General features: G+C 66.6%; 57 protein-coding genes (2 of these 57 cut by a window edge). 25 read left to right on the top strand and 32 right to left on the bottom strand.

Features of this window, described 5'->3' with window-relative positions:
- The 3 genes in view from HTUR_RS03790 to HTUR_RS03800 are tightly spaced (each overlapping or abutting the next) and all read left to right on the top strand, a layout consistent with a single transcriptional unit that may run on beyond the window.
- Positions 1-431 carry the final stretch of a glutamine hydrolyzing CTP synthase gene (locus tag HTUR_RS03790; RefSeq protein ID WP_012941975.1) on the top strand. 1,258 nt of this gene lie to the left of the window's left edge, so 431 of the gene's 1,689 nt are visible here — the last part of the coding sequence; its start codon lies beyond the left edge, outside the window; its stop codon occupies positions 429-431.
- Positions 431-1,348, top strand: coding sequence for a glutamine-hydrolyzing GMP synthase (gene guaA / locus HTUR_RS03795; protein ID WP_008896146.1), 918 nt, complete (start codon positions 431-433; stop codon positions 1,346-1,348). Before HTUR_RS03790 ends, guaA begins: the two co-directional genes overlap by 1 nt.
- Positions 1,345-1,671, top strand: a complete 327-nt coding sequence (locus HTUR_RS03800; RefSeq protein WP_012941976.1) for a DUF7126 family protein — start codon at positions 1,345-1,347, stop codon at positions 1,669-1,671. Before guaA ends, HTUR_RS03800 begins: the two co-directional genes overlap by 4 nt.
- Positions 1,672-2,175: 504 nt before the next feature.
- On the opposite strand, the gene HTUR_RS03805 is transcribed toward HTUR_RS03800, so the two are convergent.
- Positions 2,176-2,964 carry a 5-formyltetrahydrofolate cyclo-ligase gene (locus HTUR_RS03805; protein WP_012941977.1) on the bottom strand — a complete coding sequence of 263 codons (789 nt, stop codon included), beginning with the start codon at positions 2,962-2,964 and terminating at the stop codon, positions 2,176-2,178.
- 1 nt (position 2,965) lies between these two features.
- Complete coding sequence (locus HTUR_RS03810) at positions 2,966-3,706, bottom strand: MogA/MoaB family molybdenum cofactor biosynthesis protein (protein WP_012941978.1); 741 nt, start codon at positions 3,704-3,706, stop codon at positions 2,966-2,968.
- A 159-nt stretch (positions 3,707-3,865) separates the two neighbouring features.
- Here HTUR_RS03810 and HTUR_RS03815 point away from each other — a divergent pair, with 159 nt between their 5' ends.
- The gene (locus HTUR_RS03815) at positions 3,866-4,891 is read left to right on the top strand and encodes a zinc-binding dehydrogenase (RefSeq protein WP_012941979.1); all 1,026 of its coding nucleotides are present in this window, start codon (positions 3,866-3,868) and stop codon (positions 4,889-4,891) included.
- A gap of 203 nt (positions 4,892-5,094) precedes the next feature.
- Complete coding sequence (locus HTUR_RS03820; protein ID WP_012941980.1) at positions 5,095-5,400, top strand: hypothetical protein; 306 nt, start codon at positions 5,095-5,097, stop codon at positions 5,398-5,400.
- 120 nt (positions 5,401-5,520) lie between these two features.
- Here HTUR_RS03820 and HTUR_RS03825 read toward each other — a convergent pair whose 3' ends face one another.
- Both HTUR_RS03825 and HTUR_RS03830 read right to left on the bottom strand, forming a co-directional pair.
- The gene (locus HTUR_RS03825) at positions 5,521-6,780 is read right to left on the bottom strand and encodes a M24 family metallopeptidase (protein ID WP_012941981.1); all 1,260 of its coding nucleotides are present in this window, start codon (positions 6,778-6,780) and stop codon (positions 5,521-5,523) included.
- A 515-nt stretch (positions 6,781-7,295) separates the two neighbouring features.
- Positions 7,296-7,619, bottom strand: coding sequence for a DUF7853 family protein (locus tag HTUR_RS03830; RefSeq protein ID WP_012941982.1), 324 nt, complete (start codon positions 7,617-7,619; stop codon positions 7,296-7,298).
- 200 nt (positions 7,620-7,819) lie between these two features.
- Here HTUR_RS03830 and HTUR_RS03835 point away from each other — a divergent pair, with 200 nt between their 5' ends.
- Together HTUR_RS03835 and HTUR_RS03840 are read left to right on the top strand one after the other, a co-directional pair.
- Positions 7,820-8,890, top strand: coding sequence for a hypothetical protein (locus HTUR_RS03835; RefSeq protein WP_012941983.1), 1,071 nt, complete (start codon positions 7,820-7,822; stop codon positions 8,888-8,890).
- Positions 8,887-9,636: a class I SAM-dependent methyltransferase gene (locus HTUR_RS03840; RefSeq protein ID WP_012941984.1), complete on the top strand. Its 750-nt coding sequence runs from the start codon at positions 8,887-8,889 to the stop codon at positions 9,634-9,636. The genes HTUR_RS03835 and HTUR_RS03840 overlap by 4 nt, the downstream gene beginning before the upstream one ends.
- Before the next feature lie 283 nt (positions 9,637-9,919).
- On the opposite strand, the gene HTUR_RS03845 is transcribed toward HTUR_RS03840, so the two are convergent.
- The 5 genes from HTUR_RS03845 to HTUR_RS03865 form a co-directional block, all read right to left on the bottom strand.
- Positions 9,920-10,975: a hypothetical protein gene (locus HTUR_RS03845; RefSeq protein ID WP_012941985.1), complete on the bottom strand. Its 1,056-nt coding sequence runs from the start codon at positions 10,973-10,975 to the stop codon at positions 9,920-9,922.
- Positions 10,972-11,694 (bottom strand): class I SAM-dependent methyltransferase, encoded by a 723-nt coding sequence (locus HTUR_RS03850; RefSeq protein ID WP_012941986.1) that lies wholly within the window; start codon positions 11,692-11,694, stop codon positions 10,972-10,974. Before HTUR_RS03850 ends, HTUR_RS03845 begins: the two co-directional genes overlap by 4 nt.
- A 2-nt stretch (positions 11,695-11,696) precedes the next feature.
- The gene (locus tag HTUR_RS03855; RefSeq protein ID WP_012941987.1) at positions 11,697-13,070 is read right to left on the bottom strand and encodes a glycosyltransferase family 4 protein; all 1,374 of its coding nucleotides are present in this window, start codon (positions 13,068-13,070) and stop codon (positions 11,697-11,699) included.
- 247 nt (positions 13,071-13,317) lie between these two features.
- Complete coding sequence (locus HTUR_RS03860; protein ID WP_012941988.1) at positions 13,318-13,878, bottom strand: NUDIX hydrolase; 561 nt, start codon at positions 13,876-13,878, stop codon at positions 13,318-13,320.
- A gap of 80 nt (positions 13,879-13,958) precedes the next feature.
- Positions 13,959-14,909: a diacylglycerol/lipid kinase family protein gene (locus HTUR_RS03865; RefSeq protein ID WP_012941989.1), complete on the bottom strand. Its 951-nt coding sequence runs from the start codon at positions 14,907-14,909 to the stop codon at positions 13,959-13,961.
- Between the two features lie 54 nt (positions 14,910-14,963).
- Here HTUR_RS03865 and HTUR_RS03870 point away from each other — a divergent pair, with 54 nt between their 5' ends.
- A complete protein-coding gene (locus HTUR_RS03870; protein WP_012941990.1) occupies positions 14,964-15,683 on the top strand; it encodes a PHP-associated domain-containing protein in 720 nt (239 codons plus the stop codon).
- Between the two features lie 126 nt (positions 15,684-15,809).
- On the opposite strand, the gene HTUR_RS03875 is transcribed toward HTUR_RS03870, so the two are convergent.
- Complete coding sequence (locus HTUR_RS03875; RefSeq protein WP_012941991.1) at positions 15,810-16,088, bottom strand: hypothetical protein; 279 nt, start codon at positions 16,086-16,088, stop codon at positions 15,810-15,812.
- Between the two features lie 129 nt (positions 16,089-16,217).
- Positions 16,218-16,631, bottom strand: coding sequence for an Lrp/AsnC family transcriptional regulator (locus HTUR_RS03880; RefSeq protein WP_008896169.1), 414 nt, complete (start codon positions 16,629-16,631; stop codon positions 16,218-16,220).
- A gap of 102 nt (positions 16,632-16,733) precedes the next feature.
- Here HTUR_RS03880 and carA point away from each other — a divergent pair, with 102 nt between their 5' ends.
- Positions 16,734-17,810: a glutamine-hydrolyzing carbamoyl-phosphate synthase small subunit gene (gene carA / locus HTUR_RS03885; protein WP_012941992.1), complete on the top strand. Its 1,077-nt coding sequence runs from the start codon at positions 16,734-16,736 to the stop codon at positions 17,808-17,810.
- 158 nt (positions 17,811-17,968) lie between these two features.
- Here carA and HTUR_RS03890 read toward each other — a convergent pair whose 3' ends face one another.
- From HTUR_RS03890 to HTUR_RS03900, 3 genes are all read right to left on the bottom strand, one after another.
- The gene (locus tag HTUR_RS03890; protein ID WP_049941827.1) at positions 17,969-18,940 is read right to left on the bottom strand and encodes an ABC transporter substrate-binding protein; all 972 of its coding nucleotides are present in this window, start codon (positions 18,938-18,940) and stop codon (positions 17,969-17,971) included.
- Positions 18,941-19,122: 182 nt separating this feature from the next.
- The gene (locus tag HTUR_RS03895) at positions 19,123-20,124 is read right to left on the bottom strand and encodes an NAD(P)/FAD-dependent oxidoreductase (protein ID WP_012941994.1); all 1,002 of its coding nucleotides are present in this window, start codon (positions 20,122-20,124) and stop codon (positions 19,123-19,125) included.
- A gap of 2 nt (positions 20,125-20,126) precedes the next feature.
- Entirely contained in the window at positions 20,127-21,314 is a 1,188-nt protein-coding gene (locus HTUR_RS03900) for an ABC transporter substrate-binding protein (RefSeq protein WP_012941995.1), read from the bottom strand.
- A gap of 180 nt (positions 21,315-21,494) precedes the next feature.
- On the opposite strand from HTUR_RS03900, the gene cysK reads away from it, so the two are divergent.
- Positions 21,495-22,442, top strand: a complete 948-nt coding sequence (cysK, locus tag HTUR_RS03905; protein WP_012941996.1) for a cysteine synthase A — start codon at positions 21,495-21,497, stop codon at positions 22,440-22,442.
- A gap of 214 nt (positions 22,443-22,656) precedes the next feature.
- Here cysK and HTUR_RS03910 read toward each other — a convergent pair whose 3' ends face one another.
- On the bottom strand, positions 22,657-23,748 hold the full coding sequence (locus HTUR_RS03910; protein ID WP_049941592.1) for a hypothetical protein: 1,092 nt from the start codon (positions 23,746-23,748) through the stop codon (positions 22,657-22,659).
- A 219-nt stretch (positions 23,749-23,967) separates the two neighbouring features.
- Positions 23,968-25,605 (bottom strand): bifunctional phosphoribosylaminoimidazolecarboxamide formyltransferase/IMP cyclohydrolase, encoded by a 1,638-nt coding sequence (purH, locus tag HTUR_RS03915; RefSeq protein ID WP_012941998.1) that lies wholly within the window; start codon positions 25,603-25,605, stop codon positions 23,968-23,970.
- A 177-nt stretch (positions 25,606-25,782) separates the two neighbouring features.
- Between purH and purB the strand changes: the two genes are divergently transcribed.
- Both purB and HTUR_RS03925 read left to right on the top strand, forming a co-directional pair.
- The gene (gene purB, locus HTUR_RS03920) at positions 25,783-27,168 is read left to right on the top strand and encodes an adenylosuccinate lyase (RefSeq protein WP_012941999.1); all 1,386 of its coding nucleotides are present in this window, start codon (positions 25,783-25,785) and stop codon (positions 27,166-27,168) included.
- Positions 27,169-27,237: 69 nt separating this feature from the next.
- Positions 27,238-28,011, top strand: coding sequence for a CPBP family intramembrane glutamic endopeptidase (locus HTUR_RS03925; protein ID WP_012942000.1), 774 nt, complete (start codon positions 27,238-27,240; stop codon positions 28,009-28,011).
- A gap of 137 nt (positions 28,012-28,148) precedes the next feature.
- On the opposite strand, the gene HTUR_RS03930 is transcribed toward HTUR_RS03925, so the two are convergent.
- From HTUR_RS03930 to dapA, 8 genes are all read right to left on the bottom strand, one after another.
- Complete coding sequence (locus HTUR_RS03930) at positions 28,149-29,093, bottom strand: US12 family protein (protein ID WP_012942001.1); 945 nt, start codon at positions 29,091-29,093, stop codon at positions 28,149-28,151.
- A gap of 115 nt (positions 29,094-29,208) precedes the next feature.
- On the bottom strand, positions 29,209-30,354 hold the full coding sequence (locus tag HTUR_RS03935) for a M20 family metallopeptidase (protein WP_012942002.1): 1,146 nt from the start codon (positions 30,352-30,354) through the stop codon (positions 29,209-29,211).
- 23 nt (positions 30,355-30,377) lie between these two features.
- A complete protein-coding gene (gene dapF / locus HTUR_RS03940) occupies positions 30,378-31,208 on the bottom strand; it encodes a diaminopimelate epimerase (protein ID WP_012942003.1) in 831 nt (276 codons plus the stop codon).
- 4 nt (positions 31,209-31,212) lie between these two features.
- Positions 31,213-32,613 carry a diaminopimelate decarboxylase gene (gene lysA / locus HTUR_RS03945; protein ID WP_012942004.1) on the bottom strand — a complete coding sequence of 467 codons (1,401 nt, stop codon included), beginning with the start codon at positions 32,611-32,613 and terminating at the stop codon, positions 31,213-31,215.
- 52 nt (positions 32,614-32,665) lie between these two features.
- Positions 32,666-32,887: a hypothetical protein gene (locus HTUR_RS27855; RefSeq protein WP_081443483.1), complete on the bottom strand. Its 222-nt coding sequence runs from the start codon at positions 32,885-32,887 to the stop codon at positions 32,666-32,668.
- A 98-nt stretch (positions 32,888-32,985) separates the two neighbouring features.
- Positions 32,986-33,822, bottom strand: coding sequence for a 2,3,4,5-tetrahydropyridine-2,6-dicarboxylate N-succinyltransferase (locus tag HTUR_RS03955; RefSeq protein ID WP_012942005.1), 837 nt, complete (start codon positions 33,820-33,822; stop codon positions 32,986-32,988).
- Positions 33,819-34,586, bottom strand: a complete 768-nt coding sequence (dapB, locus tag HTUR_RS03960; RefSeq protein WP_012942006.1) for a 4-hydroxy-tetrahydrodipicolinate reductase — start codon at positions 34,584-34,586, stop codon at positions 33,819-33,821. Before dapB ends, HTUR_RS03955 begins: the two co-directional genes overlap by 4 nt.
- A complete protein-coding gene (gene dapA / locus HTUR_RS03965; protein WP_012942007.1) occupies positions 34,583-35,527 on the bottom strand; it encodes a 4-hydroxy-tetrahydrodipicolinate synthase in 945 nt (314 codons plus the stop codon). The genes dapB and dapA overlap by 4 nt, the downstream gene beginning before the upstream one ends.
- Before the next feature lie 324 nt (positions 35,528-35,851).
- Here dapA and HTUR_RS03970 point away from each other — a divergent pair, with 324 nt between their 5' ends.
- Together HTUR_RS03970 and HTUR_RS03975 are read left to right on the top strand one after the other, a co-directional pair.
- Positions 35,852-36,676 carry a M48 family metallopeptidase gene (locus HTUR_RS03970; protein ID WP_012942008.1) on the top strand — a complete coding sequence of 275 codons (825 nt, stop codon included), beginning with the start codon at positions 35,852-35,854 and terminating at the stop codon, positions 36,674-36,676.
- A 212-nt stretch (positions 36,677-36,888) separates the two neighbouring features.
- Complete coding sequence (locus HTUR_RS03975; RefSeq protein ID WP_012942009.1) at positions 36,889-37,386, top strand: LabA-like NYN domain-containing protein; 498 nt, start codon at positions 36,889-36,891, stop codon at positions 37,384-37,386.
- A gap of 15 nt (positions 37,387-37,401) precedes the next feature.
- Here HTUR_RS03975 and HTUR_RS03980 read toward each other — a convergent pair whose 3' ends face one another.
- Positions 37,402-37,581 carry a hypothetical protein gene (locus HTUR_RS03980; RefSeq protein ID WP_012942010.1) on the bottom strand — a complete coding sequence of 60 codons (180 nt, stop codon included), beginning with the start codon at positions 37,579-37,581 and terminating at the stop codon, positions 37,402-37,404.
- A 185-nt stretch (positions 37,582-37,766) separates the two neighbouring features.
- Between HTUR_RS03980 and HTUR_RS03985 the strand changes: the two genes are divergently transcribed.
- The 4 genes from HTUR_RS03985 to ppsA all read left to right on the top strand — a co-directional run bounded on the left by HTUR_RS03985 (position 37,767) and on the right by ppsA (position 42,321).
- Positions 37,767-38,261: a PUA domain-containing protein gene (locus HTUR_RS03985; RefSeq protein WP_012942011.1), complete on the top strand. Its 495-nt coding sequence runs from the start codon at positions 37,767-37,769 to the stop codon at positions 38,259-38,261.
- A gap of 345 nt (positions 38,262-38,606) precedes the next feature.
- Positions 38,607-38,987 (top strand): nascent polypeptide-associated complex protein, encoded by a 381-nt coding sequence (locus HTUR_RS03990; RefSeq protein WP_008896193.1) that lies wholly within the window; start codon positions 38,607-38,609, stop codon positions 38,985-38,987.
- 7 nt (positions 38,988-38,994) lie between these two features.
- A complete protein-coding gene (locus tag HTUR_RS03995; RefSeq protein ID WP_012942012.1) occupies positions 38,995-39,807 on the top strand; it encodes a methyltransferase domain-containing protein in 813 nt (270 codons plus the stop codon).
- 171 nt (positions 39,808-39,978) lie between these two features.
- Positions 39,979-42,321, top strand: a complete 2,343-nt coding sequence (gene ppsA, locus HTUR_RS04000; RefSeq protein WP_012942013.1) for a phosphoenolpyruvate synthase — start codon at positions 39,979-39,981, stop codon at positions 42,319-42,321.
- A 175-nt stretch (positions 42,322-42,496) separates the two neighbouring features.
- On the opposite strand, the gene HTUR_RS04005 is transcribed toward ppsA, so the two are convergent.
- The 3 genes from HTUR_RS04005 to HTUR_RS04015 form a co-directional block, all read right to left on the bottom strand.
- Positions 42,497-42,688, bottom strand: a complete 192-nt coding sequence (locus HTUR_RS04005) for a hypothetical protein (protein WP_012942014.1) — start codon at positions 42,686-42,688, stop codon at positions 42,497-42,499.
- An 88-nt stretch (positions 42,689-42,776) separates the two neighbouring features.
- Positions 42,777-43,439, bottom strand: coding sequence for a helix-turn-helix domain-containing protein (locus HTUR_RS04010; RefSeq protein ID WP_012942015.1), 663 nt, complete (start codon positions 43,437-43,439; stop codon positions 42,777-42,779).
- Between the two features lie 95 nt (positions 43,440-43,534).
- Positions 43,535-44,827 carry a glycosyltransferase gene (locus tag HTUR_RS04015; RefSeq protein WP_012942016.1) on the bottom strand — a complete coding sequence of 431 codons (1,293 nt, stop codon included), beginning with the start codon at positions 44,825-44,827 and terminating at the stop codon, positions 43,535-43,537.
- A gap of 145 nt (positions 44,828-44,972) precedes the next feature.
- Between HTUR_RS04015 and mfnA the strand changes: the two genes are divergently transcribed.
- The 4 genes from mfnA to metG all read left to right on the top strand — a co-directional run bounded on the left by mfnA (position 44,973) and on the right by metG (position 49,294).
- Positions 44,973-46,067 (top strand): tyrosine decarboxylase MfnA, encoded by a 1,095-nt coding sequence (gene mfnA, locus HTUR_RS04020; RefSeq protein WP_264183096.1) that lies wholly within the window; start codon positions 44,973-44,975, stop codon positions 46,065-46,067.
- Positions 46,068-46,239: 172 nt separating this feature from the next.
- Positions 46,240-46,461 (top strand): hypothetical protein, encoded by a 222-nt coding sequence (locus HTUR_RS28630; protein ID WP_012942018.1) that lies wholly within the window; start codon positions 46,240-46,242, stop codon positions 46,459-46,461.
- Positions 46,462-46,751: 290 nt separating this feature from the next.
- Entirely contained in the window at positions 46,752-47,120 is a 369-nt protein-coding gene (locus HTUR_RS04025) for a hypothetical protein (protein WP_012942019.1), read from the top strand.
- Positions 47,121-47,182: 62 nt separating this feature from the next.
- Entirely contained in the window at positions 47,183-49,294 is a 2,112-nt protein-coding gene (metG, locus tag HTUR_RS04030; protein ID WP_049941828.1) for a methionine--tRNA ligase, read from the top strand.
- A 546-nt stretch (positions 49,295-49,840) separates the two neighbouring features.
- On the opposite strand, the gene HTUR_RS04035 is transcribed toward metG, so the two are convergent.
- A complete protein-coding gene (locus tag HTUR_RS04035) occupies positions 49,841-50,530 on the bottom strand; it encodes an HAD family hydrolase (RefSeq protein WP_012942021.1) in 690 nt (229 codons plus the stop codon).
- A gap of 143 nt (positions 50,531-50,673) precedes the next feature.
- On the opposite strand from HTUR_RS04035, the gene HTUR_RS04040 reads away from it, so the two are divergent.
- Positions 50,674-51,516: an HFX_2341 family transcriptional regulator domain-containing protein gene (locus tag HTUR_RS04040; RefSeq protein ID WP_012942022.1), complete on the top strand. Its 843-nt coding sequence runs from the start codon at positions 50,674-50,676 to the stop codon at positions 51,514-51,516.
- Positions 51,517-51,702: 186 nt separating this feature from the next.
- On the opposite strand, the gene HTUR_RS04045 is transcribed toward HTUR_RS04040, so the two are convergent.
- Complete coding sequence (locus HTUR_RS04045; RefSeq protein ID WP_049941599.1) at positions 51,703-52,320, bottom strand: hypothetical protein; 618 nt, start codon at positions 52,318-52,320, stop codon at positions 51,703-51,705.
- Between the two features lie 365 nt (positions 52,321-52,685).
- Here HTUR_RS04045 and HTUR_RS04050 point away from each other — a divergent pair, with 365 nt between their 5' ends.
- Positions 52,686-53,897, top strand: a complete 1,212-nt coding sequence (locus tag HTUR_RS04050) for a 3-dehydroquinate synthase II (protein ID WP_012942025.1) — start codon at positions 52,686-52,688, stop codon at positions 53,895-53,897.
- A gap of 224 nt (positions 53,898-54,121) precedes the next feature.
- Entirely contained in the window at positions 54,122-55,240 is a 1,119-nt protein-coding gene (locus HTUR_RS04055; RefSeq protein ID WP_012942026.1) for an NADH dehydrogenase, read from the top strand.
- Between the two features lie 21 nt (positions 55,241-55,261).
- Here the strand turns inward: HTUR_RS04055 and HTUR_RS27220 are convergent, their stop codons facing one another.
- Both HTUR_RS27220 and HTUR_RS04060 read right to left on the bottom strand, forming a co-directional pair.
- Positions 55,262-55,420, bottom strand: a complete 159-nt coding sequence (locus HTUR_RS27220) for a DUF7331 family protein (RefSeq protein ID WP_012942027.1) — start codon at positions 55,418-55,420, stop codon at positions 55,262-55,264.
- A 148-nt stretch (positions 55,421-55,568) separates the two neighbouring features.
- Positions 55,569-55,581, bottom strand: partial view of a zinc ribbon domain-containing protein gene (locus tag HTUR_RS04060; RefSeq protein WP_012942028.1) — the end only. The gene runs 401 nt beyond the window's last position; only the last 13 of its 414 coding nucleotides appear in the window; its start codon lies off the right edge, out of view; its stop codon occupies positions 55,569-55,571.

The raw sequence follows: 55,581 nt of genomic DNA on the forward strand, positions 1-55,581 counted from the left end.
CGCCCCATCCCGTCATCGACATCCTGCCGGAACAGTACGAGGTCGAGGACATGGGCGGCACGATGCGACTCGGCGAGCACACGACCGTCATCGAACCCGAGACGCTCGCCTACGACCTCTACGGCGACACCTCGTGTTCGGAGCGACATCGCCACCGCTACGAGGTCAACCCCGAGTACTTCGACGCCTTCGAGGGCGAACCGCTCGTCTTCTCCGGCACCGCGGGCAACCGGATGGAGATCCTCGAACTCGAGACCCACCCCTACTTCGTCGGGACGCAGTTCCACCCCGAGTACACGTCCCGCCCCGGCCAGCCGAGCCCGCCGTTCCTGGGACTGGTCGAGGCCGTCCTCGAGCGGTCCGAGGCCGACGACGCTGAGACCGCAGACGCGGATGCCGACACCGACGCGGAAACGGAGGTAACCCACTGATGGTAGATACCGACACGTTCGTTCCAGAAGCAGTTGCAGAGATCGGCGACGAAATCGGCGACGAAAACGCCGTCATCGCGCTCTCAGGCGGGGTCGATTCATCGGTCGCCGCCGCCCTAGCCTACGAGGCCATCGGCGACCGACTGACCCCGGTCTACGTCGATACCGGCCTGATGCGCAAGGGCGAGACCGACCAGATCCGCGAGACCTTCGACTACATGGAGTCGCTGCGGATCGTCGACGCCAAGGATCGGTTCCTCGAGGCCCTCGCGGGCGTCACCGACCCCGAGGAGAAGCGCGAGATCATCGGCGAACAGTTCATCCGCGAGTTCGAGCGCGAGGCGAAGGACGCCGACGCGGACTACCTCGTTCAGGGGACGATCTACCCCGACCGCATCGAGAGCGAGGGCGGAATCAAGTCCCACCACAACGTCGGTGGCCTGCCGGAGGTCGTAGACTTCGAGGGGATCGTCGAACCCGTCCGCGACCTCTACAAGGACGAGGTCCGCGAGGTCGCGCGCCACCTCGGCCTGGACGAAATCGTCGCCGAACGGATGCCGTTCCCCGGCCCCGGACTCGCCGTCCGCGTCATCGGCGAGGTCACCGAGGAGAAACTCGAGGTCGCCCGCCACGCGTGTCACGTCGTCGAGGAGGAACTCGAGGAGTACGAGCCCTGGCAAGCGCTCGCAGCCGTTATCGGCAAGGCGACGGGCGTAAAAGGAGACAACCGCGTTCACGGCTGGGTCGTCTCCGTTCGCTCGGTCGAGTCCCGCGACGGGATGACCGCCCGCGCACAGGAGATCGACTGGGATACTCTCCAGCGCATCCAGTCGCGAATCACCGGCCAGAACGACAACGTCGCCCGCGTCGTCTATGACGTGACCCACAAACCGCCAGCGACCATCGAGTACGAATGAGCATGGACGTAATCGTCGCCGGTCCCGACGAGGACGACATCGCCGCCGCGCTCGAGGCGGAGGGCGCCACCGTCGCCCGCCTCAACGGCGTCATCTCGCGGCCCGCCCTCGAGGAGGCCGGCATCGTCGACGCCGATCTGTACGTCCTGACCGACATCGGACAGGCGACGACGATTCCGATCGTCTGCGACCTCTCCGAGGACGTTCGGACGGTCGCCTACGCCCGCGATACGATCCCGGAGTTCGTCAAGGGCCAACTCGATCTCGCCGTCGACCCGCAGCTGATGGACGCCGGGATCGTCGCCGACGAACTGACCAGCTAGTCGCCGACGCGTTTTCCTCTTGCTCGGACCGGCCCGGATCGTCGCCGATCGCGTCGCCTTCGGATCGACGTCCTCCCGACGTTCACGAATAACTGTACGTTGAAGCGGGGTGTGACGATATAAACCGTCACACGGCCGAAATCGGCCGCGTAAACTGGGATTGAAATCGACGGAATCCGGGATAACCGTCGAATACCATCGCCCCCGTTGAAGTGGGTTCCGCGGCTATCGATAGTTGGAGGTCGACGGGCAGACCCCACCGAGGCATCCACCGCCTGCACCCGTGACTTCCACCCCACCCACAGCACCCTTCCCCCACCACTGCCACACCGTACCGATTCCCGGTACCGACGCAGGCCTTGCACCCGCCTGCGTCCCCACACCCTGCGGTTGGCACTCGAGGCGCCGGGGTGTTTCCGGCCCTCGGGATGGTTCTCAGTACTTCTGATTCAACAGTAGCTGTACGATCGCACCGACGGCTCCGAACCGATCCAGCCAACCGACTTACGACGACTGTAACCGCTGGAGGACCGGAATCTCCTCGAGGCGCTCCTCCTCGAGCAGGTCCCAGTCGATTCCGGACGGCTGCGCGCGGCTTTCGGGACGGATCGTCCGCTCGGGCGTGACGACGAGATCCATCGCGACGTCGTGGTCCCCGATCGCGACGGGGTCGTCGATGAGCTGCCGCTCGTGGATCGTCGTCGCGACCGTCGTCGACTCGTCGACGAGGCCGAGCCCGCGCAGGATCGCGTACTCGAGGTCGCTGTAGCCTTCCCCCTTGCCGATCCGACCCCCGTTTTCGGGCTCGCGGCTACCGCCGCTCACTGTTTCCGTGGATCGTGGATCCACGCTCACTGCCACGCTTCCCGAGACGATCAGATCGATCTCCTCGACCGCATCGGGGCCGACCTGCTCGCCGTGTTCCGAGGAGCCCGAAACCGTCGTCGCCGCGTCGTAGTCGGAGAGTTCGTCGGGATCGAGTTTCAGGAAGCACTTTTCGTCGGCGAGTCGCGGAACGGCCATGTAGACGGTCTTCCCCGCGCGCAACGCCGCCCGGCGGACGGGCAACTGGGGCGCGTCGGGGTTGGCCTTGATCGTCGTCGCGTCGCGCCACTCCGGCTTGTCGGCCAGTCGCTCGGCGGCGTCGTCCGCGCCCGCGAAGTTCGGGATCCGGCCGTGGGGCGGGAAGGGGAACCGCGCCTCGCCGCTCTCCTCGAGGTCGTCCCAGACGCGCTGGCGGATCGTCTCCTTGTCGACGCCGTCGGCGTCGGCAGTGGTGTCGAAACCGTCCATCTCACTCGCCTCCGTCGTCGGGCTCGGACGCGCGGTCCACGGTCGTTTCGCCTTCGTCCGATTTCTCTCCCTCTCCCTCGCGGTCGCGTTCGTCCCCGGTCGCTTCGCCCTCCTCGAGTGCGGCCTCGTCGACGGCCCACCTGTCCTGGGCGATGTCCTCCCGGGCGAGGCTGACGAGATTGTGGACTTCCGGCAGAATGAGTTCCTCGAGCCCCAGTCGCGCCGCGTCCTCGTTCCCGGGGAGACAGAACACCGGGGTTCCGTCGGAGACGCCGGCGATCGTCCGCGCCGCGACGACGCGAGTGCCCACCGCCTCGTAGGACAGCGTGGTGTACAGGTCCTCGAAGGCGCTCAGTCGCTTCTCGAGGAGCGGCTCGACGGCCTCGATGGTGACGTCGCTCGGCTCGATGCTGGTCGCCCCGCCGGTGACGATGACGTCGACGTCGTCGCGGTCGAGCAGCCGGGAGACGGTCGACTGGATGCGGTCGTGGTCGGCCCCGATGTGCTCCCGGGTGGCGACCTCGTGGTCGGCCTTCTTCAGCCCCGATACGATCGCCTCGCCGGCGCCGTCGGACTCGAGCGACCGGTCCGCCGCGATCGTGACGACGCCGACGCCGAGCGATCGACCGTCGATGTCGTTCCCCTCGTCGGGCGGCTGCTCGTCCGTGTCGCGTTCCTCGTCCGGCGCCGGTTCCTCGGTGGCAGCCCGCTGCCGATCCTCACTCGAGTCCGTCTCGGTCATACCCCGTCGTTCGAGAGCCGACGGGTAAAACGCTGTCACCCGCCGTCGTCCGTGGCCGTCCCGCGGTCGCTTCCGGGGAGTGGCTGCGAGGCGAGGATCGCCGGCGACAGAGTGCTGGTAGCCCAACTGTTATGGCCGGAGTCTCCGTCATACGCGAGTATGCAAGCAGTCAAGATCACCGAACACGGCGACACGGACGTCATCGAGTACGGGGAGTATCCGGATCCGGAGGTCGGCCGCGACGAAGTGCTGGTCGACATCAAGGCGGCCGCGCTCAACCACCTGGACATCTGGACGCGGCGGGGGATGCCGGGAATCGACCTCGAGATGCCCCACGTACCGGGCAGCGACGCCGCCGGCGTCGTCGAGGAGGTCGGCGCGGACGTCACTCGCTTCGAGGCGGGCGATCACGTCGCGGTCTCGGCCGGGGTCGGCGACCTGCGGATGGACGATCCAACGCTCGATCCCCGATTCCACATTATCGGCGAGCACGTCCAGGGCGTCCACTCCGAGTACGCTGCCCTTCCCGAGGACAACCTGATTCCGGTTCCCGAGGATGTCGACTGGGAAGTCGCCGGCTCGAGCTGTCTGGTCTTCCAGACCGCCTGGCGGATGCTCATCGAGCGCGCCGACCTCGAGGCCGGCGAAAAGGTGCTCGTGCTGGGCGCCAGCGGCGGGGTCGGCCACGCCGCGCTTCAGATCGCCGACTACGCGGGCGCGGAGGTCTACGCGACCGGCAGTACGGAGGAGAAGCTCGACTACGCCCGCGAGCACGGCGCCGACCACGTCTGTAACTACGAGGACGAGGACTTCGCCGACTGGGTCCTGGAGGAGACCGGCGGCCGCGGCGTCGACGTCGTCGTCGAACACGTCGGCGCGCCCACCTGGCGGGACTCGCTGAAGAGTCTCACCAAGGGCGGTCGGCTGGTCACCTGCGGCGGCACCGGCGGCGGGAATCCCGAGACCGACATCCCGCGGATCTTCTGGAATCAGCTCGAGATCATCGGCTCGACGATGGCGACGCCCGATCAGGTCGACGACGTGATGGAACTCGTCTGGGACGGCACCTTCGAGCCCGCGATCCGCGAGGAACTGCCGATGAGCGAGACGCCCCGCGCCCACGAGATCATCGAGAACCGCGAAGGGTTCGGCAAGGTCGTCGTCCGCCCCGACAGCGAACTCTGAGAACGGGACCGCGTCGACTATTCAGAGTCGGCTCGGCGCTGCCGAGACGACGCCGTTACTGTTCGGATTCATCGGACTCGAGCCACGTCTCGACTCCGTCCGCTTCGGCGGGCGACTCGAGACTCACACCGAACCGATTCGGTCGCACGCGAAATCCGTCCGGGACCGTGAGAGCTTTCACCACCGCCTCGCAACCCTCGCGTGTGACCTCGAGCGACGACGGCGGCTACGTCCACGATCCGTCCGCGTTCGACGAGGACGGAGAGCGGACGGCCGTCGCGGACGACGATTCGACCGCCGACCCGGCCCATCCCGAGTCGGTCGACCGGGAGTTCGACTGGCGCGGCTGGACCGTCGTCGGGATGATCGTCCTCACCTTCATCGTCGCGCCCGCGGCGATCACCTTCTGGCCGCCCGACGTCGGCTACCGCTTCGCGCTGCTGAGTCTGCCGCTGTTTCCCGCGGTACTGCTGGCCCTCGCCGCCGTCTGGGGCACGACGCGGCCCTGACGGACGCCGCCGAGCGGGGCAGTGTGCCGACTCTGAAAAAACGGTAGCTACGGCCTCGTGGCTGTTTTCCGGTAGGATCTGTCCTGTCCCTTCATCAGCGGGAAGTGACGGATCTGGCGACTACGAGTTCTTATACAGGACGTCGGGCCGAGTGACGGTAGCGTCGTCCACATACGACGCCGCGTCGAGAGTCGGCCACTCACCAGTCGTCGTGAGCGGTTCGATTGCGCCGTCCGTCACCAAGACCGTCCCTTCGCTCTTTGCCCCTTTCACGGTCGGATTCCATGCGTACGCCATCGGTGCTGTGACGCTCGTCTGCAGACCCGGCGTCGCGACCCACTCTCTGCTCGCGTACCCGGCCGCGCCGCCCTGGTGGTGTTCCTGCCACTCGGTCGGAAGGCCCGCTTCCCCGTACCCAGCCTGAATCGCCCGGAAGACGTCGCCGGCCGTTCTGTCCGACTGCGCGGCCGCCTGTGTCGAGACCAGCGCGGTAGCGTCGATGCGCGTCGCGATTCGATGTCGTTTTTCGAGCCACTCCGGCGGGTCGAAGGCGACCGTGCGCGTACAACTGGCGTACTCCCCGAGTCGTCGGCCGACGACGGAGACGACGACGTACTCACCGAGTTCGATGTCCCGTGGAACGGGATGACGGTACTTCCGTGCCCGCTCTCCGCCTGCCACGAGTACGACCGGATGGTCGATACCGTATTGATCGAGCGCACATTCCAGTGCGTTTGCGACCTGTTGCTCGGTATCGTCCGACTCGGTGTTTCGACAGACTCCTTCAACCGCGGCGGCCGTTTCGGCGCTCAGCGTTCGGTATCGTTCGATATCGCCGGCTGTGAGCGGCTGCCGGAGCGGGCTCGCGGTTAGCGACTCGAGCCCGGGCACGTCGAAGTCCGCGGCTGCGGGCGTCGGCGAGTGTTCTGCAACAGCGTCGCCGAGCGAATTAGCGTACCACGGGAACGTCTCGATCGTCACGTCGGGGAGTGCCGGCGTCAGGTGGCAGTCATCCGAACCGCCGCCTTCGAACCGCTCTTCCCGGACGAGCGCGCGTTCGTCGTTGTCGACGACGATAGTGAGATCAGACCCATCGTAGCCGACGGCGGCGACGCCGGTGGACGAACTCCGGTCGATGATGTTGCTTCGACCGGTGAGCCACGCGTAAGAGTCCGAATCAGCGAGCCAGACGGCCTCGAGCCCGTTCTCGTCGAGATACGCGTCCAGTCGATCGAACTTTTCCTGACGGGACTGGGTAACGTTCGAGGCGCCATCGCTCCGTGCGCCCACTGCACTACTCAGTGCGGGAATCGACGCAGCACCGCTGGCCATCTTGAGATATGTTCGCCTATCGATGTCGAGTGTCTCTTGCAGTGTCATCTAATACCACACTCCAGATCGCTGTATTTTACCATAATACAAAGGAATAGTGGAAAAATATTTACTATTGCGCGGTTGATTCTCACAGGAGTGTACAAGACAAGGGAGGGCGGCCACGGGAGCGAAGTGGTACCGAGCGACTGTTGCCGTCTGTCGATGTCCGAGTCGTCGCCCGCCGCGACGCCGTGGATGCCGTCTGCCGGGTTCTCGACGCCGTGGCCCAGCAGGAATCGCGGCTGGTCCAGACCTACCTATTGGCCGCCTCTAAGGGATCTGCTGGCTGCGCTGCGTCGGTCGTTCGCTCTGGCCCCATCCAGATACAGGTTCGCTTCCGCTGTTCCCCGCTACTGCTTGCCCGTTCGGCTGTCTAGGGAACCATCTTTCCCTGATCGGACGGCGATCCGTGCTCGCGGCACCCGCCGCGGACTCTCGTCTCAGTTTTCTCTGAGTCCGCAAAACACGTTCGCGGTCGTCTGATTGTGTTTCGTCGCCTCGAGCCGGCCGCTCGGGACGGACTACGCCGTCCCGGTGGACTCGAGGTGGGCCTCGAGTCGGTCGGCGACGTCCGATCCGTGGACGCGGTCCTGATCCGGAATGTCCTCGCGCTCGAGATAGTCACCCATCACGTCGGCGAGTCGTCGCGTCTGGAGTCCAGTGAGTACCTCCGTGTTGTCTCCAGACTCGACGGCCTCGAGCAGTTCGATCGCCCACGCCGGCGGGGTCTCGTCTGCATCGATCGCGTCGTCGATATAGCCCGCGAGGATGGCGTGAACGACCCATTGCTCGTCTCTGGAGAGCGTGACCTCGTGCGTCTCGGCTTCCGGTGGTTGGGAACTCATTACGTCACACGGACCGTTTTCATCGGTCCTCGGGCGAGGCTACGAACTACCGTATAATAAGCCTTGTTACCGAATCACATATCTCCGTCTCGTGTCGCGATTCGAGCCGACGGAGCCCGCGGTGACGACTGACCGTTCGGTTCGCCGATCAAAAGCTACTAACAGAATCGTCTCCAGCCAGTATACAGGAGCCGACGCCGATGGATCTCGCGACGCTATCCGAGACGATCGCGACCGGTCGCCTCGGCCGTGCGCTCTCGCGGCTCGTACCCGCGACGACCGTCTGGGACCGTGAGTGGGACATCTGCTGTATTCTCGACGGCTGCCGGCTCGACCTCATGCGCGAGGCGGCCGCGGCCGGCCACGAGGCCCTGCCCGGACCCGACGGGGTCGACTCGCTGTGGTCGGTCGGCTCGCAGTCGGCCGAGTGGATGGACCGAACCTTCGCGCCCGCCTACCGCGAGGAGATGGCTCGCACCGCGTACGTGACCGGCAACCCCTTTTCCTCCCAGTCCTGCGAGCACATTCTCGTCACCTCCGACGAGGTGCTGCCGCTGTCCGGGGCCGACTTCGGCGTCTTCCACGAGGCCTGGCGGGACGACTGGATCGACGACGGCATCTCGACGATCCCGCCCGAGTCGCTGACCGACGCCGCGATCGCGATCTGGCGCCGCCGCGAGGAACTCGGCGTCGATCGCGTCCTCGTCCACTACATGCAGCCCCACGCGCCGTTCCGGTCCCGGCCGGAGTGGTTCTTCGGCTCGGCCGACATCGAACACTGGGGCCAGTTCGCCGACGACGAGGACGGCGACGATTCGGCGGCCGAGGATAACGAACTCGATCTCGACCTCGAGGACCTCACGACCGAGGAGCGGGAGGCCCTCGAGGCCTTCGCCGAGGCCGACGACGACGAGGGGTCGATGAACGACCCCTGGCTGCGGGTCCGCGACGGTGATCTGGCCTTCGAGGCGGTCTGGCGGGCCTACCGGGACAACCTCGAGTGGGTGGTAGACGACGTCGCGCGCGTACTCGAGAACTGCGACGGCCGCGTGGCGATGACCAGCGACCACGGTAACGCGCTCGGCGAGTTCGGCGTCTGGTCGCACCCGCCTGGGACGCCGGTGCCCGCGTTGCGACGCGTCCCGTGGGTCGTCCGCGAGGGGCGGGATCTGGGTACCTGCGATCCGGCGCTCCCGGACCCGATCCGCGACGGACGGCGTACCGAGGGCGACGACGTCGAGTCGCGCCTCGGGGCGCTGGGATACCGGTGACGGTCCGCGGTACGCTCCGGGACGCGATTTATGCGGTGCGGAAGGCCCGACTGAGACTCGAGCGCCGGCGGCTCGACTACGGCCGCGAGACTCGAGACCGAGCCGAGCGGCTGTCCGAGATTCTGCCGGCCTCCGTCGCGGAGCTTCGAGGGTACGAACGCGAATACGAGGACCTCGAGTGGTTTCACGACACTTACGCCGACCGCGTGGCGGAGATTCACGAGACCGGTGTCGCCGCCGACACCACCCACTGGCGCGACGGCGCGACGCTGTACGTCGTCTGTCGCGCCCTCGAGGTCGAGACCGCGGTCGAGACTGGCGTTCTCTTCGGATCGTTCGACGCCCACGTGCTGGCGGCGATGGAACGAAACGGCGGCGGGACGCTACACGCGGTCGATCTACCCGGTGGCCCGCCCGGTCGGTTCGACTACGGCCACCTGATTCCGGATCGGTGCCGCGATCGGTGGGAACTGCATCGGGGCGACGCGCGAGACGTGGTGCCGGAGTTGCTCGAGGCCGTCGGTCCCGTCGACCTCTTCTTGCACGATTCGGACCACCGACTGCCACACATGCGCTTCGAGTACGAGACGGCGCTGTCGCACCTCGAGGCCGGCGGCGTCTTGGCGAGTCACGACGTGCGGCTCTCGAGGCTGTTCGATCGGTTCACGGACGCGAACGACCTGCCCGCGTGCGTCGTTTGCGATACGGGAATCGCACGGGTTTCCTCGTCCGAGGGGACGGAGTGAGCGAACCCGCCTGAGCGACGAACGGGGACGTGCTCGGACGACAATCCGTTGAATAACGCGCGCAGCGATCTTTTCAGTGCGTTCGTGCTAGGGGCCCCGTGGTTCGACTCTCGACTATCGTCATACTCGTCGGGCTCGTACGGTTCACGCCACTACCGCCGCCACTGGGGATCGTTCTCGGGGCGACCCTGATACTCGCCGGAGTCGTGCTCAGAGTCTTCACGGACAAATAACGCGTTTGCACCGAGCGAGACCTGTTACACCGCGAGCGTCGCACTCGAGGTCACTCCGGCTGCGGGTCGGTGAAGAGATCCGCAGCGGCGGAGAGCCCCGAGAGCGCGTCCGCCGCCAGCACCGCGGCCGCGCCGGTCCAGGTCGGCCGCTCGCCCGGCCAGAACGCCTCGTCCTCGAACTGGTAGCCCGTCCAGAAGACGCCATCGTCGTCGGTCCACTGGAACAGCCACTCGAGGATCTCACGCGCGCGCTCCGTCCGGCCGACCGCGGCCAGCGAGAGCGCGAGTTCACAGGACTCGGCGACGGTCACCCAGGGCTCGTCTGCGACGCAGCGACAGCCCAGTTCCTCCTCGAGGAACCGATCTGTGCCCGTCTCGAGCCGTTCTCGAGCGGCCGCGCCGGTCACCACGCCACAGAGGACGGGGTAGAACCAGTCCATCGCGTAGCGGGACTTGCTCTCCCAGGTTCGGTCGAACCGATCTGGCCGGCTCCGGATCGCCTCGCCGAGTCGGGACCGAGCCTCGAGCCACCGGTCGCGCGCCCCGGCACGGCCGAGAACGTCCGCGATCGCGGCGCCGCAGGCGAGACTCTTGTAGATGGAGGCGCAGCCGGCGATCAGCGCGTCCTCGTAGACCTCGCCGTCGGGGTCGACGGTCCAGTAGATCTCGCCCGTCGGCGCCTGGTGGTCGCAAGCGAAGGCGAGGGCGTCTCGAACGGTCGGCCAGAGAGTCTCGAGAAACTCGCGGTCGCCGGTACAGAGATAGTGGTGATACGTGCCGACAGCGACGTAGGCGCTCCGGTGGGTCTCCTTGCGCGGTTCGTCGCCCTCGTGGGCGCCGTCGCCGTCCTCGCTGTCGCCGTAGGTCGCCCACAGCGCCCCGTCGTCGTGTTGAGCCTCGGTCACCCAGCGGTAGGCGTGTCGGGCGGCCTCGTCGCGGCCGGCGACCGACAGCGCCATCGCGCTCTCGACGTGGTCCCAGGGGTCGGCGGGGCCGTCGGGATACCACAGGATTAGTCCGTCCTCGCGCTGGACGCGCTCGATGTGGTCGACCGCGGGCTCGAGTTCCCAGTCGGCGAGCGACCGTGACCCGGGGCCGTCGCTCACGCTGGCCCCTCCAGTTCGAAGTAGTAGACGACGCTTTTCCCCACCAGCGGGTCGAGCGCCCGCTCGAGCAGCCGCACTGGTCGGGGCGACTCGAGAACGTCCCACTCGAGGAAGCGATCGTAGGCCCGCAGCGCCAGCGGCGCCTCATCGCGCTGGTCGCGATCCCACCAGAGACACTTCAGCCACCAGTAGGGGGCGTGCAGGGCGTGGGCGAAGTGGTCGTCGACCCGGCGGAAGCCGCGCCGTTCGATCGCGGCCTGCAGTTCATCGCGGTCGAAGATGCGGACGTGGCCACCCTCGACCTGGTGGTACTCCTCGGACAGCGCCCAGCAGACCCGCTCGGGCCCCTCGCGGGGGACGCTGACCGCGAGCGTGCCGCCCGGCTTGCAGACTCGGCGGAGTTCGTCCAGCGCCGCCTCGTAGTCGGGGATGTGCTCTAAGACCTCGGTACAGCAGACGACGTCGAAGGAACCGTCCGCGAAGGGGAGTCGGAGCGCATCGCCCGCGGCGAACGTGACCGGCACGTCCGTCTCGCCGGCGATGTACGCCTCGTAGTCCTCGCGCGCGGCGGTCAGGTTCTCCCGTCCGATGTCGATGCCGACGACCTCCCGGACGTTCTCGAGGGCGGCGGCGTGGACGTGTCGGCCCTCCCCGCAGCCGATGTCGAGCACGCGCATCCCCGGTGTCAGCGTGAGCCGGTCGAAATCGATCGTCTCCATGATCAAGCCTCTCGCGTCTGTCGGGTCTCGATCGCGGTTCGATACGTGCGAACGGTCTCGCGGGCGGCTCGCTCCCAGTCGAACTCCTCGACGATGCGCTCGCGGGCCCGCTCGCCCAGCCGATCGCGGCGGGCGTCGTCCGCGAGCAACTCGCGGATCGCGTCGGCCATCTCGCCGGCGTCGCCGGGGGCGACGAGGACGCCGGCGTCGCCGACCACCTCGGGAAGCGCACCGCCGGTGGTGGCGACGACCGGGACGCCACAGGCCATCGCCTCGCCCGCCGGGAGGCCGAAGCCCTCGTACAGCGAGGGGACGACGGCGACGTCGGCGGTGCCGTAGAGTTCGATCATCCGGTCATAGCTGATCTTGCTGTGGGTCTCGACGGCGTCCTCGATGCCTAGCTTCGAGACCAGTCGGTCGCAGTCGCCGCCCTCGTCGAACTCGCCGACGACGACGAGTTCGGCGTCGACGGCCTCGCGAACCTCGGCGAAGGCCTCGAGCAGGTAGCGGGCGCCTTTCAGGGGCACGTCGGCGCTGACGGTCGTCATCACGCGCGGGCGGTCGTACTCGCGGTCGACGGGTTCGAACAGGTCGGTGTCGATCCCGTTGTGGACGACGCGGAGCGCGTCGGGGTCGGCGCCGAAGTCAGCGACGGTGCGGCGCTTGGCCGCTTCGGAGACGGTCAGCACGTGGGGGAGATCACGAACCACCTCGCGTTGCATCCGGAGGAACCGGTACCAGCGGCGGATCAGCAGCCGCTCGCCCCAGCCGTCGGCCGCGGCGAGGGCGACGTCGCGGTCGACGGTGATCGGGTGGTGAACCGTCGCCACCACCGGGTGGCCCCGCTCGCGGAGCGTCTGCAGGCCGTAACACAGCGACTGATTGTCGTGGATCACGTCGTACTCGGGTTGCCGTTTCTCGAAGTAGTCGACGACGCGGCGGCCGAAGGCGTAGGGGTCGGGGAAGCCGCCAGTCAGGGCGCTCAGCCACTCGTACATCGCCAGCGGGTCGCGGAGGTAGGCGGGTTCGAACTGCCCCAGCCGATCGAGTTCGTCGACGACGTTCTCGCCGGGCAGCTTCACCAGTCCGACGCCGTCGTCGAGTTCGGGGTAGGGTTTGCCCGAAATCACGTCGACGGAGTGTCCGAGGTCGGTCAGCGCTCGGCTCAGGTACTTCACGTAGACGCCCTGGCCGCCGGAGTAGGGGTTCGATCGGTAGCTCAGCAGACAGATATCCAGCGGCTCGCCCTCGAGTCGCGCCGAGTCGGGCGACGGTCCCGTTTCCGCTGTCGATCCCGTCGCAGTCGAACGCCCCGCCGACGCGGACGAAGTGGCGACGCTCCCCCGGAGAAGACGCCTGAACGTATCACTGACCATCGCAGTCTATCCTTCATGTGTGGGCACTCACTAATAAACCTCCCGCTAGTGTACTGTTTCTAGACGGTGTCCGTCGCCGAGAGACGACGGTCTCGTTCGTCGTTTCTCGTTCGGGAGAGGCTCGAGGACTGGGCCTCGAGTCGGGTAGATAATCGGGTTTCGAGAACACCAGAATAGCAGGTAGCTGGCCGGACGGTTCGACGAAATTGTTCGAAATTCGATAATCGGATCGAGATCGTCGGTGGGGCTACCGAACGTCGCGTCGCATCGCGATCTCGAACCAGGGACAGAGGCGGAGCTGGCGGTACCATTCCGGGTTCGAGTGGAGTCGCTCGTAAGGGACCCACATCAGGCCCGCGACCTCCTCCTCGTCGGGGTCGAGGCTCCGGTCGTCCAGCGTCAGCTTCAGGACGGCACAGACCTCATGTTCGACGCCCGCGTTCTCGAAGTAGCGCTTGTACTCGAAGCGGTCAGTCAGCCGCAGGTCGCCGTACTGGTCGGGAGTAATTCCCAGTTCCTCTTCGAGACGCTGGCGGGTCGCTTCCTCCTGGCTCTGGCCCTCGACGGGGTGGGAGGCGACGGTTCCGTCCCAGTAGGTTCCCCAGAGGCGCTTGCCGGGGGCTCGCTGGGCCAGCAGGATGTTCCCCTCGCCGTCGAAGACCAGCGACGTAAACGCCCGGTGGCGAATTCCGTCGCCGGTGTGGGCGTCGAGCCGGTTGACGAGCTCGAGTTCGGTGTCGTCGGCGTCGACGGCGATCACGTCCTGTTCGGCGTTCTCGTGGGTGAGATCGTCCTGTGGCGTACTCATATCCCCACAATCACAGCGGGTCTTGAAACCAGTATCGTCTCGCCGCGGCGGCGCGCGGGGCTCACGCCACGTCGTGTGCGTCAGACGATCCCGCCGTTCGTCACCTCCTCATCGTCCGGGTCGATCCGATACTCGTCCCCGACGGCGATCTCGAGCGCGCTCGCCTCGGTCTCGAGGTGAAGCGTCTCGGTCTCGAGCATCTCGCCGTCTAAGCTGTACTCGACGGCGCCCTCCCGGCTCTCGATCTCGAGGGCCGGCGTTCGTCGCGTGACGATGCAGTCGCTGTCGCCGTCGAACAGGCCCTTTCGGGCCGCGCCGCCGAGCAGATTCATGGCAGCGGTATCTTCGACGATCGTCACCTCGAGCAGGCCGTCCTCGACGTCGGCCTGGGCGGTTCGCGCGCCGGTGAACCGCCGACAGTTCCCGATGAGGACGAACAGGGCCTCGCCCTCCCAGGCCCGCGCACGCTCCCCGTTCGGGCCCGTGGCCGTCGTCACCCGCAGCGGGAGCGAATCGAACTCGCCGACCATCTCGATCGTGTTCTTCACGTACGCGAGCACGCCCAGCTCTGCCTTGCTCTCCGAGGACGTCTCGCCGCTCGCCGCGGCGGTGATCCCGCCGACGCAGGAGTTGACGAAGACGCGATCGTTCGCGACGCCGATGTCGATTCGCCGACGGCGGCCGTCCTCGATCACGTCGAACGCGTGCTCGAGTCCTCGGACTCCGATGTTCGCGGCGAAGTTGTTGCCCGTCCCCGCGGGGACGACCCCGACGGTCGTCGACTCGAGGGCGTCCGCCGCCGCGACGCCGTTGGTGACGGCGTTTATCGTCCCGTCCCCGCCGGCCGCGGCGACCAGGTCGGCCTCGGGAGCGGCCTCGCGGGCCAACCGCGTCGCGTCGCCGCTTTCCTCGGTCTTTCGAATCTCGAAGCCGCGGTCGGTCGCCAGCTCGACGACCTCGTCGACGTGGTCCCCGCTCCCGCTTACGGGATTGAGAACCAGAACGCGGTCGCTCGCACCGTCGGATCCCATACTACAGGAGATGCCGGCCGCACGCAAAAGGGTCTGCCCGGCGTTTGCCCTTCCATGTACTCCGTCGACCTCCACGCGCACACGAGGTTCTTTCACGGTCGCCGGCGCCTCGGCGACCGCTTCGACCCGCTGGGCGTCCGACTGCTCGCCCGGGCCGCCGACCGCCGCGGCCTCGAGGGCGTCGCGACGACCAACCACGACTACTACACGCCGCTGGATCCGCCCGGCGGCGCCCAGACGCTGCCGGGGATCGAAATCACGACCGACCGCGGCCACGTCCTCGTCGTCGGCCCCGATCCGCCGGAAGCGACGAAACCCGGCGCGCTCTCCCCCGCGGAGGCGGTCGCGCTGGCACACGACCGGGGCTGCGCCGCGATCGTCGCCCACCCCTTCCGGAACAGCACGGTGCGAGAACTCGAGGACGTCCCCTTCGACGCGATCGAAGTCAACGGCAAACACCCGCGCTCGCGGCCGCTCGTGGAACAGCTGGCCGAGGAGCGCGATCTCCCGCTGGTCGGCGGCAGCGACGCCCACTACCCCTTCGAGGTGGGCCGGGCGTACACGGTCGTCGAGGCCGACGAGTTCACGCCCGAGTCGGTCGTCGACGCGATCCGCGACGGTCGCGTGAGCGCGCGCGTCTCCGAGTCGCTGCTGGACCGACTGCTGCGCCGTGGCTATCGGGCGATCCATAACCGCAAACGCGTGATCGACGCGATCGAGCGACCGACGCCCGGTGTCGGCGCGCCGCCGGGTGAGGAGGAGAAAGCCGACTGAAGGATCGATCACGGTATCGTCGACTGATGAATCGCCCTTCGATGGCGCACGCCGTCGATCGCGTTCGGTTCGTAACGGGATTCCTGACGGTATCCGTAGTATGCTGGGATCCACGTGACGACGCCATCACCCGCCGGGTCGCCTGAACGTGTAGACTACGTCGTCAGCGTCGATCGTGAGCGATCCCGCGTCGTGATTCACGACGAGGTCGACCGCTTTTCGTTGCTCGAAGTCGTGGAGCGGCATCCCCGTGCTGACGCGTCCGGTCCGCGAGATCTCGAGGTAGGCGGAGCCGAAGTCGATCCGAATCCGGTCGTCGCCGGTAGTCACGTCTCCGGCCTCGCCGAACCGGCGCAGTTCGTCGGTCACTGCGTCCCAGTCACTGAGGTGAATCCGGTTTGCCATCGGTTCGTAGACGACGGCCGCGAACTAATACCGTCGGGCGACAGATTCAGGTTCCCGGTTCGGGACTACCCGTACGGATTCGACCCGGCTCAGATCCACACCGCCTACTGGCTCGTTCGAACGAGTGGCCTAACCGAGTTCCTCGTCCAGGATCAGCCGCGTCTTCGTGCTCACGACCTCCTCCTGATCGCGGGCCTTCGTGATGAGATCGTTGACCCCGCGCGTGTCCGCGGCGTCGACGACGAGCACGACGTCCTGCTCGCCCGAGACCATCCAGACGAAGTCCACTTCGTCCCACTCGGCGATGCGCTCGGAGACGGCCTTCGTGTCGACGTCGACCGCGACGCTGAGCTCGATCATCGCCTGGACGTTGCCCGTCCGGGTCGAAATCGTGAAGCGTTCGATGACGTCCTCGTCGATCATCCGTTCGACGCGGTTGCGGACGGTTCCCTCGCTCGTCCCGACCTCGTCGGCGATCTCGGTGTAGGGCGTGCGGCCGTCTCGCCGAAGCTGATCGAGGATCTGTCGGTCCAGGTCGTCCATGGAGATGCGTGACTACGCGTGACCTGCACTTACCGATTACGAAAATCGTAACTGAGCTTCGAAGACAACACTTATGATGATGCATCCGATACGTAGATCGTAATGACGGAAGCCTACGTCGCACTGGAAGACGGCCGCGTACTCGAGGGACGTGGTCGCGCTCCGGGCACGGCTCGCGGGGAACTCGTTTTCACGACAGCGTATACGGGATACGAAGAGAGTCTGACCGACCCCTCCTACGAGGAGCAGGTCCTGACCTTCTCGTACCCGCTGATCGGTAACTACGGCGTCCGCGAGGAGCGGTTCGAGGACGACCGCGTCCACCCCCGCGCCGCGCTCGCCAAGGAGTTCACCGAGGACGTCGCCGAGTGGCTCGAGAGCGAGGGCGTCCCGGCGGTCGACCACCTCGACACGCGAGAGGTCGTCACCACCATCCGCGACGGCGGCGCCATGAAGTGCGGTATCGCCGTCGGCGAGGACGTCACCGAGGAAGACGCCAAGGAGCAACTCGAGCAGTGCGAGGCGATGAGCGATCACACCGAGATCGGCGCGCAAGTCAGCGTCGACGAGGTCGAGGTCCATGGCGAAGACAACGACGGCGAGACCGTCGCGCTGGTCGACTGCGGCGCGAAGGGCTCGATCGTCGACTCGTTGCTCGCTCGCAATGCGACGGTTCACGTGCTTCCCCACGACGCGAGCGTCGCCGACGTCGAGGCCGTCGATCCCGACGTCCTCTTCATCTCGAACGGCCCCGGCGACCCGGTCAACTTCGAGCAGGCGATCACGCTCGTCGAGGAGTTCGTCGAGGACACGCCCGTCGCCGGCATCTGTCTCGGCCAGCAGATCGTCGCCGAGGCGCTGGGCGGCACGACCGAGAAGATGGACTTCGGTCACCGCGGCGTCAATCAGCCCGTCCTCGACTTAGAGTCCGGCCAGGTCGTCATGACCACCCAGAACCACGGCTACACGGTCGCCGAACCCGGCGAACACCTCGAGATCACCCAGATCAACGTCAACGACGACACGCCGGAGGGCATCGACGGCATCGAGTACGATGTCATCACCCGCCAGTATCACCCCGAAGCCAACCCCGGTCCGGAGGACACCCTCGACTTCTTCGACAGCGTCCTCGCGATGGCCGACTCGCGATCGGAGCAGGCCGTTCCCGCCGACGACTGATCGATAGGTCGACGATCGGCGACACGCTCGGTATTCGATCGACAGCGTTCGAGTGCGTTCGATTTCGTTCTATCCGATGGAGAGCGCTGCCGACGGGCGACGAGAACGAACCGAATCGGCGACTCTCGACGAACTGATGGCGACGCGCCCGCGGGCGATCAGACGTCGCCGGAGACGATCTCCGCGACCCGTTCGCGATCGAACAGCGTCGCGTCGTCGAACGCGTCGGGGTAGATGTCCGTCGCGGCGCGTTCGGTGTGGTAGAAGTTGCTGATCGGGCCCTGGTCGAGGTAGCCGGCGTTATAGACGGCGTCGTCCCGGACGGCTCGGACCTTGCTGGCGGCCGGATCGTCCCGTAGCGGCTCGACGACTGCTTCTCGGAACTCCGATTCGGAGTCCCCGCCGTGGTTGCGAACCAGCAGTACCTCGGGATCGATCTCGAGGAGGGTCTCCAGATCGACCGTACTTCGATCGCCGTATCTGTAGTGTCCCACGTCGGTCGTCGCGAGCGCGTCGGTCAGTCCGAGATCTCGCCACTGCTTAGTGCTGATCCCGCCGTCGTCGAATCGGAAGGGGTAGAACTCGTCTCCCGATTCGGCCGGGTAGACGAGCATCGCGGTCGGTCGCTGGTCGGCCGGCGGTAACCGTTCCTCGATCGTCTCGAGCATCGTTTCGTGAAGGTCGACGAGCGCCTCGTAGCGATCTCGCGCCTGGAACACGTCGGCCATCAGTTCGAGCGCCTCGTAGAGCTCGTAGTAGCGGTAATCGTGCCACTCGTCACTGTGGCGGCGAATGAAGTTGCCGAACAAGGGGCCGACGTCGGTTCTGACTTGATCGACGTCGTCGCGATCCCATTCGTACCAGTGTGTCAATATGTGTGGGTCGATGAAATGGGCGTCGGCGTCCATTTCGTAAAACAGCTCCGTGTCGACGCCGCCTTCGGTCAGTTCCACGACCTCGTCCTCGTCGAACTCGATGTCGGGCAGTTCGTCGTAGACCTCGGTCCCGAACCGTTCGTGGTTCTGAATGCCGAGCGTCTGCCCGCCGCCGAGCGCGAATCCCATGTCCGCGTAACTGGGCAACAGCGCCGTCCACCGCTCGGGCGGCCCCTCGAACTCGACCTCGCCCATCGGCTCCATCGAGACCGTGTACGTCTCGCCGCTCGAACCGTCCGTTTCGCCGCCGGTGATACACCCCGCGAGGAGCGCGCCACCGGTGGCGACCCCCGCACCGATGAACTTCCGTCGCGTCGTTTCGGTTGACCGCATCGAACTCGAGTTTTTAGGCAAGCCTAAAAATTGTATCGGTCGGCTCAGTCGTCGTTCGGGTCGGTGTCTGACCGCTCGTCACCGCCCTCGAGGCGCGCCGCCCGCTCGCGGATCGCCTCGTCGTCGACGGCCTCGAGCAACACCTCGTCGTCGAGCGTCTCCGCGAGCCGTCGCTGGCCGCGCTCGGTTCGCCGAGCCGCGGTTTCGGCCTCGAGGTAGCTCTCGTCGCGCTCGGCCGCGTAGGACTCGGCGAGGCGTCGAACGTCCTCTGCGTCGCGGTCGCCGGGCGCGGTCGTTTCGAAGAGTTCGACCCAGCGCTCGGGGTCGGCCCACTCCTCGTCTCGGTTCTCTCTGTACCGGCGCCAGTCATACCGTTTCGCGAAGCGATCCCAGTACCCGTCCGCCCGGCGCAGGTCCCGGAGCAGCGCCCGGGCGACCGTCGCGCCGTGGCCCGCCGCGATGATCGCCTGATCGCCGCAGCCGGCCAGGGGACCGGCGACGTAGAGGCCCTCGACCGGCGTCCGGCCGTCGTCGTCCGGATACGCGCGGTCGAACCGCTCGACGCTCCCGTCGGCGCCCTCCTCGGTGACGAACAGCGCCCCGTCGTCGTCCAGTTCGCGGAGGTACGACCCGTCGTACTTCGTCGCCGCGATCACGAACCGGGCCGTCAGGGGGTCGCCGTCCCGGGGCTCGAGTCGGAACCCCTCGCCGTTCGCTGGACCCTCGGTTTCGCCGCCGTCCGCTTCGAACTCGCCGCCCTCGAGCGCGGCGACGGAGTCTACGAGCTCCTCGCGGAGTCGACATCCCGCTTCCCTGGCGTGGGTCTGTGCCAACTCGAGGAACCGCTCGGCCTCGATCCCGCAGGGGAAGCCGAGATAGTTCTCGAGGCAGGCACACCGGCGCAGCGAGGAGGAGCCGCGGTCGAAGACCACCGTCTCGAGACCGTACCGCGCGGTGAAGACGCCGGCCGAACAGCCGGCGGGGCCGCCCCCGATGACGGCCACGTCGACGTCGAACCCGGCGTCGGTCTCGGCGCCGTCGGTCATCGTTACTCGCCAGCGCCGTCGGTCACGATCTCCGCGACGCGGTCGCGGTCGAACAGCCGTGCGTCGTCCGGAATCTCGGGATACGACTGCCCGGATTCGTGCCCCGGCCACTCGCCGAACCGGTCGGGATAGAGCTGTTTGGCCGTCATCTCGAGCTGGAAGAGGTTCATGATCGGCCCCTGGTAGCGCATTCCGCTGGCGACGACGCGGTCGTTCTGGACGGCCGTCAGCTCGCTTCCCGCGGAGTGGTCCTCGAGCCGTTCGCGAATCTCTTCGATGGCGTACCGAGACGTGATTCCCCAGAGGTGGAGGATGACGTCCGGATCGGCCTCGAGCATCGTCTCGTAGTCGACCTCGCCCCAGTCGCCCGACCATTCCACGTCGGCGAGCGCGTCGTGGGCGCCGAGCGGCCGCGTCTCGGCCTGCCAGAAGCCGTCCGTGTTGGTGTGGTAGGAGTAGAAGACGTCCTGTCCCTCCGGTCCCAGCGTGACTCGCGCGACCGTCGGCCGCTCGTCTTCGGGCGGCAGGTTCGACTCGATCTGCGACCGCGTCTCGTCGTAGACCTCCTTCAGCGCCTCGTAGCGATCCCGTTCCTGAAAAACCTCGGCGACCCGCTCAAAGAGTTCCCAGAGCGTGTAGTACTCGTAGCTGTCGGCGTAGGCCTCCGCGGGCTCGCTGTGGACCCCGCTGTGGAAGTTTCCGAACCAGGGACCGACTTGCTCGGCGACGGTATCGATCTTGGATTCGGACCAGTCGTCCTCGGTGGTCAGGACGTACGACGGATCCAGGAAGTGGACGTCGCTGTCGTACTCGTAGAGGTCCTCCTCGACCACCCCGTCCTTGAGCGGGTGGGGCAGCGACTCGCCGTCGAAGGAAACGCCCTCGAGCCGGTCGTAGAACATCGACATCGTCGATCCCGACATCTCGGGCGCGAACAGCGTGTTCACCGCGTCGCCGTGGCCCAGCGCGACCGCCATGTCCGCGTAGTGGGCGAACGTGACGAAGGCGTCCTGGGGGACGGCGTCGAACTCGACTTCTCCCATCGGCGCCATCGACACCGTGTAGGAGTCGCCGTCCTCCGAGCTTGAACTGTCACCGGTGATACAGCCGGCCATCGCCGCGCTCCCGGCCGCGATCCCCGTCGCGACGAACTCGCGTCGACTTCGCTCGAGTTGCCGTATCGATTTCATACGATTTAGGCTGGCCTAATACTCTAAAAATGATTCGGTTTTTGGCCGGCCGAAATTTGCGCGCAACGCGGATGGCTCTCCCAGCCCGCGCTCGGACGGCCGTTCGATCAACCGTGTCGCCGCGCGAGCCGAACCGATTCGGGACAACTGGTAGTGGGGTCGTCCCGCGTGTCTGAACTAATGGGACCAGCAGTCGACTCCGCGGCCGAGACCGAGATCGACGTCGCCGAGACCGTCGACGAACTGATCGGCCGAACGCCGCTGTTGCGACTGGACGCGTTCGCCGACAACTGTTTCGGAAAACTCGAGTCGCACAACCCCTATTCGGTCAAGGATCGGATCGCGCGCGGGATCATCGACGCCGCCGAGCGGGCGGGCGCGCTCGAGCCCGACGACACCGTCGTCGAATCGACCAGCGGGAACACGGGCATCGGGCTGGCGGCGGTCTGTGCCGCTCGCGGCTACGACTGCGTGCTGACGATGCCGGCCTCGATGTCGACCGAGCGTCGGCAACTCCTGAGCGCGTTGGGCGCCGACCTCGAGTTGACGCCCGCCGAGGACGGGATGGGCGGCGCGAACGAGCGCGCCGAGGAGATCGTCGCCGAGCGCGAGGACGCGATCATGGCCCGCCAGTTCGAGAACGAGGCGAACCCGGCGGCCCACCGGGAGACGACCGGGCCCGAAATCTGGGACGCCACAGACGGCGCGGTCGACGCGGTCGTCGCGGGCGTCGGTACCGGCGGTACCATCACCGGCGTCTCGGAGTACATCAAGGAAGAACGGGGGAAGACCGATCTCACGTCGGTCGCGGTCGAACCGGCCGAATCGCCGACGCTCTCGGAACTCAGTTCCGAGGGCCACGACATTCAGGGGATCGGTCCCGGCTTCGTCCCCGACATCCTGCGGACCGAACTGATCGACGAGACCCGCGCCGTCGAGGGTGACGCAGCGAAGGAAGCATCCCGAAAGCTGGGCCGAACCGAGGGACTGCTGATCGGCATCTCCGCGGGCGCGGCGCTGTCGGCCGCGGCCGACTATGCGGCCGAACACCCCGACGAACTGGTCGTCGCCGTCCTTCCCGATACCGGTGAGCGGTACCTCTCGACCGATCTCTACGAACGGGACTAGTGCGGACTGCCGTTTCCGATGGCTTCCACTCGTCTGGCTTTGAACGTGAGTACGGATCGGAACCGGTCAGTTCCTGCACTCACGGTGTTCGAATCGGCGTTCGCTACGTACTGCTTGGTATCGCGTTTGGTCGCGTCTCGTCGGTTCTTCGTCGGTCCGGTTTCCGGTCCGCGACACGCGATCGATGTCCTCAGGTCGGAGATCGATCGACCGGTTATTCCTCGGCGTACGCGTCGTACCTCCCTTTATACACGATGAGTCCGCTTTCCGTCCTGATACTGAGATCAGCGAAGTCGGTTTGGAGCTCCGAACCGCTGTTCGGTTCGCTATTGACCGACGTTCCGAGCTGTCCCCCGTCATTGTACAGGTAGAGCGTGTCCTCTTGCGTGATCTCCTTGTTGAGTTCACCGCGGAGCTGAGTGCCGGCGAAGAAGTTGATCTGTGCTCCCGACGGAATTGGCTCCCCCCGTTCGACCGTCACGATGAACGACGACTCGTCTGCGGCCGGTTCGATCGACAGCTCGAGGGCCCGTTCTCGGGCCTCGTCGACCCAGTCGGGCTCCTCGAGAGTCGCTTCGCCGACGTCTTCGAACGTCCCGGACTCGCGGATCTTTCGCGGCCTGTCAAACCGCTCGCCCTCGAGTTTCCACTGATAGCCGACGACTCCTCCTTCCGAGACAACGATAGACGCCTCAAGATCATCGTATCGTTCCATGCGCTGAACCCTCTCGAGCGCGCTCGCGTTGATCACGTCGACCGATTCGAAGACGACGACCGGCGTGCCGTCGCGCTCGTCGAGTTCCGACGCTTCGAACATCGCGGCGTCGAGTAGCGCCCCGAGCGTCACGGAGCCGTCGATGTCCGCATCCAGCCGGGACTGGTCTTCCGTTCGATACCGTTCGTCGAAACCGTTCGAACTGCGGACGAGAACATCGCCTCCGCCGGTCGTGGGATCGGACCACTTCTCCGTGGTCAGATATCCGTCTTCGTCGCGCGTATGGAGGATGGTGTCACCGTTGACGGTGGTGACGGTTTTCTCGTCATCTGAACCGTGCTGTCTCGTCGTTTCCGTCTCTCGAGTCAGCTGAAACGATCCAGCTTCTTCCAGCCGGTCCGCATGGACGGAGGCCAGATTCCGGCGGAATCCGTCTTGGTCGACCGCTTCCGGATACTCGAACGTCTCGAGCGTTAGTTCTTCCTCGGTCTCGTTGACACTCTCAGCGTCGTCTGTTTGGTTGTCGTCGGCGTCCTCCGGCTCCGAATCGCTCGGTCGCTCGTCTTTGCTACCAGTACACCCGGCAGACACCGCTACCAGCGAAACTGCCGCTGTAAGGGCCGTTCTTCTATACATACACGTCTCAACTATTTTCAGACATTATGTAATTCACGGCCGCAGATATGTATGGGAATTCGAAGCGATAAATACCAGACCTCATATAGTGTCGAAAAATGCTCGTTCGGTGCGTCGTGCGATTCCGACGGACCGAGAGGGTGCGACGAGAGGCGAGTGGCGCGCCGCTATCGATCAGTCGTGACGGAACGACCGCTGTCCCGTAAACGCCATCGCGATTCCGTGTTCGTCCGCGGCCTCGATCACGTCGTCGTCGTTGACCGAGCCGCCGGGTTGAACGACCGCCTCGATGCCCGCCTCGGCGGCCTCCTCGATGCCGTCCGGGAACGGGAAGAAGGCGTCCGAGGCCATGACCGCGCCCTCGGCGTCCTTCCCCTCGGCGTGCTCGTCGGCCTTCATCGCCGCGAGGCGGACCGCGTCGACGCGGGAGACCTGCCCCATGCCGATGCCGACCGTCTCGGTGCCGTCCACGAAGAGGATGCCGTTGGACTTGACGTGTTTCAGGGTCTGCCACGCGAACACCATCGACTCGAGTTCCTCGTCGGTCGGCTCGCGCTCGGTGACGACCTCGAGGTCGTCGACGGAGATGGACTGCAGATCGCGCTCCTGGACGAGTCGACCGCCCACGAGCGGTTTCTCGGTGAAGCGCTCGGTCCGCTCGCCGAGTTCGCCCACGTCGAGCACTCGTAGGTTGTCCTTCTCGAAGAGCACCTCGAGGGCGTCGTCGGTGTAGCCGGGGGCGACGACGACCTCCTTGAAGGAGTCGATGATCTGCTCGGCCGTCGCGGCGTCGCACTCGCGATTCAGGGCGACGATGCCTCCGAAGGCGCTCATCGGGTCCGTCGAGAGCGCCTTCTCGTAGGCCTCGGCCAGCGAGTCGGCGGTCGCACAGCCAGCCGGGTTCGTGTGCTTGATGACCGCGGCGGAGGGCTCGTCGAACTCCTTGATGAGGTTCAGCGCGCCGTCGGCGTCGTTGTAGTTGTTGTACGATAGCGCCTTCGCACCCTCGTTGAGCTGGTCGGCGTGGACGACGCTGGCCTCGTCCGTCGTGTAGTCGGCGTAGACCGCGGCGTCCTGGTGGGGGTTCTCCCCGTACCGAAGCGTGTCCGCGCGGTCGTCCGAGACGAGTCGGCGCGTCGGCAGGCCGTCGTGGTCGTCGTCGCCGACGGTCGCCACGTCGTTCTCGACGGTGACCTCACCGGCCTCGAGATCGACGTCCACTGCCCCGTCGGCGAACCACTTCACCGCACGCGGGTACGCGCGGAACTCGCCCTCGTAGAGGACCCGCTCCTTCAGCGTCTCCTCGTCGTCGCCCTCGTAGACCGGAATCGGCTCCTGGGTGACGATCGGACCGGCGTCAACGTCTTCTTCGACGACGCTCCCGTCCTCGTCGGTCGCGTCCGTGACCACGTGGACCGTACAGCCCGTCACGGAGACGCCCTCCTCGAGCGCGTCGCCCCAGGCGTCCATGCCGGGGAAGGCGGGCAAGAGTGCGGGGTGGACGTTCAGCGTCGTCGGCGCCTCGGAGAGGAACGTCTCCGAGAGGATTCGCATGTAGCCGTCGAGACAGACCAGCTCGAAGTCGTACTCCGAGAGGGCCTCGAGCACGGCTTCCTCGTGCTCGCTCCGACTCATGTCGTCCTCGAGCGGGACGACTTCGGTCGGGATCCCGCGCTCGGCGGCGGCCTCGAGCACCGGTGCGTCCGCGTCGTTCGTGAGGACGACGGCCAGTTCGGCCCCGCCCGGGTTGCGATCGGCGATGTTCAACAGGTTGCGCCCTCGGTTGCCGGCCATCCCGGCGATTCGCGTCATGGTCGGAGTGGCGCCCGCGAGCGGCAAAGTGGTTGCGGTCTCGTTCCTTCGAGTATGCACGAATATGGATACTTATGCCGATATTACCGGGGCGGAACGACGAGATATGCACGCTCGTGGCCTCGAGCGGGTCGCGGTTTCGATACCCTTTTTCGCGATGGTTGCGGACGGTCTACTATGACCGACACCGACGCCCTGTATGCCGTCTCGCCGCTGGACGGTCGGTACAGCAGCCGGACCGCACCGCTGTCGCCGTACGCCAGCGAGGCCGCGCTCATGCGAGCACGGGTTCGCGTCGAAGTCGAGTACCTCGTCGCGCTGGCCGACCTCGAGGCGACGCCGCTCGAACTCGACCTGGAGGAGCGCGAACACCTCCGCGGGCTCTACAAGCACTTCGCTGAGGAGGACGCTCGCCTCATCAAGAAACTCGAGACCGAGGGCCACGGCGAGTTCGAGGCCACCAACCACGACGTGAAGGCCGTCGAGTACTTCGTCCGCCACGAACTGCCCGCCGACAGCGACGCCTCGGCGTGGATCCACTTCGGGCTGACCAGCGAGGACGTGAACAACCTCGCCCACCGGCTGCTCGTCCGGGACGCCGTCGACGAGGTGCTCCTGCCCGAACTGTACGAGGTCCGCGACGCGCTCGCCGAGATGGCCCGGGAGCACCAGGACCTCCCGATGCTGGCCCGCACCCACGGCCAGCCCGCGACGCCGACCACGTTCGGCAAGGAGATGGCCGTCTACGCCTCCCGGCTGGCCCGCGCGACGGGTCGCATCCGGCGGGCGACCGACGACCTGCGCGGCAAACTCGGCGGCGCGTCCGGTACCTACGCCGCCCACCACGCCGCCTACCCCGAGGTCGACTGGCCGGCCTTCGCCGAGGAGTTCGTCACGGGACTGGGCCTCGAGTTCGAACCCCTCACGACGCAGGTCAACCCCTGTGACGACCTCGCGACGCTGTTCGACGCCTTCCGCGGGGCCAACGACGTCCTGCTGGATCTGGACCTGGACATCTGGCTCTACGTCTCCGACCGCTACCTCGGGCAGGAGGCCGTCGAGGGCGAGACGGGCTCCTCGACGATGCCCCACAAGGTCAACCCGATCGACTTCGAGAACAGCGAGGGCAACCTCTCGAAGGCTAACTCGGACCTGACCTTCCTCGCCGACTACGTCACCACCTCGCGGCTCCAACGGGACCTCTCCGATTCGACGGTCAAGCGCAACATCGGCGCCGCCTTCGCCCACTGCCTGATCGGCTACACCAAGGCCGCCGCCGGCCTCGAGAAGGTCGTCCCCACCGAACGGGTCATGCGCGAGGACCTCGAGTCGACCCCCGAGATCATCGGCGAAGCGGTCCAGACGATCCTCCGCCGGGAGGGCCAGGCGGACGCCTACGAGCGCGTCAAGGCCGTCACGCGGGGCAAGGACGTCACGATCGAGGACTTCCGCGAGATGTTCGACGACCTCGAGGTCGATGAGGACGTCCGCGAGGAACTGCACGCGCTGACGCCGACTGACTACGTCGGCGTCGCGAGCGATCTGGTCGACGACCTCGAGTAGAGCGGGCCGCCCGACCGGGTCACCCCACGTGTCAGTACCTATTTCTATCCGTAGTGGGTAGGGTCGATCGTGTCCTCGAATCGATCGATCGCCGGGGCGGTTCCGGCGCGCGTCCGCGTCGTCGCCCTCTGTCTCGCCCTCGCCTTCGGCGGCTGGCTGACCGGCTACGCCGCGACGCTCGGCGTCCAGGGACAGGTGTTCGCGCTCGGCTACGAGGCCGAGGCGATCGCCCAGATCACCACCTCGGTCGCGTTCAACGTCGTCGGGGCCGGCGGCCTCGCGCTGACGTACCTGATCGTTCGCCGCGACGGATTCGACTGGGCCTTTACCCGGACGTTCCTTCGACTCCGCAAACCGACGATCTGGGATCTGGCGTGGATCGTCCTCGGTCTGGTCGGAGCGTTCATCGTCGTCGTCGGCTACCACGGCCTCGTCGAGTACGTCGATCCGTTCGGCACCGGCGGCGAGGGCGAGACCCACTCGAACATCGAGGAGAACCGCAACCACCCGGTGCTGTTTCTCGTCGGTATCCCGATCGCGATCCTCCTGACCGGTCCCGGCGAGGAACTGCTCTACCGCGGGGTCGTCCAGTCGCGACTCGGCGAGGCGTTCCCGACGCTGCTCGCCGTCCCCCTGTCCGCACTCGTCTTCGCCGCCGTTCACCTCCCCGTCTACATGGGCGAGGAGTTCGGGGCCGTCCTCGTGAGCCTCGGAACGGTGCTGTCGCTCGGGCTCTACCTCGGCACGCTGTACGAACTCTCGGGCAGCCTGCTCGTCCCGGCGCTGATCCACGGCTGCTACAACGCGGTCGTCTACCTCTCGAACTACCTGACCTACGCCTGAGACGAGATACAGCGACCGAGAGATCCGAGTCGCCCGTCGGTGATTTCGATGGCGTGCGACTCGAGTCCCCCTGTGAACAACGATCGCGCCTCGTCGCCGCCGATCCGCTCACAGCGTCGCGCCGTCGATGTGCACCCTTACTGTTCGTCGGCTGGTTCTTCACGGGACGGCTCGGCGTCGCTTCCCCTATCGTCGTCCGGGTCGGCGTCCCACCGCCAGCCGCCGACGGTCCAGTTCTCGTCGTCCCCGACGATGTCGATCTCATCCCGACCCGAATCGTCATCGTCGTCCCGTTCGAGGACGGCCTCCGTCCCATCCGGCCACGAACGGTCCTCGCGGTCCGCCGGCTGTCCGGCCGATTCGTCTCCGCTGTTCCAGGTCACGGCGGACGGCGTCCGGTCCGGTTCGGTCTCCCACCCGGCACTCGAGCGACCGATTTCCGACCTCCCGGCTGACTCGCTGGCCGCGTCGCCGTCGAACAGGCGCTCGTCGACGTCGAACCGCCGTCGCGCGACGGCGCCGACCGCGACCGTCGCCAGCCCCATCGCCACCAGCGCGCCGAACACGGGAACGAGTTGGCTCGCACCGAGGACGACGGCGCCGACGACGGTCGCCGGGACGAGCGATGCCGAATCGCTGCGACGTCGGACGACCCGATCGCCCATCGCGACGGCTCCGAGACAGCTGCCGACGACCACGGCGAGCCCCCAGACGAACAGTCCCGGAGCGGCGACGACCGCCGTCAGCGCGGAGACCACCGGGTGCTCGACCGCCGTCGAGAGGACCAGCGGCAGCGTCACGGCGACGAGCAGTCCGAACAGGCCGAGAAATCCGACGGCAAAGGATCGATCCGGCCGCTCGGCGATGTCGTCACTGACCGTTCGCGTGAACGTCGAGGCGGCGGCCAGGAGAACGACGCCGACGAGGAACGCGACGAGCGTCGTCCCGAGCGGGAGCCAGAACGGGCGCGGAACGACGGCGCCGACGCTCGAGGCGGCGAGCGAAGCCGTCGGGTCCGAATCGGCGGAGGCGAGGGCGAACGGAGCGAACGCGATTTCGGGGGCGACGGCGAGGGGAGACACGTGCGTATCGGATAAGTGTGGCAGTACCGCCAAAAAACGCCCGATCGGATCGGTCTCGCCCTCACTCGGTCGGTGCGTCTCCGCGTCTCCTCGAGTCTCGGTCGCGCTCGCAGCGCTACGCGACGAGCGTTCGGAGCGTCTCCTCGAGCGCCCGCGCCGCCGCCCGCACGGCATCGACGCGGACGTACTCCCGCGGGGCGTGGGCGACCGCGCCCTCGTCGTCCGCGAGCACGCCGGGACCGAAAACGACCGTCGGCGCGTCGGCCGCGAAGTAGGAGGCCTCAGTCGCGGCGGTGAACGGGCGCACTTCGCCCCCGGACGCGTCCGCGAGGACGTCGACGATCTCGGCGTCGGGGTCGGTGTCCCAGGCCTCGAGGAACGGCGTCGGCCGGTCAGTAAAGCGGAACTCGACGCCGACGTCGTCGGGAACGGCGCTTTGTAACTGGTCGGTCAGCGCCGCGTGGAACTCGTCGGCCGTTTCCGGGGGTACGCTGCGGCGGTCGACTGTCAGCGCGCAATCAGCGGGCACCTGATTCGTGGCCTCGCCGCCGGAGACGACGGTCGGCGTCAGCGTCGCGGCGCCGAGTTGGGGATGTTCCGGCGGCGTGTCGTCGCGCTCGCCGAAGGTACGAATCGCCGCGAGGACGGACTCGAGGGCCGCGACCGCGTTGACGCCGGTTTCCGGTTCGGCGGCGTGGGCGTTGGCTCCCGTCAGGTGGATCGTTCCCTGAAACCGTCCCTTCGCGGCCGTACAGACGTCCAGATCGGTCGGTTCGCCGACGATCACGGCGTCGGCGTCGCGCGTCGGGGAGTCCTCGCCCGACACGAGTTCGTAGGCGCCGGTCGAGAGCACCTCCTCGTCGGGCGTGACTGCGAGCGTGACCCGGCCGTCGGTCGGATCGACGGCGAAAAACGCCGCGAGCAACGCGGCGAGGGGTCCCTTCGCGTCGCAGGAGCCGCGGCCGCGGATCACGTCGCTCCCGCCGGCTTCGTTCCCGTTCTCGTCGCGCTCGAACGGGACGTGCGGTGAGACGGTGTCGATGTGCGTGTTCAACACGACGTGGGTCTCGGCGTCGGCCGGCCCGCGGGTCGCCAGCACGTTGCCGCCGTCGTCGACGCGGAGCGAGACATCGCGGGTCTCGAGCGTCTCACAGAGGAACTCCCGCATCGGACCGACGTTCTCGTGGGAGTCGTGCTGGACGGCTGCCTCGAGGAACTCGACGGGGTCGAATCCGGCGAACTCGCCGTCCGTGGTCGACATCGTCGTCGCTCCGTCGTCCCCGCTCACAGTTCCGTCGGCGATCGGACGGTCACTTCGCCGTCGAACTCGTGTTCGACGGGGCCGGCGAGCGTCGCGTTCCCGCGGTCGTTGAAACTCACGCGCAGATCGCCGCCCGGCGGGTAAACGTCGACCGGGTCGGCGTCGGTGCGGCCGAGTCGGCGCGCGACGACCGCGATGGCGACCGCGCCGGTGCCACAGGAGTCCGTCTCGCCCTCGACGCCGCGTTCGTAGGTTCGCTGATCGAAGCCGCCCTCCCCGTCGGGGCTGGCGAGCGTGACGTTCGTTCCGACGGGGAACGCGTCGGCGTAGCGCACCCTCGGCGCGACCGCCTCGAGGTCGACGTCGTCGACGTCGTCGACGAACGCGACGGCGTGGGGGACGCCGGTGTTGACCATCGTCACCTCGAGGCCCTCGATCTCTTCCTCGAAGACCTGCTCGTCGGCTCGGACGGGTACCTCGTCGGGGGCGAACGTGGGCGTGCCCATCTCGATGGTGATCCCCTCGTCCGTGCGGTCCGCGCGGAGGGTCCCCGCCTGCGTGTCGATCATGACGCTGTCGGAGCCGGTCTCCTCCATGGCCCAGTCGGCGGCACAGCGCGCGCCGTTGCCACACATCGGAGCCGTCGCGCCGTCGGGCTGGACCAGCGTCATGATGACCCGCGGCGGGTGGAACCGCTCCTCCAAGGCGAGATAGAGGATGCCGTCGGCACCGACGCCGTCGTCGCGGTCGCACTCGCGTTCGGCGAGTGCGCCCCGATCGGGGACGTACTCGTCTGCCTGGATGATTAGAAAGTCGTTGCCGGTGCCGTGGTACTTCTGGAATGGGACGCTCATCGTGCTATCGTATATCGTGGTCGTTATGTGCTTCTCGGTCCGCATCCGCGTTCCGGTTCCGACTCGCATCCGCGGTCGTCGGATCGGTCGCGCTCGTTTCTGGCCGGGTCACGTCGTCGACCGTCTCGCGTCGGCGAGCGAGCCGAACGTCGTCGCCGTCGATGACGACCGACGCGGGTCGCGGCCGGGAGTTGTACTGGTTAGCCATCTCGTAGCCGTAGGCCCCGGCGTTGCCGATCGCGAGCACGTCCGTGCGTCTGCTGGCCGGTAGTTCGCGGTCGGAACAGAAAACGTCCCCGCTCTCGCAGATGGGTCCGGCGATCGTCTGCGGCACCGTCTCGCGGCCGGTGTCGGCCGAATTTCTGGTTTCGTCGCTCGAGTCGGCCTCCCGATCGGCCGTCAGGTTCCGAATCGGGTGGTAGGCGTCGTACATCGCGGGCCGCAGCAGGGTCGTCATCCCGGCGTCGACGCCGACTGCGAGGGTGTCGCGGGCCTCCTTGATGGTGTTGACCTCGGTCAGGAGGACGCCCGCGTCCGCGACGAAGTAGCGGCCGGGCTCGATCGTCAGCCGCGCGTCGACGTCGCCCAGCGCCTCCCGCGTCGCTTCGGCGACGGCCTCGAGGTCCAGCGGCGCCTCGCTCTCGCGGTAGGGGACGCCGAAGCCGCCGCCGACGTCGACGAACTCGAGATCGCCCTCGAGCGCTTCGTCCACGTCCGTGGCGAGCTCGCCCATCCGCGCGACGAACGCCCGGTGGTCGTCGAGCTGGTCGCTCGAGACGCCCGATCCGACGTGGGCGTGGACGCCGACGACGTCGAACCCGCGGTCGGCGGCGTTCGTGAGGACGTCGACCGCGCGCTCGATCGGCACGCCGAACTTCGCGGCGGCGCCGGTCTTGACTTTCTCGTGGTGGCCGGCGTCGATCCCCGGATTCACGCGGAGGCAGAGCCGGCCGTCGTAGCCCCGTTCCTCGAGGCGGTCGATCGTGTCTTCAGCGCCGACGGTGATCGTCAGCTCGGGGTGGTCCTCCCAGGCGTCGACGACCCAATCGAGGTCCCGCGCGGGCGGATTGACGGCCGTGTAGTGGACGTCCGCGCCCGACCCGTCGCTCCGGTCGCTGGACTCGATGGCCGCGAGCGCGCGTTTCACTTCCCCGGCGGAGGCGCATTCGAGTCCCGCCCCCTCCTCGTGGAGCGTCTCGAGGACCTCATCCAAGGCGTTCGCTTTCACCGCGTACATGATCTCGGCGTCCGGAAACGCCGACGCGAGGCGGCGATAGTTCTCCCGCACGCGCTCGAGATCGAGTGCGTACAGCGGTGAGCCGTAGTCGCCGACCAGCGACTCGAGGCGAGTCGCGTCCCAGTCGGCGAGCCGGCGAATCGCCGGCGAGTCCGCGAGCGTACTCATTGTCACTCTCAAGTAACCGAGAGGATTCAAGCGTTTGGGTTCTCGTTCTCGGCTACTCTGCCTCGCGCGACGCTCGCTCGATCTCGGCGATCGATTCGTCCTCGAAGGCGTCACCGATGGCATCCCGGAACCCCTCGATCGGGTCGTCGTTCAGTGGAATCAGTTCGACCCGATCGCTGAGTTCGCCGATACGGTACCGTTCACCGTGTTTCTCACGGATCTCGTTTGGGACGACGATCCGGCCTCGACCCGTTCGCTTATTACAGCCACCTATTACTGGAGGACATAAAAATCCCGCATGAACTCCGTTGTCTTCCCAAATCGACCGCGAGCGAATCCGTTCGCTCGAGGATCGCTATACCGCTAATCGACTTATTCCCGGAGCGTGTCCTCGCGCTCGGTGGCCTCGAGCGTCTCCGTCTCGAGATCGGTCGCCACCACGGCGGGCTTGTAGGCGCCGCCGTCGAAGAGGTCGTGGTCGCTGATCGAGGACTCGACGAAGCGCGTGAAGGCCCGGCGGTCGGCGGGCAGTTCGCCGTAGATGACTTCCTCCTCAACGAGGTCGTAGACGGGGATTCGCGGCGTCAGGAGGGTGTTCTCGCCGACGACGCTGTTCTCGCCGACGACGAAGCCCGAGGTGACGCGGCAGCCGGCGCCGAGCGAGACGTCGTCCTCGACGATGACCGGCGCGTTCTCGACGGGCTCGAGCACGCCGCCGATGAGGGTGTTCGCGCCGAGCTTGACGTTGTCGCCGATCTGGGCACAGGAGCCGACGGTGTCACAGGAGTCGACGAGCGCGCCGTCGCCGACGTGGGCGCCGATGTTGACGAACGACGGGCTCATCATGATGCAGTCCGAGCCGATGTGGGCGCCCTGCCGGACGACGGTGCCGTCGGGCGTGTTGCGGCTGCCGCGGTCGCCGTACTCGCTCGAGTCCGCAAGCGGGAGGACGTCGTTGTACGTCGTGCCGCCGTGTTCGTACTGGCCGATCGAGCGGAGGCCGAAGTTCAGCAGGATCCCCTGCTTGACCCACTCGTTGGCTTCCCAGGAGTCTCCCTGCTTTTCGGCGGCGCGGACCTCGCCCGCCTCCAGTGCGTCGAGGAACGCCTCGAGGGTGGCGTACTCGTCCTCGCCGGCCGTGCCGGCGTCGATAGCGTCGTTCTGGTACTGCGTCCACAGCTCCGAAATTTCGGTTTCGAGTGCGCTCATTCGCGGATCACGTCCGCGAAGTCGTAGCGACCCGCCTTTTGTCCAGCGATCCAGACCGCCGCGTCGACCGCACCCGCGGCGAAGACGCCTCGATCCTCCGCGCGGTGGGTCAGCCGGACCTCCTCGTGATTGCCCGCGAGGATGATCTCGTGTTCGCCGGTGATATCGCCGGCCCGCAGCGCGTGGACGCCGATCTCGGCCTCCTCGCGAGGGGCCTCGCCCTCACGTCCGTGCGTGCGTTCGGAGAACTCGCCGTTGGCTTCGATCTCCTCGAGCAGGCGGTTGGCGGTCCCGCTGGGCGCGTCGCGCTTTCCGTTGTGGTGGGTCTCGACGAGTTCGACGTCGTACCCCGGCAGGTTCTGGACCGCCTCGCCGACGACGTTGACCAGCGCCTGCACGCCGCGGGCGAAGTTCGGCGCGTGGAGGACGGCGACGTCGTCGCCGGCGTCCTCGAGCGCCGCGCGTTGATCGTCGTCGAAGCCGGTCGTTCCCGTGACGAAGGCGACGCCGGCGTCCGCACAGGCCGCGGCGTAGTCGACGGCCGACTCGGGGCCGGTGAAGTCGACGACGGCGGTGGGTTCGCGGTCGACGACCAGCGAGCCGAACTCGTCGGCCGGCTCGATCTCGACGCCGTCGACGGTCTCTCCGTCCGGCTCCCGGTTGACCGCGAAGACGACCTTGCAGTCGTCGCGGTCGGTGGCGGCGGCGATCACTTCCCGTCCCATTCGGCCGGTCGCGCCGGTGACGCCGATCCGGACCGTCATCGATCGCCCTCCACTGTGGCTCCGTCGCTCGCGTCGGTAGTACCGGCGCGGGCCGACTCGTCCTCGAGGTCGGCGAGGACGGCCTCGAGGTCCTCGCGGTACTCCTCGGAGAGGCGGGTCAGCGGCGAGCGCATGCGTGCGGGGCCGTAGCCACGGATCTCCATGGCCTCCTTGACTGGGATCGGGTTGGTCTCGACGAACAGGTGGCGGTACAGCGGCCCCAGCGTGTGGTGGAGGTCCTGTGCGCGCGCGTAGTCGCCGTCGAGCGCGGCGCCGACCATCGCGCAGGTTAGTTCGGGTTCGATGTTCGCACAGACACTGATCGTTCCGGTTCCGCCGACGGAGATGGTCGGCAGCGTGAGCGCGTCGTCGCCCGAGAGCACCGCGAAGTCCTCGTCGGTCGTTCGCTCGGCGATCTCGCCGATCTGGCCGAGGTCGCCGCTGGCGGCCTTGTAACCCGAGATGTTCTCGTGGGCGGCGAGTTCGACCGCGGTGTCGGGTTCGATGTTGCGGCCCGTCCGCGAGGGGACGTTGTAGACGATCTGGGGCAGATCGATCGTGTCCGCGATCGTTTCGTAGTGTTCGATCAGCCCGCGCTGCTCGGGCTTGTTGTAGTACGGCGAGATGAGCAGGAGGCCGTCGGCGCCCGCGTCGGCGGCTCGCTCGGAGAGTTCCAGCGCCTCGCGGGTGTTGTTCGAGCCCGTGCCCGCGATGACGGGGACGTCGTCGACGGCCTCGATGACCGCTTCGACGACCTGCACGTGTTCGTCGTGGGTCAGCGTCGCCGACTCGCCGGTCGAGCCGACGGGAACGAGCCCGTCGACGCCCGCGGCCTCGAGTCGCTGCGCGTCGGTCTGGAGCGTTTCGAAGTCGATCCGTTCGTCGCTGTCGAAGGGCGTACACATCGCCGGGAAGACGCCCGAAAGGTCGAGTGCTGTCATTGTGGAATGGCTGTGTTATCGGTGGTGGTAGTGGTTCGATCGTCCGTGATCGATCGTCGCTCGTGTGCGGACCGAGGCCGCGCCCGGAACGGGGTCGCTACACCCGCTACGAGCACTCTCACACACGTTTACGTTTCGGAAAACGAGGGGCGACGCCGCTCGAGACGGAGCCGACGGATCGGTGAGCGACGTGGCGCATACCTGACCCACTGATCCGGATTCCCTTATCGGTTGCGGCTTCGAACAGCGATCGCGGACAGTCCGTGCCAGCAGCTGACATAAATTTCCGCGTAATTTATCCCCGAGCATTACATAGCATCGCGTATGACAGACTTCGGACTGAAACTTCGGATGGTCGTCGTCGGAGCCATCCTGTTCGCCTTCTACGTCGGCGCAGCGACGTTTTTGGCCCTGCTATTCGGCGTTAGTCCGCTCCTGATACTTCCGGCCGGGATCGTCATCCTCCCCGCGATCCAGTACAAACTCGGCAAGTGGATGGCGCTCAGAGGCGCCGAGGAGATGCCCGAGGACGGCCAGTACCGCGAGGTCCACCAGATGACCGAATCGCTCTCCCGAGACATGGGCGTCGACAAACCCAAGCTGATGGTGATGAGCATGGGCGTCCCCAACGCCTTCGCCGTCGGCCGCAAGGGCGCCGGCGTCGTCTGCGTCTCGACGGAACTCATGCAGATCCTCGAGCGCGACGAACTCGAGGGCGTCATCGCCCACGAGATCGCCCACATCAAGAACCGCGACGTGATCACGATGGTCGTCGGCCAGTCCATCGGGATGATGGTCGGCTACGTCGCCTACTTCGCGGTGCTGATGGGCGGCGAGCGCAACATCGGCACCTGGATCCTCGCGATGGTCGCCTCCTCGCTGGCGAACATGCTCGTGATGGTCTTCGTGCTGGCCATCTCGCGATACCGCGAGTACGTCGCCGACGAGGACGCCCGCCAGTACATCGGCACCGGCGAACCGCTGGCGCGCGCACTCGAGAAGATTTCCAGCGGCGCGCAGGGGCGCGAGTCGAAACTCGACGACAGCATGAGCGCGCTCTGTATCATGAACACCGACCGCGGTCTCATGGAGAAACTGTTCGCGAGCCACCCGCCGACGGAGAAGCGCATCGAGAAACTCCGCAGCTAACGATTCGCGTTTCGCCGTCGACGCTGTTCTGATTTCCGTTCACGATCCGTCATTGCTCCCGACCAGCGCACTCCGGACCGCTGGGTCTCCTCGCGGACGGTCGCCGTGGCGCTCGGCACCAGAGACCGGGGACGATCACCGACTCGGTCGAGGCCCGGAACGCGATCCGCGGAACGCCGCGATTTTTACGGGAGCCCCGCACAGTGTGATCTATGACGGAAATTCATCCGGGCCAGCGCGTCGCCGTTCTCGTCGACGCCCAGAACCTCTATCACACGGCCCAGAGTCTGCACAGCCGCAACATCGACTACTCCGCGCTGCTCGACAAGGCCGTTCAGGACCGCCAGCTCACCCGCGCGATCGCCTACGTCATCCGCGCGGATTCGCCCGAGGAGGAGAGCTTTTTCGAGGCGCTAATCGACATCGGCTTCGAGCCGAAGATCAAGGACATCAAGACGTTCTCGGACGGGACCAAGAAGGCCGACTGGGACGTCGGAATGAGTCTCGATGCGGTGACCCTGGCCAACCACGTCGATACGGTCGTGCTCTGTACCGGCGACGGCGACTTCTCGCGGCTCTGCTCGCACCTGCGCCACGAGGGCGTCCGCGTCGAGGTGATGGCGTTCGAATCCTCGACGGCCGAGGAACTCATCGCGGCGGCCGATTCCTTCGTCGACCTGGGCGAACGCCACGAGACGTTCCTCCTCTAACTGCGGACGCTCGCGTCACGACCGGTCCGAACGTCCCTTCCAGAGTCCGACCAACAGTGCGTACCCGGTAACGAGTAGCATCGCTCCCGTCAGAACGTACACGAACGGCCCGGAAACGAACGTGGCCGGCCCGGCCAGCGTCAGGGTGCCGAACAAGAGGAGGGCGACACCGAGAGCGATTTGCGTGGCGTCCATACGATATCAGAAGTATTGAATCGAGTATTATAACGTTCGTCATTTCTGTTCTGTCGCAAAATCCAATAGCACAGCCGTTGCGAGTCGGCGATGTCGTCACGGGAACCGAGACTGGCGACTCGAGTCCGATCCGAATCCGGTTCGAGGTCGAAGGGCTTTCGACCGCGGGCGCGAAACCCTGTCCAATGAGCGATCCAGCCGACGGGAACGGACAGGCGGGGCTGCCGGAGCTGCGGACCATCGCGGACTACCAGTTCGGTTCGGGCGCCGGCGACGCCCTCTTTCCGCCCGCGGAGTCACTCACCATCAAGCGCACCTCTTCAGGTCGGCCCCAGCAGATCCACGCCGATGACGGACGAATCGTCTCCTTCGGAACCGACGGCCGATTCACCCTCGGCCTCGAGGGCGGCCGTCGGCTCCACGCGGTCCTCGAGCACCCCGCCTATCGCGTCGTCGTCGACGACGAGAGCGAACCGTTCGTCCGCGACGAGAAGAACGTCTTCACGAAGTTCGTCCTCGAGGCGGGTCCCGAAATCCGGCCGGGCGACGAGGTGCTCGTGATCCACGAGCGCGGCGAGCTGATCGCGGTCGGAACGGCGGAACTGGCGGCCGAGGCTATCGCGGACTTCGAGACCGGGATGGCGGTGAACGTGCGCGAGGGCGCGCCCGCGGAGAACTGATTTTCCCGAGCACCGATCGACTGGCCGAGAGCGCGCCCGAGCGATAGCGAGGGCGCGCGACCCAACGGAAGACGCGGAGCGTCTTCCGAGCATCGCGGAGGCTTCGCCTCCGCTCAACGGGGAAGGGCAGGCGTTCACCGATACCGACCGCGAGTGAGCGCCGCAGGCGCGAACGAGCGGGCCGACGACTGACTCGGAGCGAGCGAAGCGAACGGAGAGGAAGGAGGAGTGCTTTTCATCAAAGTTTTGCCGAGGGTGCGCCGCAGGCGCGCCCGCAGCGCAAAAGTTTGAGATGCAAAAGTTTGAACCGCAGAGTAAAAGGGTGCGGGTAGCGACGTGTCGGGTATGTTTGGAGGAGGCGGCGGCGGTCTGAACCCGCGCAAGATGGAACAGATGATGCAACAGATGGGAATCGACGTCGAGGATATCGACGCCGAGGAGGTCATCATCCGCACCGAGGAGTACGACCTCGTCTTCAACGACGCCGAGGTCACCAAGATGGACGCCCGCGGCGAGGAGACCTACCAGATCATCGGCTCGCCCGAACAGGTCGAGTCCGGTGCCGCCGGTGCCAGCGCCGGCGCCGACGAGGACGCCGGGGCCGCGATTCCCGACGAGGACGTCGAACTCGTCGCCACCCGCGCCGGCGTGAGCGAGGACGAGGCCCGCGACGCCCTCGAGGCCGTCGACGGCGACCTCGCCGCGGCAGTCGAACGCCTCGAGTGACGTTCGCGTGACCGACGATAGCGATTCCGAGACCGACGCGGACGGAGACGGAACCGCGAGCGCCGACGAGACTGCGGACGCGGACGACCGCGTCCCCGTCCTGCTCGTCAAGGGCGACCGCGAGTACCTGATCCAGCCCGGCGGCGAGCAGGGAACGGATCTGGGCGTGCTCGAGGTGCCTGAAGACGTCCAGCCGGGCGACACCATCGAGACGCATCTCGGCGAGGCGTTTCGGGTGCGCCGGCTGCGCGGCCCGGATCTGTTTCACCAGTTCGAGCGGACGGGGGCACCGATGGTCCCCCGCGACGTCGGGTTAGTGATCGGCGAGACCGGCGTCTCGCAGGGCGACCGCGTGCTCGATACCGGCACCGGAACGGGCGTGCTCGCGGCCTCGATGGCCCGCGCGGGCGCCGAGGTGGTGACCTACGAGCGCGATCCGGAGTTCGCGGACGTCGCGCGCGAGAACATGAAACTCGGCGGCGTCGACGACAGCGTCGACGTCCGAACGGGCGATCTGACCGAGGAGATCGACGCGCTCGAGCCCTCGTCGTTCGACGTGTTGACCCTCGATACGGGCGACGCGGCGGCCGTCGTCGAGCACGCGCCCGACCTGCTGGTCGACGGCGGCTTCGTCGCGGTCTACAGCCCCTTCATCGAGTCGACCCGAGAGGTCGTCGCGGCGGCCCGCGAGGTCGAGCTCTCGAACGTCCGCACGCGCGAGACGATCCAGCGGGAGATGCAGTTCGACGACCGCGGCTCGCGGCCGTCGACCGCGCCGGTGGGCCACACGGGGTATCTGACGATCGCTCGCAACGTCTGAGCCGCTCGGATCGACCGTGACCGGCGAATAGCTGTCCGATCAGTAACACACACGGCAGCGAAATCCGTTGTAAATCGGCACGTATGCCGGAGATTCATTCGGTTGCGAGTTGCGACTGGCTGCGACTGTTCGCAACCTTCTTTATTCGTTCGGGTGTCGAACCAGATAGCAATGGCTGTACTCTGGCTGGACGAGATCAGTGCCGGCGACCTCGAGAAGGTCGGCGGCAAAGGAGCCTCCCTGGGCGAGTTGACGGGTGCTGGGCTGCCCGTGCCCCCGGGATTCGTCGTAACCGCCGGGACCTATCGATCGTTCATCGAAGAAGCCGAAATCGACGAGGAACTGTTCGCGGCCGTCGACGTCGACGTCGACGACTCGTCGGCGCTGGCCGACGCCGCCGACCGCGCGCAGGAACTCATCCTCGAGACCCCCTTCCCCGACGAACTCCGCGAGGAGATCCTCGAGTCGTATCGGCAGGTCGGCGACGGCGAGGCGTTCGTCGCGGTGCGGTCGTCGGCGACGGCCGAGGACCTGCCCGACGCCTCCTTCGCGGGCCAACAGGAGACGTTCCTCAACGTCACCGAGGAGGCGCTGCTCGACCGCGTTCGCGAGTGTTGGGCCTCGCTGTTCACCCAGCGGGCGATCTACTACCGTCAGGAGCAGGGCTTCGATCACTCTGCAGTGAACATCGCGGTCGTCGTCCAACAGATGGTCGACGCCGAGAAATCCGGCGTGATGTTCACGAGCCACCCCTCGACGGGCGACCCGACGATGATCATCGAGGCCGCCTGGGGCCTGGGCGAGGCCGTCGTCTCCGGTGCCGTCTCGCCGGACAACTACGTCGTCGAGCGCGAGGATCGGTCGATCGACGTCACCGTCGCCGAGAAGAAGGTGATGCACGAAAAGGACGAGGAGACCGGCGAGACCGTCGAGACCGAGGTTCCTCAGGACAAGCGGAACGCACGGGTCCTCTCCGAGGACGAAATCGGGGCCCTGATGGATCTCGGCGAGCGCGTCGAGGACCACTACGACAAACCCCAGGACGTCGAGTGGGCCATCGTCGAGGGCGAGGTCTACATGCTCCAGTCCCGACCGATCACGACCATCGACGAGAGCGACGGCGGGGCCACTGCGTCCGAGGCGACCGGCAGCGTCGACGCCTCGACGGGGCTGACCGACGGCAGCGGCGGCGTTCAGGCCGCCGCCGGCGAGTCCTCGAGTTCGGGGGCGGACGCCTCCGGCGAGGTCATCGTCGACGGACTGGGATCGAGTCCGGGCACCGTCAGCGGGGCCGCCCGGATCGTCAAAAAGCTCGACGACCTCGATAAGGTCGGCGAGGGCGACATCATCGTCACCGAGATGACGATGCCGGACATGGTCCCCGCGATGAAGCGGGCGTCGGGGATCATCACCGACGAGGGCGGCATGACCAGCCACGCCGCCATCGTCTCCCGCGAACTGGGCGTTCCGGCTATCGTCGGCACGACGAACGCGACTACCGTCCTCGAGGACGGGCAACTCGTCACGCTCGACGGCGACAAGGGCGCAGTCCTCGAGGGCAAAGAAGTCGAACCCGACGAAGAGACCGAACCCGTCGAGGAGGTCCGGCCGCAGTCGCCGGTCAAGCCCATGACCGCGACGGAGGTGAAGGTCAACGTCTCCATTCCGGAGGCCGCCGAGCGCGCGGCCGCGACCGGCGCCGACGGCGTCGGCCTGCTCCGCATGGAGCACATGATCCTCTCGCTGAACCAGACCCCCGCGAAGTTCATCGCGGAGAACGGCGAGGACGCCTACATCACAGAACTGGTCGAGGGAATCCGCGGCGTCGCCGACGAGTTCTACCCGCGGCCCGTTCGCGTCCGGACGCTGGACGCGCCGACCGACGAGTTCCGCCAACTCGAGGGCGGCGAGGACGAACCGAAGGAGCACAACCCGATGCTCGGGTACCGCGGAATCCGGCGCTCGCTCGACCGCCCGGACGTCTTCGCCCACGAACTCGAGGCGTTCCGGCGGCTCTACGAGATGGGCTACGACAACGTCGAGATCATGTTCCCGCTGGTCAACGACGCGGAGGACATCTACCAGGCCAAGTCGCTCATGAAGGAGGCCGGCATCGACCCCGAGAAGCGCCGCTGGGGCGCGATGATCGAGACGCCGGCCTCGGCGCTGTCGGTCGAGGAGATGGCGAAAGCGGGCATCGACTTCGCCTCGTTCGGGACGAACGACCTCACCCAGTACACGCTCGCGGTCGACCGGAACAACGAGCACGTTGCCGACCGCTTCGACGAGCTCCACCCCGCGATCCTGAAGCTGATCGGCGACGTCATCGAGACTTGCCGCGAACACGACGTCGACACGAGCATCTGCGGCCAGGCCGGCTCCAAGCCGGAGATGGTCCAGTTCCTCGCCAAGGAAGGCGTCACGTCGATCTCGGCGAACATCGACGCCGTCCGTGACGTCCAGCACGAGGTCAAGCGCGTCGAGCAGAAGCTGCTGCTCGATTCGGTTCGCTAAGTCGGTCGGTTAGCCTTCGAGAATCCTTCTTCCCCCGTATTTCGCTTCGCCGTGAGACGCTGTCGGCGGCGTAGTGCGCAACCGTCCCATCGACACAATCGGTCTCGACCCTGTCGATACGAGGACGGGTGCGTAGGCAAAGCGTCCGCTGTGCGCTTCGGTCGACTGCCGTTCGCTATCTCGAGAGCGCCTCGAACTCCGAGGATCCGCAGCGACAGCCGTCCTTCCGGCCGATCGGTTGGACGGTGCCGTCGGCGAGGACCCACGCGGAGTAGACGGCCTCGCAGTCGCGACATTGCGCAGCTACTTTCTCCCATTCGTCGGTCGCGGGCTCGCCGGTCTCCTGACTCTGGCGGTGGCCTGTCATATACGGATAAAGACGGCCCTTGCCGAAGAACGGAGAGGTTGTATACACCACCACGAAAGCGAACGCCCGGTGTCGCCGAGAGCGGGAGTCACTCGTCGTCCGGATGAGAGAACGTCAGTGTGCTCGTGATGAGGTTCCGATGGGCGGCGTGAAATCGCTTCGAGAGCGCCTGCTGGGAGACGTCCATTCGGTCGGCGAGATCGGTCATCGTGATTCCCTGTGGAATTTCGTAGTACCCCTCCTCGAGCGCCGCGACCAGCGTCTCGCGTTGCTTCGTCGTGAGATCGTACTGAGCGCTGGCCATCGGCTGTTCCTGGTCCTTGATACGATTGAGTTTGAACGCGATTTCCTTGTCTTCGCAGTAGTCCTGAAACTGCGCGAGGCTGTCCCGATCGTCGAACCGCATCCGGAGCTCCCAGTTTTTGTCCCGTCCGATCGCCTGCAGGATCGTCGCTCCGAGTTCGACGTAGGCGTAGACGATCGTTTCGACGTTCTTCGTCCACTCGGCGCGATACAGTCTGGCGCCGTCCACCTCGTCGATCGGGGCGACGCCCGTCACGGAGTCGTCCTCCTGAAACGCCGCCTCGAACTCCGCGTGATCGCCGCCGCTGACCCAGAAGTACGGCATCACCCTGTCCTCCATCGTCGCCACGACCTGTTCGATCTCGACGACCATCCCCGGCGCGGCCGTGAGGGCGTGGTACAGCGCCAGGTCGTCGGATTTGACCGAGAACTCGGCGATAACGCTCATACGACTCGTTCACGGTTGCTCCGAATAAATCCGCGGACTGCACTGGCGTCTCGTTCCCGACCGCCTCGAGTCGATCGCCCTCGAGACCTCGTCGACTACGACCCGGTCTTCTCGACGTGGTACCAGCTCCCGTCCCAGCTCAGTCCGTACTCGAGGAACGAGCGGAGCGTGAGGACCCCGAACGCGGGGTAGCAAAGCGGCGCGAGGGCGACGCTCCAGACGAGCCCGTCGATGCGGCCGTCGCGCCGGTCGCGCCAGGCGACGAGCCCGATGGTGGCGACGAGGGCCGCCGACGGGAGCAGGACGGCCGACTCGACGTCGAGGACGAGCAGGAGCAGGAGCTTCGAGACCAGCGCGAGGGTAAAGAGGCTGCCGAGCAGGCTCGAGCACATCCGGCCGATCGAGATCGCGCCGCGGCGGCCGACCCGGCCGCGCAGGAGGTCGACGAGGGTGGCGTGGAGCACCTCGACCTGGCCGACGCGCCACCGCTTGCGCTGGCCCCAGAGATCGGCCCAGGTGTGGGGGGCCTCCATCGTGTTCGTACACTGGCGGGCCTGTTTGACGTCGAGCCCCTCGCGGTAGCAGGCGTGGGCGAAGTCCAGATCCTCGGTGAGCATGTCGTCGTAGCCGCCGACGCGCTCGTGGGCTTCACGGGTGAACGCGGTCGAGGAACTGCGACAGTTCGTGAAGCCGGCCAGTTCGACCAGCTTGTAGCTGGCGTGGAAGACGATGCGCTCGCAGTAGGCGACCGTTTCGACGACGCCGGTCGGCCGCGGGACGCGCCGCCCCTGGAAGACGTCCATGCCGGCCTCGAGTTCGCCCATCGCTGTCGGGAGGAACTCGGGAGCGATCCGCTCGTCGGCATCGAAGACCGCGAAGCGGTCGGTGTCGCTCTCGCTGACAGCGTAATTGATCGCCCCCGCCTTCGATCCCGGTTCGCCGTTTACCAGACACGTCACGCGGTCGTACTCGACCGCGAGTTCCCGGGCCCGCTCGAGGGTCGCCTCGTCGTTGGGTTCGGCGACGATCGCGATCTCGAGGTTCTCGTAGGCGCTCTCACAGAGGCTCTCGACGCTTTCGTCCATCACCGCGTGGTCGCGGTAGACCGGGACGATCGCCGTGAGTTTCGGGCCGTCGGTCATCTTCTCGAGATCGTCTCGCGAAGACCAGACCTCGCGGACCAGCAGTAGACCGGTCAGTCCGACGAAGAACGTGAAGACCGCGGCGGCCGACAGCGCCTCGAGGAAGACGAAGCGGACGGTGACCGCCAGCAGGTCGATCGTAATCGACTGGACGTCCGTTGCGTCGACGAACCCGAAGACGAACAGCGCGAGGACGCCGCTACCGGTGCCGACGTATTCGACGAACCGCGACGCGGACGGGAGCATTTGCGGGCTCTTTCGGCTGACGCGGTATCAATATTTCTTCGGCCCGTGGACTCCCTCGAGGTCACGTCCGCCGGGAACCGATTTCGGCGGAATCTGATCGCGGACAGGACCGTTAAGCGCAACGTCTAAACGGGTGAACGTACTTGTGCGTGATATGCAATCCGAGCCGCAAGCGTTCGACCGGGTGCTGTCGTCGATGTGTACGGAGCCCCACCCGGTAGCGCGCGACGCGGCCGAACGGTTCCTCGCGACCAACCCCGGCGATCCGGGGACGTATCCGTCTGTTTCGGCCCTCGAGGAGGAGGCGATCGCGATGCTGGGTTCGATCGCCGGCCTCGAGGAGCCGACCGGCTACATCGCCAGCGGCGGGACGGAAGCGAACATTCAGGCCGTCCGCATCGCCCGTGACCGCGCCGAGAGCCAGCGTCCGAACGTGGTCATGCCCGAGTCGGCCCACTTCAGTTTCCAGAAGGCCGCGGACATCCTCGGCGTCGAACTGCGCATCGTCCCGACGGACGACAACTTCCGGGCCGACCTCGAGGCCGTCCGCGCCTCGGTCGACGAGGCGACCGCGCTGGTCATCGGCGTCGCGGGGACGACCGAGTACGGCCGCGTCGATCCGATTCCGGAACTCGGCGAGATCGCCCGGTCGGTCGGCGCCATGCTCCACGTCGACGCCGCGTGGGGTGGCTTCGTGCTGCCCTTTACCGACTACGAGTGGAACTTCGAGCACGCTCCGGTCGACACGATGGCGATCGATCCCCACAAGATGGGCCAGGCCGCGGTGCCCGCGGGCGGGCTGCTCGCCCGCTCCGACGACCTGCTGAACGAACTCGCCGTCGACACTCCCTACCTCGAGTCGACCTCGCAGGCGACGCTAACCGGGACGCGGTCGGGCGCCGGCGTCGCCAGCGCCGTGGCGGCGATGGAGGAGCTGTGGCCCGAGGGCTACAAGCGCCAGTACGTCCGCTCGCAGAACAACGCCAAGTGGCTCGCCGACGCCCTCGAGAAACGCGGCTACGACGTCGTCGATCCGACGCTGCCGCTGGTCGCGGCCGACGTGCCCCGATCGACGTTCGACGCGCTGCGCGCGAAGGGCTGGCGGATTTCCCGGACCGCTACTGGGGAGCTTCGGATCGTCTGTATGCCCCACGTGACGCGGGAGATGCTCGCGTCCTTCATCGGCGATCTGGATCGACTCGAGGTGCGCGCGAGCGTGCCCGTGGCGAGTGACGATTAAAATCGGGTTCGCGAGCCGCTTTTCTCGGTCAAGTTGCTGTCGTGGAGTTATCCCAATAGACAGTAGCACGGTTTCGGTATTCGGAACTGTCCCCGCGACTCGTGTTCAGTAGAGGGCGTTACTCAGCGCACCCCCACGAAACGTTTTCCGTGGTAAATTCCTTAGCATAGGTATGTCTACGACCGTTGCAACACCTGACGCAGAGGAGACGTGTACGTACTGTGAGTCACGTATCTCCGACCATGACCCTCTCTGTGTCCGCGACTGTAACGACGACTGTGGGTCACCCCTGTACTTCTGTAATTTCGCATGTCTCTCGGCGTATATCGACGAGAACGGCCTTACCACCGGTGATGCGTGCGAGTGGAATCCCGACGAAAACGGCTGTTGCTAATCGGCGACAGCGGTCGGTTCGCGTATGTAGTTGCCGAATCGAGCGTTTTCAGTTCCAGTTCCATTCTGGGTAACGAAGCACACTACTAACTACCGATATACTCGAACGTGCTGCTCGCACTGGCAACGGGGGTCGCCACACCCTCCCCAGCCGACTCGCTCACTCATCCCTCGCGTGACGTCGCGTCGCGGCTCGCTGTTCACTCGCCGCGACACAGCACGCGCCACCGCATGGAATCGACAGTGACGAGCGATCGGTAGCTGTTTGCCGCGTCGCTGCGAGCCTCGCGTATGGCGCTGGCACTGGATCGCATCGACGCCGTCTCGATCGTCGGCTTCCTCGCGCTGGCCGCGGTATCGGCGGCGGCCCTCGAGGGCGTCGTCGTGGCGGCCGTCGGCGGCGGCTTCGCGCTCTCGCTGTCGACGTGGCGACTGTACGGCGGACGACCGTGGGAGGCGCTGGCGTGGCTGGCGTGGGTCGGCGCGGCGGTCGCGGTCGTGATCGCTCCCGGGACGACGGGATTCGTCGCGTTCCTCGCGCTGGTGGTCGTCGGCCTCGGACTGTTGTTCGGTGGTCGATTGGGACTGTTGCCGGCGATCTGGGACCGCGACGGGGCGGCGGTAGGCGACGAGTCGGTCGACGGTCCGGGGCCACGGTAGGAGGGCGCCACCGTCGATCGAAAACCGGCGGGTTTTACGCCCGGCACCGCCTCGTGATGCATATGAGCACCGACGAGTTTCCAACGGACCAGCCTGCGGTCGTGACCTGCGGGTTGCCCTACGCCAACGGCGACCTGCACATCGGTCACCTACGCGGGTACATCGGCGCGGACGCCTTTAGCCGTGCCCTCGAGACGCTCGGACAGGAGACGGCCTACGTCTGCGGCTCGGACATGCACGGCACGCCGGTCGCCGTCAACGCCGAGCAGCAGGGCGTCGATCCCGAGGACTTCGCGCTCGACTGGCACGAGCAGTACGAGGAGACGTTCCCGCAGTTCAACGTCGAGTTCGACAACTACGGCCACACCCACGACGAGACGAACACCGAACTGACCCAGGAGATCGTCCGAACGCTGGACGAGGAGGGGTACATCTACGAGAAGGAGATTCAGGTCGCCTACGACCCCGACGCCGACCAGTACCTCCCCGACCGCTACGTCGAGGGCACCTGCCCCTACTGCGGCGAGAAGGCCCGCGGCGACGAGTGCGACGAGGGCTGTCAGCGCCACCTAGAGCCCGGCGAGGTCGAGGACCCGACGAGCACGATCACGGGCAACCCCGCGGAGTACCGCGAGCGCACCCACAAGTTCTTCGAGGTCTCGGAGTTCGCCGACTTCCTGACGGAGTTCTTGGACGGCCTCGAGGGCACCTCCAACGCGCGCAACCAGCCCCGGCAGTGGATCGAAGACGGCCTGCAGGACTGGTGTATCACGCGGGACATGGACTGGGGGATTGACTACCCGACCGCCGAGGGTGAAGACGAGAGCGAGCTCGTCCTCTACGTCTGGGTCGACGCGCCGATCGAGTACGTCGCCTCCACGAAGCAGTACTCCGAGCGCGTCGGCACCGACGAGTTCGACTGGGAGCAGGTCTGGAAGGGCGACGGCGAGATCATGCATATCATCGGGCGGGACATCATCCAGCACCACACCATCTTCTGGCCGGCGATGCTCGAGGGTGTCGGCTACAACAAGCCCCGCGGCATCGCCGCGACCGGCTTCATCACGATCAACGGGAAGGGGCTGTCGACCAGTCGCAACCGCGCGATCTGGGCGAAGGAGTACTTGGACGAAGGGTTCCACCCCGACCTGCTGCGGTACTATCTGACCACGACGGGCGGCCTCCAGCAGGACGTCGACTTCTCGTGGGACGCCTTCCAGGAGAAGGTCAACGGCGAGTTAGTGGGCACGGTCGGTAACTTCTGGTACCGCTCGCTGCTCTTCGCCTACCGCAACTACGAGGGCACTCCCGAGACGGACGTCTCCGAGGAAGTCCGGGAACGCATCGAGGGCGCCATCGGCGACGCCCGCGAGAGCGTCAACGACTACGACCTGCGTGGAATCGGGGGGGCCGCCACCGAACTGGCCCAGTTCGGCAACGAATACATCCAGCGCAACGAGCCCTGGAAGCTCACCGACGACGAGCCCGAGAAGGCGGCGCAGGTCATCCGCGACTGCGTCCAGATCGCCAAGGCCGTCGGCGTCCTCATCGAGCCGATCGCGCCCGACAAGGCCCAGAATCTCTGGGAACAGCTCGGCGAGGACGGCGCGGTCGCCGACGCCCACCTCGAGGACGCCCTCGAGGCCCCGCCGCGGAACTTCGACGAACCCGGCGAGCTCTTCGCGAAGATCGAGGACGACCGCGTCGAGGAGTTGAACGAGAAACTCGAGGAGCGCGTCGCCGCCGCAGGCGACGATGACGGCGAGGACGCGGACGAGGAAACCGAAAGCGACGACACCGCCGCGGACGAATCTGACTCCATGGCAGACACCGACGATCTCGAGGCGCTCGCCGACGAGCGCATCGGCTTCGAGGACTTCCAGGACCTGGACATCCGCGTCGGCCGGATCGAATCCGCCGAAGGCATCGAGGGCGCCGACGACCTCGCGCGACTCGAGGTCGACATCGGCTTCGAGACCCGACAGGTCGTCGCGGGAATCAAGCAACTGCACGACCTCGAGGAACTCCCCGGCGAGAAGTGCATCCTGCTTGCGAACATGGAGAAAGCCGAACTGTTCGGCGTCGAGTCCAACGGGATGATCCTCGCCGCGGGCGAGGAGGCCGACCTGCTGACGACCCACGGCGACGCCGAAGTCGGCGAGAAGGTTCGCTAACGCGGTCGATTGGACTCATTTCCGTTTTTCGGCTCGTTCGAACGATCTCGATTCGCTCGCTGTCGATTCGATCTGCGGTGGCGCACGCTGGGCCGCGGTGAACTACGGTGAACCGCGGCCCGAAGCCGTGCGAGGGATGAGTGAGAGAGCACAGCGATCGAACGAATCGGCTGGGGAGGGTGTGGCAACCCCTAGCCGCCAGGATGAACAGAACACTTCCGTTTCTGACGTTGTCGATAGTGACTCCGTTCATTCCACTCCGTCCTCGCGTGGCAACTGGAACTTCCACGTTCTCCCCAGCCGATTCGCTCACTCACTTCGTTCGCTCATCCCTTGCACGACGTTGGACCGCGGTTCGCTATTCACTCACCGCGGCCCAGCGCGCGCCACTGCACGTTGGGTCGGCGGCTCGAGTGAGACGTCACTCGACAACGGAGTCCGCCGGATAACCGATTTCGTCACAGTCGAGAACGAGGGTGGTGCACGGAGTGACGATCGATCGCTCAAGCGAACCAGAGAGCGAGACGACACGCGATCCGAAGCCGTTCAGAGAACCGTCTCGAGGCCCTCGAGCGACGAGAGTTCGTAGGTCGGTTCGTGTTCGCGCGCGCCGCGATCACCGCTGGAATCGTCGTGGCCGGGATCAACCCAGGCGGAGTCCAGCCCCATCGCGTTCGCGCCGGCGACGTCGGCACGGATCGAGTCGCCGACGTGGATCGCCGCGTCCGGAGCCACGTCGAGTTCCTCGAGGGCGTACTCGAAGGGAGCCGCGTCGGGTTTCGGGAAGATCCCCGCGCTCGGCTCGGTGAAGACGCTGACGTCGAAGGCGTCGGCGATGCCCAGCGCCTCGAGTTTTTGCGTCTGGGTCGGCCGGCCGCCGTTGGTGATCAGCCCGACCGGCCCGAGGTCGCGGGCGCGCTCGAGGGCGGCCTCCGCTCCGGGACGGAACCTGACGGCGGTCGGGTCCTGCGTCTCGAGGTACGCCCCGGCCAGTCTCGGCGCGACCGCGGGGTCGACGTCGGCCCGACCCGCGACCTCGGCGAAGAGATTCTCGTAGAACTCGCGATCCGTTTCGGCCGTCGGGAGCGCGGGCACGGCCGATCGCAGGTCCGCCGGCGTGCAAAAGGGGTCGATGCCGGCCCGCTTAAACGCCGTCTCGAGCACCGTCGCGGCGTCCCGAGTCGGCTCGCAGAGGGTGCTGTCGAGATCGAAACAGATCGCGTCGTACGCAGCCATCTACTACGCGTAGGGCCGTGTTCGTTCTCAAGGTTTCGATAGTGTGAGATTCTCTTTCACACAATGGTTGGAGCTCGCGGATCGACGTTCAATCGCTCGACGGTTTCCGTAGCCGTTATTTTCACCGCAGCACCTGTCGGTGTATGGACGTCCTCAAACGAGTGCACATCGTGCCGCTCGGGTACGAGTACGAGCGGATCCTCGAGCCGATCCGGAACCAACGGGCCGACCTGGTCTACCTGCTCGAGGACGACGGCACCGACGCGGGGGCGCGGACCAGGCGGGCCGACTACCACGATGACCTCCGGGCCGAACTCGAGTCGGCCGTGCCCGAGGTCAGGACTCGAGCGTGCGACCTGACGGACGTCTACGCCGTCCTCGGAATCGTGACGACTCTCGCGGCGAAACACGCGAACGACGACGTCTCGGTCAACGTCTCCGGCGCAGGGACGATCCCCGCCATCGGCGCGACGATGGCGTGTATGGACGTCTCGACGGACGCTCGCGCCTACTACGTCGAGCCCGACGACTACGATCACGACGGCCAGCAGGAGCCGATCTCGGAGGGCGTCGCCGAGATCGAACAGCTCCCGGCGTATCCGATCGACTCGCCGACGCCCGACCAGATCGCGATCATGGGATTCCTGGCGAATCCGTCCGACTGGGAGGCGTATCACGACGCGCGGACGACGCCGCCGAAGAAGAAGGACCTCATCGAGTACGCTCGCGATCGGAACCTCTCCTTCATGGCCGACCGACGGTCGCCCGAGGACCGCGGCGGCGAGGACAAGGGCGCCTTCCGGGTCCTCGATACGCACGTGCTCGAGCCGCTCGAGAACGACGGCTACGTTACGGTCGAATCGGTCGGCCGGCGTCGCGTCGTCGAACTCACCGAGCAGGGAGAGAACGCCTACCGGGCGTTCAAGCACAAACTCGCGGCCGTCGACGGCGTCGAGTACGAGTACGAATCCGAGACTCGAGGCTGAGCGACCGCGGTACCCGACGGTCCGATGACGAGTGGAGGGCCGAAGCAGCGGAGGGGCCGGCGCGTCACTGCCGGCGTGTCGGCGAGTGGAGGGCCGAAGCGTCGGGGACCGGACCGATTGGGCGGCGCGGAAGCCGACATGAAGGGGGGAGGCTGGCACGACGGGGAGACGACCGCCAGCGGCGACCTACTCGTCGGCGACCAGCGCGGCTAGCTTCGTCCCCAGTCGGGCGCATTCGAGGTCGGCCTCGAGTCGCTCGACGTGGGCGCGGAGGCTCGCCTCGTCGAGTCCGCCCGCCGTGTCGCCGTCTCCCTCGCGGTCGTCGAGACAGACGGGACCGTCGACCGCTCGAGCGAGCAGGAACGGGGCAGCGGCGGCGAGATACGACCCGGGCAGGTCGGGGCCAGCGACAGTTCCGCGCTCGGCGGCGGCCAGCAGCTCGCGGGCGACGATCAACCGCCGCCGCACCGACGCGGTCTCCGACTCCGGCGCCGGCGAGCCGAGATGGCGCGACAGCTCCGATTCGGCCGCGACGACATCATCGGGGTCGACGTCGAAGGCGGCCGCGAGCTCTTCGCGGTCGACCGTCGGGCGTCGGCTCCGCCGGGTCGCGAGTCGAACGGCCCCCAGCACGGCGGCGGTGTGGCCGTGCTGGATGGCCGCTCGCTCGCCGGCGTGATCGAACGCTGCACGGGCGACGTCGGCGACCGCGTCGACCTCGAGTCGACGAACCGCCTCGTCGATCGTCAGGTCGTCGTTCGCGATCCCGGAACCGTCTCCCGCGGGGGACTGTCGCTGACCCATATGCATGTCATCTCGACGTCATACATTATCTACTTCTGAGAAAGTATCGGTACTATCGTTACTTTCGATACTATCGATATAATCAGTATTACCGATACAATCGGTACTTCGAACAGCGTTCTGGCGGGCCACGGACCGCACTGACCGCCACTCGGCTATACCGTCTCTCGGTCCCACACCGCCGCTCGAGTCGTTCTCGATCGAAGACGGCGACTCGCCGGCGAAGACGACACTCGCCACCGAAGACGGGACGACTCGACGGCGTCGAACGGTCGTCTCTCCGACAACCGGCAGCGCTCACGGACGGGTCCGCCCGCCCTGCGGCATTCGCCACGTTCAAGCCGGTCCCCTTCGAGGGTCGAGATATGACGCGATCTGTCTGGGTCAAAGCCGACGACACCGTCGGCGACTGGGACGACCGCCGGGCGCGGATCACCGCCGCGCTCGAGTCGGGCGCCGACTGGGTACTGGTCGACGAAGAGGACGTCTCCCGTGTACGCGAACTCGGCGACATCAACGTCGCCGCCTTTCGGACCGACGGCGACGTGACGCTGGTCGACGACATCGACGACGCCGAGACCGACGAGGACGACGGCGGCGCCGCCGAATCGACGACCGAGGCCGACGCGGTCATCGTCGGCAAGAACGGCGAGGGCGACGCGACGATCGACCTCCCCGAGGACTTCTCCGGCTCGGCCGACCTCTCGACGCTTCGCCGGCGCGACGGCGACGTCGAGCGCGGCGCCTACGTCCGCATCCTCGGCAAGGAGTACGAACGGTTCGCCGAGACGGCCGCCGAGGAGGCCGACCACACCATCATCGTCGGCGAAGACTGGACGATCATCCCCCTCGAGAACCTGATCGCGCGGATCGGCGAGGAGACCAACCTCATCGCGGGGGTCACGACCGCCGACGAGGCCAAGACGGCCTTCGAGACCCTCGAACTGGGCGCCGACGCGGTCCTGCTCGACTCCGACGACCCCGACGAGATCCACGAGACCGTGGAGATCCGCGACGAGGCCGAACGCGAGTCCCTCGACTTAGAGTACGCCGAAGTGCTCGACATCGAGCAGATCGGCAGCGCCGACCGGGTCTGTGTCGATACGGGAAGCCTGCTGGAACACGACGAAGGGATGCTCGTCGGCTCGATGGCCCGCGGCCTCGTGTTCGTCCACGCCGAAACGGCCGAATCCCCGTACGTCGCCTCCCGGCCCTTCCGGGTCAACGCAGGCGCCGTCCACGCCTACGTCCGCACGCCCGGCGGCGGCACGAAGTACCTCTCGGAGCTTCAGAGTGGCGACGAAGTTCAGGTCGTCGACACCGCGGGTAACACCCGCGAAGCCATCGTCGGCCGCGTCAAGATCGAGAAGCGGCCGATGTTCCGGATCGCCCTCGAGACCGACGACGGCGACCGCATCGAGACGCTCCTCCAGAACGCCGAGACGATCAAGGTCGCTACCAGCGAGGGCCGGACGGCCGTCACGGATCTCGAGGCCGGCGACGAACTCCTGTTGTACACCGAGGACACGGCGCGTCACTTCGGCGAGGCCGTCGAAGAGAGTATTATCGAGAAATAATCGATTTCGTGGACCCCTCGGATACCTAGTATAGTCATTTGGTAACCTACCGCACGTTCTGCGGTCGGATTCGTCACTCCGTCTCGCACGGTTGCCAGTTTCGCGGACAGTATCTCGTCGAGACACCCTGACGAGGGGAAATTCTCCCTTATATCGGTAATTCCGCGCGGCGGCGAACAACTTCTATGATGGTTGTTATCGTTACACGTGGATGGTTACGAACAATGAGTATTACTCGAGAGGCCATTCGATCGGTTGAACCGCCCGAGTTCGCAGTGACGCTTCGCAACGCCGGCCTCGCGGGCGCAGGCGGTGCCGGGTTCCCGACCTACGCCAAGTGGGAGCGCCTCGAGGAGGTCGACTCGCTGCTGGTCAATCACCAGGAGAGCGAACCGAACTACTACATGGACAAGTGGCTGGGCCGCGAGCGAACCGAGGAGTTGGCGGCGCTGTTCGACGGGCTCCTCGAGCGGGCGTTCGATCGGATCGTCATCGCCGCCAAGTGGCCCGACCGCGACGAGTGGATGGGCGGCCTCGAGGCGGCGACCGACGCGACGGTCTACGCCCCAGACGCGCTGCCGGTCTCCGAAGACGAGACGGGAATCGTCATCGCCTACACCGACGACAAGTACGAGTTCGGGATGGAGAGCGTCCTCATGCGACTCGTCGCGGGCGTGGTTATGGGGGGCAACGAACTCCCGATGGACAACGGCTGGATCGTCCAGAACACCGAGACGCTCTCGAACGTCTACCGCGCCCTCGTCGACGGGGCGCCGACGACCCGAAAGTTCGTCCACGTCGATGGCCGGGTGCCGACCCACCGGTTCCTCGAGGTGCCGATCGGCACGCCCGCGACGGACCTGCTCGAGGCGGCGGGGCGCACGGACGAGCTCGCTGACAACGAGGTCATCCTCGACGGCGGTCCGGGATGGTGTTTCGAGATCGACGCCGCACCGGACGCGTTCGGGGTCCGCAAGCGAACGAACTGCCTGCTCGTGATGGAGGAGTCGGTCGTCGAGGAGAACACTATCGGGAGCGGCGGTCGGGTCAACGTCCTCGCGTCGGCGGCGTGGAAGCAGTCGGTCCACGAGACGGCCCCGACGGAGGCGCTCCGTCCGGACCGCGTCGAAGTACCCCTGATCACGAACCCCGCTTTCGAGGGGGTCGTCACGCCCAGCGAGCCGATCGTGACGGTCGGCGACGACCTCGAGACCGATGAGATGATCGCCCGGCCGGCCGACGGAATCAGCATCGCCCAGCACGCCCCGATCGACGGCACGGTCACCGGCGTCGACGATCGATCGATTACGATCGAGCGCGACGAACGACTGACGTCGGACTGATACCGACGCCGCGGCTACGGCTCACCGCTGACACGACCACGTGGTCGTCGATCGAATCCACGCGGAGGGGGTTCGCCGGTCGCAGATGACGGTGCCGTCGCCGTCCGCGTAGCTGACGTAGTGGTCGAACGCTCGATCCGCCGTCGCCTCTCGCTCGTCGTAGTCTCCCGTTGCGTGCATTCGAAATCACGTCCGTCGGTCGCCGAGACCGACCTGATATCCGCGGTACCAAGCGATCGGTGAAAAGGGCTCCGTCGATGTACTACTAGCGTGATTATATTACGACTGTGAGATGGTACCGTCGATCACTCGAGCGAGCGTTTTCGGATCACGACTGGGCC

Source organism: Haloterrigena turkmenica DSM 5511, from assembly GCF_000025325.1.
Taxonomy (GTDB): Archaea; Halobacteriota; Halobacteria; order Halobacteriales; family Natrialbaceae; genus Haloterrigena; species Haloterrigena turkmenica.

Coding starts and splice junctions, on each gene's coding strand:
- HTUR_RS03890 (WP_049941827.1), bottom strand. CDS start 18,940: ATGGGCGAGGTCGAGTTCGAGGGGCCGCCCGAGCGGTGGACGGCGCTG.
- HTUR_RS03855 (WP_012941987.1), bottom strand. CDS start 13,070: ATGGTCAGTGATACGTTCAGGCGTCTTCTCCGGGGGAGCGTCGCCACT.
- purB (WP_012941999.1), top strand. CDS start 25,783: ATGACCGACACCGACGCCCTGTATGCCGTCTCGCCGCTGGACGGTCGG.
- HTUR_RS03810 (WP_012941978.1), bottom strand. CDS start 3,706: ATGACCGAGACGGACTCGAGTGAGGATCGGCAGCGGGCTGCCACCGAG.
- ppsA (WP_012942013.1), top strand. CDS start 39,979: ATGGCTGTACTCTGGCTGGACGAGATCAGTGCCGGCGACCTCGAGAAG.
- HTUR_RS03830 (WP_012941982.1), bottom strand. CDS start 7,619: ATGAGTTCCCAACCACCGGAAGCCGAGACGCACGAGGTCACGCTCTCC.
- HTUR_RS03815 (WP_012941979.1), top strand. CDS start 3,866: ATGCAAGCAGTCAAGATCACCGAACACGGCGACACGGACGTCATCGAG.
- lysA (WP_012942004.1), bottom strand. CDS start 32,613: ATGAGTACGCTCGCGGACTCGCCGGCGATTCGCCGGCTCGCCGACTGG.
- HTUR_RS04045 (WP_049941599.1), bottom strand. CDS start 52,320: ATGGGTCAGCGACAGTCCCCCGCGGGAGACGGTTCCGGGATCGCGAAC.
- HTUR_RS03990 (WP_008896193.1), top strand. CDS start 38,607: ATGTTTGGAGGAGGCGGCGGCGGTCTGAACCCGCGCAAGATGGAACAG.
- HTUR_RS03985 (WP_012942011.1), top strand. CDS start 37,767: ATGAGCGATCCAGCCGACGGGAACGGACAGGCGGGGCTGCCGGAGCTG.
- HTUR_RS04055 (WP_012942026.1), top strand. CDS start 54,122: ATGAGTATTACTCGAGAGGCCATTCGATCGGTTGAACCGCCCGAGTTC.
- carA (WP_012941992.1), top strand. CDS start 16,734: ATGACGGAAGCCTACGTCGCACTGGAAGACGGCCGCGTACTCGAGGGA.
- guaA (WP_008896146.1), top strand. CDS start 431: ATGGTAGATACCGACACGTTCGTTCCAGAAGCAGTTGCAGAGATCGGC.
- HTUR_RS03835 (WP_012941983.1), top strand. CDS start 7,820: ATGGATCTCGCGACGCTATCCGAGACGATCGCGACCGGTCGCCTCGGC.
- HTUR_RS03880 (WP_008896169.1), bottom strand. CDS start 16,631: ATGGACGACCTGGACCGACAGATCCTCGATCAGCTTCGGCGAGACGGC.
- HTUR_RS03805 (WP_012941977.1), bottom strand. CDS start 2,964: ATGGACGGTTTCGACACCACTGCCGACGCCGACGGCGTCGACAAGGAG.
- HTUR_RS03875 (WP_012941991.1), bottom strand. CDS start 16,088: ATGGCAAACCGGATTCACCTCAGTGACTGGGACGCAGTGACCGACGAA.
- HTUR_RS04050 (WP_012942025.1), top strand. CDS start 52,686: ATGACGCGATCTGTCTGGGTCAAAGCCGACGACACCGTCGGCGACTGG.
- metG (WP_049941828.1), top strand. CDS start 47,183: ATGAGCACCGACGAGTTTCCAACGGACCAGCCTGCGGTCGTGACCTGC.
- HTUR_RS03895 (WP_012941994.1), bottom strand. CDS start 20,124: ATGACCGACGGCGCCGAGACCGACGCCGGGTTCGACGTCGACGTGGCC.
- dapF (WP_012942003.1), bottom strand. CDS start 31,208: ATGAGCGTCCCATTCCAGAAGTACCACGGCACCGGCAACGACTTTCTA.
- HTUR_RS03975 (WP_012942009.1), top strand. CDS start 36,889: ATGACGGAAATTCATCCGGGCCAGCGCGTCGCCGTTCTCGTCGACGCC.
- purH (WP_012941998.1), bottom strand. CDS start 25,605: ATGACGCGAATCGCCGGGATGGCCGGCAACCGAGGGCGCAACCTGTTG.
- HTUR_RS03865 (WP_012941989.1), bottom strand. CDS start 14,909: ATGGGATCCGACGGTGCGAGCGACCGCGTTCTGGTTCTCAATCCCGTA.
- HTUR_RS03980 (WP_012942010.1), bottom strand. CDS start 37,581: ATGGACGCCACGCAAATCGCTCTCGGTGTCGCCCTCCTCTTGTTCGGC.
- cysK (WP_012941996.1), top strand. CDS start 21,495: ATGGGACCAGCAGTCGACTCCGCGGCCGAGACCGAGATCGACGTCGCC.
- HTUR_RS03860 (WP_012941988.1), bottom strand. CDS start 13,878: ATGAGTACGCCACAGGACGATCTCACCCACGAGAACGCCGAACAGGAC.
- dapB (WP_012942006.1), bottom strand. CDS start 34,586: ATGACGGTCCGGATCGGCGTCACCGGCGCGACCGGCCGAATGGGACGG.
- HTUR_RS03870 (WP_012941990.1), top strand. CDS start 14,964: ATGTACTCCGTCGACCTCCACGCGCACACGAGGTTCTTTCACGGTCGC.
- HTUR_RS04025 (WP_012942019.1), top strand. CDS start 46,752: ATGGCGCTGGCACTGGATCGCATCGACGCCGTCTCGATCGTCGGCTTC.
- HTUR_RS28630 (WP_012942018.1), top strand. CDS start 46,240: ATGTCTACGACCGTTGCAACACCTGACGCAGAGGAGACGTGTACGTAC.
- HTUR_RS04010 (WP_012942015.1), bottom strand. CDS start 43,439: ATGAGCGTTATCGCCGAGTTCTCGGTCAAATCCGACGACCTGGCGCTG.
- HTUR_RS04005 (WP_012942014.1), bottom strand. CDS start 42,688: ATGACAGGCCACCGCCAGAGTCAGGAGACCGGCGAGCCCGCGACCGAC.
- HTUR_RS03800 (WP_012941976.1), top strand. CDS start 1,345: ATGAGCATGGACGTAATCGTCGCCGGTCCCGACGAGGACGACATCGCC.
- HTUR_RS04015 (WP_012942016.1), bottom strand. CDS start 44,827: ATGCTCCCGTCCGCGTCGCGGTTCGTCGAATACGTCGGCACCGGTAGC.
- HTUR_RS27220 (WP_012942027.1), bottom strand. CDS start 55,420: ATGCACGCAACGGGAGACTACGACGAGCGAGAGGCGACGGCGGATCGA.
- HTUR_RS03850 (WP_012941986.1), bottom strand. CDS start 11,694: ATGGAGACGATCGATTTCGACCGGCTCACGCTGACACCGGGGATGCGC.
- HTUR_RS03970 (WP_012942008.1), top strand. CDS start 35,852: ATGACAGACTTCGGACTGAAACTTCGGATGGTCGTCGTCGGAGCCATC.
- HTUR_RS03825 (WP_012941981.1), bottom strand. CDS start 6,780: ATGACACTGCAAGAGACACTCGACATCGATAGGCGAACATATCTCAAG.
- HTUR_RS03955 (WP_012942005.1), bottom strand. CDS start 33,822: ATGAGCGCACTCGAAACCGAAATTTCGGAGCTGTGGACGCAGTACCAG.
- HTUR_RS03935 (WP_012942002.1), bottom strand. CDS start 30,354: ATGTCGACCACGGACGGCGAGTTCGCCGGATTCGACCCCGTCGAGTTC.
- dapA (WP_012942007.1), bottom strand. CDS start 35,527: ATGACAGCACTCGACCTTTCGGGCGTCTTCCCGGCGATGTGTACGCCC.
- HTUR_RS03900 (WP_012941995.1), bottom strand. CDS start 21,314: ATGAAATCGATACGGCAACTCGAGCGAAGTCGACGCGAGTTCGTCGCG.
- HTUR_RS04035 (WP_012942021.1), bottom strand. CDS start 50,530: ATGGCTGCGTACGACGCGATCTGTTTCGATCTCGACAGCACCCTCTGC.
- HTUR_RS04040 (WP_012942022.1), top strand. CDS start 50,674: ATGGACGTCCTCAAACGAGTGCACATCGTGCCGCTCGGGTACGAGTAC.